The 57,671-nt window shown below is 59.0% G+C and carries 55 protein-coding genes and 4 tRNA genes (1 of these 59 running past the window's edge); 11 read left to right on the forward strand and 48 right to left on the reverse strand.

The window, feature by feature from the left end:
- Positions 1-2: 2 nt before the first annotated feature.
- The 32 genes from RYB09_RS19575 to RYB09_RS19730 form a co-directional block, all read right to left on the reverse strand.
- Positions 3-76: transfer RNA gene (locus RYB09_RS19575), tRNA-Asp, on the reverse strand.
- Between the two features lie 115 nt (positions 77-191).
- Positions 192-268: transfer RNA gene (locus RYB09_RS19580), tRNA-Asp, on the reverse strand.
- Between the two features lie 115 nt (positions 269-383).
- A tRNA-Asp gene (locus RYB09_RS19585) sits at positions 384-460 on the reverse strand.
- Positions 461-526: 66 nt separating this feature from the next.
- Positions 527-602 (reverse strand) — tRNA-Val (locus RYB09_RS19590).
- Positions 603-751: 149 nt separating this feature from the next.
- A complete protein-coding gene (locus RYB09_RS19595; RefSeq protein WP_161796185.1) occupies positions 752-1,516 on the reverse strand; it encodes an SDR family oxidoreductase in 765 nt (254 codons plus the stop codon).
- 50 nt (positions 1,517-1,566) lie between these two features.
- Entirely contained in the window at positions 1,567-2,778 is a 1,212-nt protein-coding gene (locus tag RYB09_RS19600; protein ID WP_058401688.1) for an O-succinylhomoserine sulfhydrylase, read from the reverse strand.
- Positions 2,779-2,799: 21 nt separating this feature from the next.
- Positions 2,800-4,308 carry an amidophosphoribosyltransferase gene (gene purF / locus RYB09_RS19605; RefSeq protein WP_004657889.1) on the reverse strand — a complete coding sequence of 503 codons (1,509 nt, stop codon included), beginning with the start codon at positions 4,306-4,308 and terminating at the stop codon, positions 2,800-2,802.
- Between the two features lie 12 nt (positions 4,309-4,320).
- Positions 4,321-4,908 (reverse strand): CvpA family protein, encoded by a 588-nt coding sequence (locus RYB09_RS19610; RefSeq protein ID WP_002552712.1) that lies wholly within the window; start codon positions 4,906-4,908, stop codon positions 4,321-4,323.
- A gap of 118 nt (positions 4,909-5,026) precedes the next feature.
- The gene (locus RYB09_RS19615) at positions 5,027-5,695 is read right to left on the reverse strand and encodes an SPOR domain-containing protein (RefSeq protein WP_219171142.1); all 669 of its coding nucleotides are present in this window, start codon (positions 5,693-5,695) and stop codon (positions 5,027-5,029) included.
- Entirely contained in the window at positions 5,679-6,983 is a 1,305-nt protein-coding gene (gene folC / locus RYB09_RS19620) for a bifunctional tetrahydrofolate synthase/dihydrofolate synthase (RefSeq protein ID WP_316889857.1), read from the reverse strand. Before folC ends, RYB09_RS19615 begins: the two co-directional genes overlap by 17 nt.
- Positions 6,980-7,900: an acetyl-CoA carboxylase, carboxyltransferase subunit beta gene (gene accD / locus RYB09_RS19625; protein ID WP_122258272.1), complete on the reverse strand. Its 921-nt coding sequence runs from the start codon at positions 7,898-7,900 to the stop codon at positions 6,980-6,982. Before accD ends, folC begins: the two co-directional genes overlap by 4 nt.
- 252 nt (positions 7,901-8,152) lie before the next feature.
- Positions 8,153-8,773, reverse strand: coding sequence for a phosphoribosylanthranilate isomerase (locus RYB09_RS19630; RefSeq protein WP_058401685.1), 621 nt, complete (start codon positions 8,771-8,773; stop codon positions 8,153-8,155).
- Positions 8,774-8,834: 61 nt separating this feature from the next.
- Positions 8,835-9,659 (reverse strand): tRNA pseudouridine(38-40) synthase TruA, encoded by an 825-nt coding sequence (gene truA, locus RYB09_RS19635; protein ID WP_011168144.1) that lies wholly within the window; start codon positions 9,657-9,659, stop codon positions 8,835-8,837.
- Positions 9,660-9,817: 158 nt separating this feature from the next.
- Positions 9,818-12,652, reverse strand: a complete 2,835-nt coding sequence (locus RYB09_RS19640) for a FimV/HubP family polar landmark protein (protein ID WP_316889860.1) — start codon at positions 12,650-12,652, stop codon at positions 9,818-9,820.
- Between the two features lie 109 nt (positions 12,653-12,761).
- Complete coding sequence (locus RYB09_RS19645) at positions 12,762-13,772, reverse strand: aspartate-semialdehyde dehydrogenase (RefSeq protein WP_316889862.1); 1,011 nt, start codon at positions 13,770-13,772, stop codon at positions 12,762-12,764.
- Between the two features lie 85 nt (positions 13,773-13,857).
- A complete protein-coding gene (locus RYB09_RS19650; protein WP_316889864.1) occupies positions 13,858-14,418 on the reverse strand; it encodes a DUF1285 domain-containing protein in 561 nt (186 codons plus the stop codon).
- Positions 14,419-14,438: 20 nt separating this feature from the next.
- Entirely contained in the window at positions 14,439-15,041 is a 603-nt protein-coding gene (locus RYB09_RS19655; RefSeq protein WP_002552702.1) for a DUF4823 domain-containing protein, read from the reverse strand.
- Between the two features lie 123 nt (positions 15,042-15,164).
- Positions 15,165-15,827 carry a TetR/AcrR family transcriptional regulator gene (locus RYB09_RS19660; protein ID WP_004657874.1) on the reverse strand — a complete coding sequence of 221 codons (663 nt, stop codon included), beginning with the start codon at positions 15,825-15,827 and terminating at the stop codon, positions 15,165-15,167.
- A gap of 155 nt (positions 15,828-15,982) precedes the next feature.
- A complete protein-coding gene (locus RYB09_RS19665) occupies positions 15,983-16,636 on the reverse strand; it encodes a LysE family translocator (RefSeq protein ID WP_316889865.1) in 654 nt (217 codons plus the stop codon).
- Positions 16,637-16,994: 358 nt separating this feature from the next.
- Positions 16,995-17,780: a TatD family hydrolase gene (locus RYB09_RS19670; protein WP_316889867.1), complete on the reverse strand. Its 786-nt coding sequence runs from the start codon at positions 17,778-17,780 to the stop codon at positions 16,995-16,997.
- Between the two features lie 14 nt (positions 17,781-17,794).
- On the reverse strand, positions 17,795-18,151 hold the full coding sequence (locus tag RYB09_RS19675; protein WP_002552698.1) for a PilZ domain-containing protein: 357 nt from the start codon (positions 18,149-18,151) through the stop codon (positions 17,795-17,797).
- 34 nt (positions 18,152-18,185) lie between these two features.
- Positions 18,186-19,172, reverse strand: a complete 987-nt coding sequence (locus RYB09_RS19680) for a DNA polymerase III subunit delta' (protein WP_117140493.1) — start codon at positions 19,170-19,172, stop codon at positions 18,186-18,188.
- Entirely contained in the window at positions 19,165-19,797 is a 633-nt protein-coding gene (gene tmk, locus RYB09_RS19685) for a dTMP kinase (RefSeq protein WP_058408935.1), read from the reverse strand. The genes RYB09_RS19680 and tmk overlap by 8 nt, the downstream gene beginning before the upstream one ends.
- Positions 19,798-19,819: 22 nt before the next feature.
- On the reverse strand, positions 19,820-20,944 hold the full coding sequence (gene mltG, locus RYB09_RS19690; RefSeq protein WP_058401680.1) for an endolytic transglycosylase MltG: 1,125 nt from the start codon (positions 20,942-20,944) through the stop codon (positions 19,820-19,822).
- 3 nt (positions 20,945-20,947) lie between these two features.
- A complete protein-coding gene (pabC, locus tag RYB09_RS19695) occupies positions 20,948-21,763 on the reverse strand; it encodes an aminodeoxychorismate lyase (protein ID WP_058401679.1) in 816 nt (271 codons plus the stop codon).
- Positions 21,763-23,007 carry a beta-ketoacyl-ACP synthase II gene (gene fabF / locus RYB09_RS19700; RefSeq protein WP_002552693.1) on the reverse strand — a complete coding sequence of 415 codons (1,245 nt, stop codon included), beginning with the start codon at positions 23,005-23,007 and terminating at the stop codon, positions 21,763-21,765. Before fabF ends, pabC begins: the two co-directional genes overlap by 1 nt.
- A 128-nt stretch (positions 23,008-23,135) precedes the next feature.
- Complete coding sequence (gene acpP, locus RYB09_RS19705) at positions 23,136-23,372, reverse strand: acyl carrier protein (RefSeq protein ID WP_002552692.1); 237 nt, start codon at positions 23,370-23,372, stop codon at positions 23,136-23,138.
- A gap of 191 nt (positions 23,373-23,563) precedes the next feature.
- Positions 23,564-24,307 carry a 3-oxoacyl-ACP reductase FabG gene (gene fabG, locus RYB09_RS19710; RefSeq protein WP_003318510.1) on the reverse strand — a complete coding sequence of 248 codons (744 nt, stop codon included), beginning with the start codon at positions 24,305-24,307 and terminating at the stop codon, positions 23,564-23,566.
- Positions 24,308-24,322: 15 nt separating this feature from the next.
- Positions 24,323-25,261, reverse strand: coding sequence for an ACP S-malonyltransferase (fabD, locus tag RYB09_RS19715; RefSeq protein WP_058401678.1), 939 nt, complete (start codon positions 25,259-25,261; stop codon positions 24,323-24,325).
- Positions 25,262-25,377: 116 nt separating this feature from the next.
- The gene (gene plsX, locus RYB09_RS19720) at positions 25,378-26,400 is read right to left on the reverse strand and encodes a phosphate acyltransferase PlsX (RefSeq protein WP_058408936.1); all 1,023 of its coding nucleotides are present in this window, start codon (positions 26,398-26,400) and stop codon (positions 25,378-25,380) included.
- A 4-nt stretch (positions 26,401-26,404) separates the two neighbouring features.
- On the reverse strand, positions 26,405-26,587 hold the full coding sequence (gene rpmF / locus RYB09_RS19725) for a 50S ribosomal protein L32 (protein ID WP_002552688.1): 183 nt from the start codon (positions 26,585-26,587) through the stop codon (positions 26,405-26,407).
- Positions 26,588-26,600: 13 nt separating this feature from the next.
- Positions 26,601-27,128, reverse strand: coding sequence for a YceD family protein (locus tag RYB09_RS19730; RefSeq protein WP_002552687.1), 528 nt, complete (start codon positions 27,126-27,128; stop codon positions 26,601-26,603).
- Positions 27,129-27,234: 106 nt separating this feature from the next.
- Here RYB09_RS19730 and RYB09_RS19735 point away from each other — a divergent pair, with 106 nt between their 5' ends.
- Positions 27,235-27,813 carry a Maf family protein gene (locus RYB09_RS19735; RefSeq protein WP_058401676.1) on the forward strand — a complete coding sequence of 193 codons (579 nt, stop codon included), beginning with the start codon at positions 27,235-27,237 and terminating at the stop codon, positions 27,811-27,813.
- 55 nt (positions 27,814-27,868) lie between these two features.
- Here RYB09_RS19735 and sppA read toward each other — a convergent pair whose 3' ends face one another.
- The 3 genes from sppA to rluC are packed head-to-tail and all read right to left on the reverse strand — an operon-like array spanning position 27,869 to position 30,500.
- On the reverse strand, positions 27,869-28,867 hold the full coding sequence (sppA, locus tag RYB09_RS19740) for a signal peptide peptidase SppA (protein WP_002552685.1): 999 nt from the start codon (positions 28,865-28,867) through the stop codon (positions 27,869-27,871).
- A gap of 24 nt (positions 28,868-28,891) precedes the next feature.
- Positions 28,892-29,554, reverse strand: a complete 663-nt coding sequence (locus RYB09_RS19745; RefSeq protein ID WP_057405089.1) for an HAD-IA family hydrolase — start codon at positions 29,552-29,554, stop codon at positions 28,892-28,894.
- Positions 29,544-30,500, reverse strand: a complete 957-nt coding sequence (gene rluC / locus RYB09_RS19750) for a 23S rRNA pseudouridine(955/2504/2580) synthase RluC (protein ID WP_002552683.1) — start codon at positions 30,498-30,500, stop codon at positions 29,544-29,546. The genes RYB09_RS19745 and rluC overlap by 11 nt, the downstream gene beginning before the upstream one ends.
- 717 nt (positions 30,501-31,217) lie before the next feature.
- Between rluC and rne the strand changes: the two genes are divergently transcribed.
- Positions 31,218-34,556, forward strand: a complete 3,339-nt coding sequence (gene rne, locus RYB09_RS19755; protein WP_404944501.1) for a ribonuclease E — start codon at positions 31,218-31,220, stop codon at positions 34,554-34,556.
- 169 nt (positions 34,557-34,725) lie between these two features.
- Here rne and murB read toward each other — a convergent pair whose 3' ends face one another.
- The 10 genes from murB to RYB09_RS19805 form a co-directional block, all read right to left on the reverse strand.
- Positions 34,726-35,745 (reverse strand): UDP-N-acetylmuramate dehydrogenase, encoded by a 1,020-nt coding sequence (murB, locus tag RYB09_RS19760; RefSeq protein WP_058401673.1) that lies wholly within the window; start codon positions 35,743-35,745, stop codon positions 34,726-34,728.
- 34 nt (positions 35,746-35,779) lie between these two features.
- Complete coding sequence (kdsB, locus tag RYB09_RS19765) at positions 35,780-36,544, reverse strand: 3-deoxy-manno-octulosonate cytidylyltransferase (protein WP_004657844.1); 765 nt, start codon at positions 36,542-36,544, stop codon at positions 35,780-35,782.
- Positions 36,541-36,726 carry a Trm112 family protein gene (locus RYB09_RS19770; RefSeq protein WP_002552679.1) on the reverse strand — a complete coding sequence of 62 codons (186 nt, stop codon included), beginning with the start codon at positions 36,724-36,726 and terminating at the stop codon, positions 36,541-36,543. The genes kdsB and RYB09_RS19770 overlap by 4 nt, the downstream gene beginning before the upstream one ends.
- A gap of 17 nt (positions 36,727-36,743) precedes the next feature.
- Complete coding sequence (gene lpxK / locus RYB09_RS19775) at positions 36,744-37,739, reverse strand: tetraacyldisaccharide 4'-kinase (protein WP_058408937.1); 996 nt, start codon at positions 37,737-37,739, stop codon at positions 36,744-36,746.
- Positions 37,739-38,170 (reverse strand): ExbD/TolR family protein, encoded by a 432-nt coding sequence (locus RYB09_RS19780; RefSeq protein ID WP_002552677.1) that lies wholly within the window; start codon positions 38,168-38,170, stop codon positions 37,739-37,741. The genes lpxK and RYB09_RS19780 overlap by 1 nt, the downstream gene beginning before the upstream one ends.
- Positions 38,167-38,844 (reverse strand): MotA/TolQ/ExbB proton channel family protein, encoded by a 678-nt coding sequence (locus RYB09_RS19785; RefSeq protein ID WP_002552676.1) that lies wholly within the window; start codon positions 38,842-38,844, stop codon positions 38,167-38,169. The genes RYB09_RS19780 and RYB09_RS19785 overlap by 4 nt, the downstream gene beginning before the upstream one ends.
- Before the next feature lie 81 nt (positions 38,845-38,925).
- The gene (locus tag RYB09_RS19790; protein WP_058408938.1) at positions 38,926-41,142 is read right to left on the reverse strand and encodes a DNA internalization-related competence protein ComEC/Rec2; all 2,217 of its coding nucleotides are present in this window, start codon (positions 41,140-41,142) and stop codon (positions 38,926-38,928) included.
- Positions 41,143-41,278: 136 nt separating this feature from the next.
- Positions 41,279-42,067: an ABC transporter permease gene (locus RYB09_RS19795; RefSeq protein ID WP_058401669.1), complete on the reverse strand. Its 789-nt coding sequence runs from the start codon at positions 42,065-42,067 to the stop codon at positions 41,279-41,281.
- Positions 42,064-42,996 carry an ABC transporter ATP-binding protein gene (locus RYB09_RS19800; RefSeq protein WP_058408939.1) on the reverse strand — a complete coding sequence of 311 codons (933 nt, stop codon included), beginning with the start codon at positions 42,994-42,996 and terminating at the stop codon, positions 42,064-42,066. The genes RYB09_RS19795 and RYB09_RS19800 overlap by 4 nt, the downstream gene beginning before the upstream one ends.
- A 183-nt stretch (positions 42,997-43,179) precedes the next feature.
- The gene (locus RYB09_RS19805; protein ID WP_004657835.1) at positions 43,180-43,803 is read right to left on the reverse strand and encodes a glutathione S-transferase; all 624 of its coding nucleotides are present in this window, start codon (positions 43,801-43,803) and stop codon (positions 43,180-43,182) included.
- A 162-nt stretch (positions 43,804-43,965) separates the two neighbouring features.
- On the opposite strand from RYB09_RS19805, the gene RYB09_RS19810 reads away from it, so the two are divergent.
- The 3 genes from RYB09_RS19810 to RYB09_RS19820 all read left to right on the forward strand — a co-directional run bounded on the left by RYB09_RS19810 (position 43,966) and on the right by RYB09_RS19820 (position 47,956).
- On the forward strand, positions 43,966-46,413 hold the full coding sequence (locus tag RYB09_RS19810; protein ID WP_058408940.1) for an acyl-CoA dehydrogenase: 2,448 nt from the start codon (positions 43,966-43,968) through the stop codon (positions 46,411-46,413).
- Between the two features lie 76 nt (positions 46,414-46,489).
- Positions 46,490-46,900, forward strand: a complete 411-nt coding sequence (locus RYB09_RS19815; RefSeq protein WP_004657828.1) for a PA2817 family protein — start codon at positions 46,490-46,492, stop codon at positions 46,898-46,900.
- A gap of 201 nt (positions 46,901-47,101) precedes the next feature.
- A complete protein-coding gene (locus RYB09_RS19820) occupies positions 47,102-47,956 on the forward strand; it encodes a pirin family protein (RefSeq protein WP_058408941.1) in 855 nt (284 codons plus the stop codon).
- 107 nt (positions 47,957-48,063) lie between these two features.
- Here RYB09_RS19820 and aceE read toward each other — a convergent pair whose 3' ends face one another.
- On the reverse strand, positions 48,064-50,733 hold the full coding sequence (gene aceE / locus RYB09_RS19825; protein ID WP_058408942.1) for a pyruvate dehydrogenase (acetyl-transferring), homodimeric type: 2,670 nt from the start codon (positions 50,731-50,733) through the stop codon (positions 48,064-48,066).
- A gap of 144 nt (positions 50,734-50,877) precedes the next feature.
- On the opposite strand from aceE, the gene RYB09_RS19830 reads away from it, so the two are divergent.
- Entirely contained in the window at positions 50,878-51,330 is a 453-nt protein-coding gene (locus RYB09_RS19830) for a MarR family winged helix-turn-helix transcriptional regulator (RefSeq protein ID WP_058401664.1), read from the forward strand.
- Between the two features lie 2 nt (positions 51,331-51,332).
- On the opposite strand, the gene RYB09_RS19835 is transcribed toward RYB09_RS19830, so the two are convergent.
- On the reverse strand, positions 51,333-52,436 hold the full coding sequence (locus RYB09_RS19835; protein WP_122258283.1) for a transketolase-like TK C-terminal-containing protein: 1,104 nt from the start codon (positions 52,434-52,436) through the stop codon (positions 51,333-51,335).
- Between the two features lie 289 nt (positions 52,437-52,725).
- Here RYB09_RS19835 and RYB09_RS19840 point away from each other — a divergent pair, with 289 nt between their 5' ends.
- Positions 52,726-53,469 carry a helix-turn-helix transcriptional regulator gene (locus tag RYB09_RS19840; RefSeq protein ID WP_057422269.1) on the forward strand — a complete coding sequence of 248 codons (744 nt, stop codon included), beginning with the start codon at positions 52,726-52,728 and terminating at the stop codon, positions 53,467-53,469.
- A 1-nt stretch (position 53,470) separates the two neighbouring features.
- On the opposite strand, the gene RYB09_RS19845 is transcribed toward RYB09_RS19840, so the two are convergent.
- On the reverse strand, positions 53,471-54,151 hold the full coding sequence (locus RYB09_RS19845) for an acyl-homoserine-lactone synthase (protein ID WP_316889881.1): 681 nt from the start codon (positions 54,149-54,151) through the stop codon (positions 53,471-53,473).
- Between the two features lie 217 nt (positions 54,152-54,368).
- On the opposite strand from RYB09_RS19845, the gene RYB09_RS19850 reads away from it, so the two are divergent.
- The 4 genes in view from RYB09_RS19850 to RYB09_RS19865 are tightly spaced (each overlapping or abutting the next) and all read left to right on the forward strand, a layout consistent with a single transcriptional unit that may run on beyond the window.
- Positions 54,369-55,565 carry an aminotransferase class I/II-fold pyridoxal phosphate-dependent enzyme gene (locus RYB09_RS19850; RefSeq protein WP_122258284.1) on the forward strand — a complete coding sequence of 399 codons (1,197 nt, stop codon included), beginning with the start codon at positions 54,369-54,371 and terminating at the stop codon, positions 55,563-55,565.
- The gene (locus tag RYB09_RS19855; protein ID WP_058401660.1) at positions 55,558-56,076 is read left to right on the forward strand and encodes a DUF6190 family protein; all 519 of its coding nucleotides are present in this window, start codon (positions 55,558-55,560) and stop codon (positions 56,074-56,076) included. Before RYB09_RS19850 ends, RYB09_RS19855 begins: the two co-directional genes overlap by 8 nt.
- Positions 56,066-56,863, forward strand: a complete 798-nt coding sequence (locus RYB09_RS19860; protein ID WP_122281461.1) for a dihydrodipicolinate synthase family protein — start codon at positions 56,066-56,068, stop codon at positions 56,861-56,863. Before RYB09_RS19855 ends, RYB09_RS19860 begins: the two co-directional genes overlap by 11 nt.
- On the forward strand, positions 56,863-57,671 hold the 5' portion of the coding sequence (locus RYB09_RS19865) for an iron-containing redox enzyme family protein (protein ID WP_316889885.1). Its footprint extends 49 nt past the window's final position; 809 of the gene's 858 nt are visible here — the first part of the coding sequence; the start codon lies at positions 56,863-56,865; its stop codon lies off the right edge, out of view. Before RYB09_RS19860 ends, RYB09_RS19865 begins: the two co-directional genes overlap by 1 nt.

Raw genomic sequence — 57,671 nt, forward strand, 5'->3', positions numbered from 1 at the left:
GGCGCAGCGGACGGGACTCGAACCCGCGACCCCCGGCGTGACAGGCCGGTATTCTAACCGACTGAACTACCGCTGCGTATCGCTGTAAACCTGTTTGAAACAAACCTTCGGTAGTTTGCTTCCTGTACTTCTGATTAAAAGACCCTTGGGCTTTTCAATCGCAGACCCGGCGAACCCGATCTGTACAAATATGGCGCAGCGGACGGGACTCGAACCCGCGACCCCCGGCGTGACAGGCCGGTATTCTAACCGACTGAACTACCGCTGCGTATCGCTGTAAACCTGTTTGAAACAAACCTTCGGTAGTTTGCTTCCTGTACTTCTGATTAAAAGACCCTTGGGCTTTTCAATCGCAGACCCGGCGAACCCGATCTGTACAAATATGGCGCAGCGGACGGGACTCGAACCCGCGACCCCCGGCGTGACAGGCCGGTATTCTAACCGACTGAACTACCGCTGCGCATTGTGGACTTGCGTCCTTTTGATACTTTGAAAGCCCTCGTACTTCAGCTTTCAAACTCAACGATGGTGGGTGATGACGGGATCGAACCGCCGACCCGCTGCTTGTAAGGCAGCTGCTCTCCCAGCTGAGCTAATCACCCTTTGCTTCGTTGAGGCCGCGAAATTTACGCACCTAACGAACCTAAGTCAATAGCCTGATTGAAGTTTTTTAAAAAACAGGCTCAATCGCAAAACCGCTACCACACATCAAAAGCACAACAAAGAGTCAATGTCGGCAGACTGCACAAAACTATTCGGCGTAGACCATCTTGCGCGTCATGCCACCGTCGACCACAAATTCCTGCCCGGTCACGAAACCGGCGTTTCTGGACAACAACCACGCAACCATCGCGGCAACATCTTCCACCGTCCCTACCCTGCCGGCAGGATGCTGGGCGTGATCGGTCTCGGACAACGGCTCGGCCTTGCGCAACGATGGGTCGCGCGCATCAATCCAGCCGGGACTGACGGCGTTGACACGTATCTCCGGCCCCAGACTGATTGCCAGTGCGTGCGTCAGCGCCATCAGGCCGCCCTTGCTGGCCGCGTAAGCTTCGGTATCGGCCTCGGACTGGCGAGAGCGAGTCGATGTGAGGTTGACGATGCTGCCACAGTGCGCGCGCAAGTAAGGCGCGCAATGCTTGGCGAGCAGCATCGGGCCACCAAGATTGACAGCCAGCACCCGATTCCAGTGCGACAGCTCAAGGCTTTCCAGCGTAGTGTTATGCGGGTCGGCGATCGCTGCGTTGCACACCAGCGCATCGAGACGGCCAAACTGCCTGAGCACCTCGGCCACACCTGCGGCAACCTGCTCTTCACTGGCAACGTCCATGGCAATGAACAGGGCGTTTTCACCCAGCGCACCCGCCACCTTGAAGCCCCTTGCACGATCCAGATCGGTCAGCACGACTTGCCAGCCCTCGGCAATCAGCCAAGCCGCGATGCCAAGCCCGATGCCGCGCGCGGCACCCGTCACCAGTGCGACACGGCCGTTGTGGGTGCTGGCAAATTTCAACGCCCACTCTTCGCCCGTCTCGCCACTGTTTTTGTTACCGGCCTTGTCACTCACAACGCCGCCAGACCACGAGCCAGGTCGGCTTGCAGGTCAGCCACATCTTCCAGGCCCACAGCAACCCGTATCAGACTGTCGCGAATACCCGCTGCCTCACGCTCTTGAGGCGCCAAACGACCATGAGACGTGGTGCTCGGGTGGGTAATCGTGGTTTTGCTGTCGCCCAGGTTGGCTGTAATGGAGATCAGCCGCGTGGCATCGATGAAGCGCCATGCGCCATCCTTGCCACCCTTGACTTCGAAACTTACCACCGCGCCAAAACCCTTTTGCTGACGCTGCGCCAGTTCATGCTGCGGATGGCTCTTGAGCCCTGCGTAATGGACCTTTTCAATACCGTCCTGCTGCTCGAGCCACTCGGCCAGCGCCTGGGCATTGGCACAATGGGCTCGCATCCGCAGGTTCAGGGTTTCGAGACCCTTGAGGAAGATCCACGCATTAAACGGGCTGAGCGTAGGCCCGGCAGTACGCAGGAAACCGACCACTTCCTTCATCTGCTCGCTGCGGCCGGCAACCACGCCGCCCATGCAGCGACCCTGGCCGTCGATGAACTTGGTAGCCGAATGCACGACGATATCAGCACCCAGCAACAGCGGCTGCTGCAAGGCCGGCGTGCAGAAACAGTTGTCGACGATCAGCATCGTACCTTTGGCGTGAGCGATTTCAGCCAGTGCAGCGATGTCCACCAACTCGGCCAATGGGTTGGACGGCGACTCGACAAACAACATTTTGGTGTTGGGCTTGATCGCCGCGTCCCAGCCGCTCAGCTCTGCGAGCGGAACGTAATCCACTTCGATGCCAAAGCGTTTGAAGTACTTGTCGAACAGGCTGATGGTCGAGCCAAAGACGCTGCGCGACACCAGCACATGATCCCCGGCACTGCACAGGCTCATCACGACCGCCAGGGTCGCCGCCATGCCGGTGGCCGTAGCAACGGCCTGTTCGGCGCCTTCCAGCGCGGCGATGCGCTCTTCAAAAGAGCGCACGGTCGGGTTGGTATAACGCGAGTAGACGTTGCCGGGCACCTCGCCAGCAAAACGCGCGGCCGCATCGGCAGCCGTGCGAAAGACGTAGCTGGAGGTGAAGAACATGGGATCGCCATGCTCACCTTCCGGGGTGCGGTGTTGCCCGGCACGTACGGCAAGGGTATCGAAACCCACACCTTCAAGGTCGCTATCCAGCCGACCTGCATCCCATTCCTGAGTCATGCCGCCCACTCCTTGTCCAATTTAGTTGTTGTACAGATCGATGATCGCGCTCACGGCCTGAGTCTTGATCTTGGAGGCGTCGTTACGCGCGCTCTCGATCCTGTTCAGATAATGCTCGTCGATGTCACCGGTCACGTACTTGCCATCGAAAACCGAGCAGTCGAAGTTGTCGATCTTGATCTTCTTGCTGCCACTGACCGCTTCGATCAGGTCATTCAGATCCTGATAAACCAGCCAGTCGGCACCGATAAGGTCGGCAACGTCCTGAGTGGAACGGTTGTGGGCGATCAGCTCGTGAGCACTCGGCATGTCGATGCCGTAGACGTTGGGGTAGCGCACGGCCGGGGCCGCCGAACAGAAGTAGACATTCTTGGCACCGGCTTCACGGGCCATCTGGATGATCTGTTTGCAGGTCGTGCCACGCACGATGGAGTCATCCACCAGCATCACGTTCTTGCCGCGGAACTCCAGCTCGATTGCGTTGAGCTTCTGACGCACGGATTTCTTGCGTGCTGCCTGGCCCGGCATGATGAAGGTCCGGCCGATGTAGCGGTTCTTGACGAAACCTTCGCGGAACTTGACGCCCAGATGGTTGGCCAGCTCCAGCGCAGCGGTACGGCTGGTGTCCGGAATCGGGATGACCACATCGATATCGTGATCCGGACGCTCGCGCAGGATCTTGTCGGCCAGCTTCTCGCCCATGCGCAAACGCGCCTTGTAGACCGAAATGCCGTCGATGATCGAGTCAGGACGTGCCAGATAAACGTGTTCGAAGATGCACGGTGCATATTTGGGGTTGGCCGCACACTGACGGGTATGCAGCTTGCCGTCTTCAGTGATGTAGACCGCTTCGCCCGGAGCCAGGTCGCGAATCAGGGTAAAGCCGAGCACGTCCAGCGACACGCTTTCCGACGCGATCATGTATTCGACGCCTTCGTCGGTATGACGCTGGCCAAACACGATAGGACGAATGGCGTCCGGGTCACGGAAGCCGACAATGCCGTAGCCGGTGATCATTGCCACGACCGCATAGCCGCCACGGCAGCGATTGTGCACGTCGGTCACTGCGGCGAAGATATCCTCTTCGGTCGGCTGCAACTTGCCACGCACGGCCAGCTCATGGGCGAAAACGTTGAGCAGCACTTCCGAATCGGAATTGGTGTTCACATGGCGCAGGTCGGATTCGTAAATCTCCTTGGCCAGTTGTTCGACGTTGGTGAGGTTGCCGTTGTGCGCCAACGTGATGCCATAAGGCGAGTTGACGTAGAACGGCTGGGCCTCTGCAGACGTCGAGCTGCCCGCCGTTGGATAGCGCACATGACCAATGCCCATATGCCCGACCAGGCGCTGCATATGACGTTGATGAAACACATCACGCACCAATCCGTTGTCCTTGCGCAGGAATAACCGGCCATCGTGGCTGGTTACGATACCGGCAGCGTCCTGGCCGCGGTGCTGGAGGACGGTAAGCGCGTCATACAGCGCCTGATTGACGTTCGACTTGCCGACGATACCGACGATGCCACACATGCGACACAACCCCTACTTAGTGGAACTGGATTTACCGAGCACATCCTGCGGCATTGTAGACGGCAGGATCTGTTCCTTGAACGGCAGATCAGCGGGTACGCTGATGCCGCTGGCGAGCCACTTGCTGGACATCCCGAGAATCAGGTTTTTCGACCAGTCAGCGACCATGAGAAATTGCGGCACCAGCCTGGACTGCTGCCACCATTGATCCTGTTGCACCGGCCCCAGGCTCAACAGCCCTACCGCCACAACGACAAGCAGGCCTCCGCGCGCTGCGCCGAAGACCATGCCGAGAAAACGATCGGTCCCGGAAAGCCCGGTGACGCGAATCAGCTCGCCTATCAGAAAGTTGACCATGGCGCCTACCAGCAAGGTGGCGACAAAAAGAATGGTGCAGCTCGCAATCACGCGGGCCGAGGGTGTTTCTATGTAATTGACCAGATACTGCGACAGCCCTGCGCCGAACATCCAGGCAACAACGCCTGCAATGATCCACGTCGTCAACGACAGTGCTTCTTTTACGAAGCCGCGCTTCAGACTGATCAGGGCGGAGATGGCGACAATTCCCAGAATTGCCCAGTCAACCGGAGTAAATGGCACGTTGCAGCCTGCAGACGGATAAGGCGGCGCATTTTAGCAGAGCGCCCGCCTGCCGGTAAGCAGCGATTACCGGCGCGAGGCATTTTCCTTTGATGCAAGGGCACAAGGTGCCGAACGGTCAGCCCCGCTCAGGCTGAAAGCGCACCACAATGCCTTTGAGCTTTTGCTGTTTGTCGAGCTGATCACGCAGACGATCAGCTTCGGCACGCTCGATAAGCGGGCCGACAAATACCCGATTAACGCCATCGGCAGTGCGAATGTAGGCATTGTAACCCTGAGTTCGCAGGGTCTTTTGCAGGTTGTCGGCGTTGGCACGGTTGGACATGCTTGCCAGTTGAACCGACCAGCTGATCGACAGCCCGTTGGCATCGACGCCAGCAGGTGCTGCTGGCTTGGCGGGTGCCGCCGGGGCTGCGGGCGCTGCGGGGGCTGCCGCAGGCGCAGGTGCCGGCTTGGCAGCAGGCTTCGGCGCCGGGGCGCTGGCAACCGGGGGTGCAGCCGGAGTGCTTGGGGCAGGCGCGATCGGCATAGACGGCGGCTGGCTGCTGCTCATGTCATCGTCGTTGGGCACAGGCTCCTGAGGCAGGGCCTGAGGCTCCGGAACAGGCACCGGGTCGACACGGATCTGCGAAGCAGCAGGTGCCTGGGGTGCGGACGGTGCATCGACCCGCACCTGACGCGTTTCATCTTCACGTGTGAAGAGCATGGGCAAGAAGATGACCGCCACAGCAATCAGTACCAGTGCGCCAACCATTCGCTGCTTGAATACGTTATCCAGCAAAGCCATTTGCAGCGTCCTCATCGGTGTACCGGGCCAACCATTCCAGGGCCTCGGCAACACAGTAAAATGATCCGAACAGCAGAATCTCGTCATCGGGCGTGGCGTGCGCGCACTGAGCTTCCAGCGCCAACGCAACACTCTGATAGGACGTCACGCAGGCGCCAAGGTTCTGCAGGGCCGAATGCAACTCTTCTGCGGGTCGGCTGCGCGAGGTAGGAAGCGGCGCAACCGCCCACTCATCGATGACCGGGACCAGATGCGCGACTACACCTTCAAGGTCCTTGTCACTCAACAGGCCGAACACGGCGCGACGCTTGCCGGCAACCGGTTGGCGCGCGAGGCATTGCTCCAGAAATTGCGCCGCATGGGGGTTGTGGCCCACATCCAGAAGCAGATTGAGCCGCTTGCCTTGCCAACAGAAGGTTCTGCGATCAAGACGACCGGCGAGCCGGGTCTGCGCCAGAACCTGCCCTGCTGCATCCGCTTGCAACGGATACCCCAGCAAGGCAAACGCCTGAAGTGCCAACGCTGCGTTCTGCATAGGCAGGTCCAGCAGTGGCAGACCGCGCAGTTCAACCTGTTCGCCGTGAGCAACACCACGCCAGTCCCAACTGTCCTTGCCTATCGTAAGGTCGAAATCCCGACCACGCATCAGCAGCGGGCAACCCAGCTCGCGAGCCTTGGCCAGCAGCGGCTCGGGGGGTTCAGGATCGCCGCACAACGCCGGGCAACCGGCACGAAAGATTCCGGCCTTTTCGAAGGCGACCGACTCACGGGTGTTACCCAGGTACTCGGCGTGATCAACACCGATACTGGTGACCAGCGCGAAATCCGCATCAACAAGATTTACCGCATCCAGGCGACCACCCAGACCGACCTCCAGAACGACCGCATCCAGCCGGGCCTGTTCGAACAGCCAGAATGCCGCCAGCGTGCCCATTTCGAAATAAGTCAGGGTTACATCACCACGCGCCGCTTCAACCGCCGCGAACGCATCGCATAACTCCAGGTCGGTTGCCTCGACACCCTGCACTTTCACCCGCTCGTTATAGCGAATCAAATGTGGGGAGCTGTAGACACCGACTTTCAAGCCCTGAGCCTGCAACAAGGCAGCGACAAAGGCACAGGTTGACCCCTTGCCGTTGGTGCCCGTCACCGTGATCACCCTGGGGGCCGGACGCGTCAGCCCCAACTGCAGCGCTACCTGCCGGGAACGATCCAGCCCCATGTCGATGGCAGATGGATGCAGTTGTTCCAGGTAAGCGAGCCAGTCGCTCAGGGATGTAGAGGTCATATCGTGGTCGGTGCCGGTGGAACGACGATAGGCTCGATGACCGGCGCTACAAAACGAGGCGTCGGCAGGTTCATCATCTGCGCCAGCAGGTTACCCAGACGCGGACGAAGCTCGCTACGCGAGATGATCATGTCGATAGCACCGTGATCCAGCAGGAACTCGCTACGCTGGAAGCCCTCTGGCAGCTTCTCGCGAACGGTTTGCTCGATCACGCGAGGACCGGCGAAACCGATCAGCGCCTTGGGCTCGGCAACGATGACATCGCCCAGCATGGCCAGACTGGCGGAAACGCCGCCGTAGACCGGGTCGGTCAACACCGAGATAAAGGGCAGGCCTTCTTCACGAAGACGTGCCAGAACGGCCGAGGTCTTGGCCATCTGCATCAGCGAGATCAGTGCTTCCTGCATGCGTGCACCGCCGGAAGCGGCGAAGCAGATCATCGGGCAACGATTTTCCAGGGCGTAGTTGGCGGCGCGCACGAAACGCTCGCCGACAATGGCACCCATGGAACCGCCCATGAACGAGAACTCGAACGCTGAAGCCACCACCGGCATGCCCAGCAACGTGCCGCTCATGGAAATCAGCGCATCCATTTCACCGGTCTGTTTCTGCGCAGCGGTCAGGCGGTCCTTGTATTTCTTGCCGTCACGGAATTTCAGACGGTCGACCGGCTCAAGATCGGCACCCAGCTCTTCGCGGCCTTCGACATCCAGAAAAATGTTCAGGCGGGCACGCGCGCCGATACGCATGTGGTGGTTGCACTTGGGGCAGACGTCCAGGGTCTTTTCCAGCTCAGGGCGATACAGCACCGCCTCACAGGACGGGCATTTGTGCCAGAGGCCTTCGGGAACCGAGCTCTTCTTGACCTCGGAACGCATGATCGATGGGATCAGTTTGTCTACCAACCAGTTGCTCATGCTTTATATCTCCAGTACCGGTGTGGCTCGAACGACTGACAAATCAAACGCCAGTCGCATGCCCTCAGATAAATTCGTATATGGACGACGATGAAAGGATAGCGATCGACCCAAGGCCGGACCTGCACACCCCTCACCCCGATTTTTCACAACGACGGCGTTGCACCCTGGCACCACCGCTTACTTGATTCGACCCGCATGCCTTGTGGCAGGGACAGGCTTATGGACGGCGGCCGACCGGCAACCGTCACATCAGGTGCCATGCACTGCACTCATGAACGCAAGGATCTTTTCCCGATCCTTGATGCCCTTGCTCTTTTCGACACCGCCGCTGACATCCACGGCGTAGGGCCGGACCTGGGCAATGGCCTGTGCCACATTCGCCGACGTCAGCCCGCCCGCCAGAATGACCGGTTTATCCAGATCGTCCGGAATCAGCGCCCAATCAAAGGTTTCCCCGGTACCGCCAGGAACACCCTCTACATAGGTATCGAGCAGCACGCCTCGCGCATTGCGATAGGTACGGCAAACCTGAGCGATGTCATCCCCCGCCTTGACCCGCAAAGCCTTGATGTAGGGACGATGATAACCGTCGCACTCCTCCGGCGTTTCATCGCCATGAAACTGCAGCATGTCCAGCGCAACCGCATCCAGCGTCTCGTTGAGTTCGCAGCGGCTGGCGTTGACGAACAGGCCGACAGTGGTGATGAACGGCGGCAACGCGGCGATGATGGCGCGAGCCTGCAACACCGTTACCGCACGCGGGCTTTTCGGGTAGAACACCAGGCCAATTGCATCGGCTCCTGCCTCGGCTGCAGCCAGAGCATCCTCTATGCGGGTAATCCCGCAGATCTTGCTGCGAACGGCTGACATGTAGTGAGTAACCTCAGACCTTTCGGAAAGTCCCGGATGTTAGCAAATGCTGCTCGGGTCGTCAGCCGTCCAGTTCTGCAAAGCCCGTAAGAAAATGCGGACCTACAAAACGCTCGGGCAGCGGAAATTCATCACGGTACTCGACCTGCACGAGGTACAGACCATAAGGATGGGCCGTCACACCACCGGTACGCCGAACCCGGCTTTCCAGCACATCCCGCGCCCACTCGACCGGACGTTCGCCAGTGCCGATGGTCATCAGAACACCGGCGATGTTGCGCACCATATGATGCAGGAAGGCATTGGCGCGCACGTCGATCACGATCATCTTGCCGTGACGCGTCACGCGCAGGTGGTGCAACTGTTTGACTGGCGACTTGGCCTGACACTGGCCGGCGCGAAAAGCGCTGAAGTCATGAGTACCGACCAGATACTCGGCTGCCAGTGCCATGCGCTCCACATCCAGCGGGCGGTGATTCCACGTGATTTCCTGATTCAGGTGCGCCGGGCGAATCTGATCGTTGTAGATCACGTAGCGATAACGACGGGCAATGGCCTTGAAGCGGGCATGAAACGTCGCGGGCATGACCCTGGCCCAGGTTACGCTAACGTCATGGGGCAGATTGATATTTGCGCCCATGACCCAGGCCTTCATGGTGCGCTCGGCCTGCGTATCGAAATGCACCACCTGCCCGCAGGCATGCACGCCAGCATCTGTGCGGCCGGCACACATCAGTGATACCGGTGACGCAGCCACTTTTGACAAAGCGTCTTCAAGAGTTTCCTGCACGGTCAGCACACCGGATGCCTGACGTTGCCAGCCGCAATAGCGCGAGCCCTTGTATTCAACGCCCAGCGCGATTCGGGAAAAGCCCTCGGCAGCCATTTCAGCTGCCGGGTTGTCTATGTTCGCCAAAGTGGTACAGCCTGTCGGTTCGCGAAAAGTCGGTCATTATACGGTCGCAAGAAAAACACGCTACCAAGCCGGACAATTGAAATGCAAACGGCCGCATAAGCGGCCGTTTGCAGGTTGCCTTAGTGGGATCAGGCCAGCCGCGAAAGCATCTCCCGCGCTTCGCTTTTCTGTTCGTCATCGCCCTCGGTGACCACTTCGTCAAGAATATCCCGGGCACCGTCTGCATCGCCCATGTCGATATAGGCCCGCGCCAGATCAAGCTTGGTTGCGGCTTCGTCAGTGCCGGCCATGAAGTCGAAGTCCGGTTCGTCATCCAGTGTCGCGGCATCTTCGGCCGTGAACCTTGGTTCATCGAGCGGCGGATGCTCGAGATTCTGCGAAAGCCGGTCCAGCTCGGCATTGACGTCGTCGATTTCGGTCGCGAATGCCTGACTGGCCTGATCGGTTTCAATCTCGTCCGCCAGCGACAGATCAAAGTCTTCCGGAAGCTCGAGATCATCACTGACAGGCGGCACAGAGGGCGTTTCACCCAGATCAAGCGGGTCACTGCCAAGGCCGAGCAGGAAGTCATCTTCGTTCTTGAGCGCCGGATCTTCTTCGGACAGGTCCAGATCGAAGTCGGCAAGGTCTTCCGGCGTAGTCGCCGCACGGGCCTCTTCCTGTTGCTGCATGATCGACTCGAAGCTCAGCTCCTCGTCATCCGCTGCTGCCGACACCTTCGGCTCATCCAGCATCAGGTCGTCAAGCTCGTTCACAGTGGTGACTTCAGGCGTGGGCGCTTCTTCGAACTCGTCCAGGCTCAAGTCAAAATCGTGATCGAACGGGTCCGCCTCTTCGGCAGGTTCAGCGGCCAGCGGCGTAACCACTTCAGGTTCGGGCTCGGGATCTGCTGTTACAGCGATTTCAGGCTCAGGCTCAACCTCTTGCTCTGCCGAATCATCGGCCAACAGCTCTTCAACATACTTGGCGTCAAGCTCTGCAACCAGCGCAGCAGCACTGGCAGCTGCTGCCGCCGCGGCCACTGCCGGAGCAGCCGACGCAGTGGCAGATTCAGAAACCGCTGGCGCAGCAACAGGCGCTACCGGTTTCAGGGTCGAGTTAAGTTCTTCCTGCTGCTCGACCTCAGCTTCACGCTTTCCCGCTGCCACCAGTTTGCGTTCGTGGGCTGCGTAGGCTTTGTTATTACCCTGCTCGGCGTAGATTTCCATCAGCTTGAGGCGAATATCATCGCGCTTCGGATCTTCCTTCACCGCTTCCTCAAGCAATTCGACAGCCTGATTCATGCGCCCGTAAGCAATATGAATCTCGGCCTGAAGCAACGGATCGGCAGGACGCTCGCGAGCCGCGGTGGCAGCGGCGGCGGCACCAGCGGCCCCCATGCGAACATTCGGTGGTGGCACGTCCAGGCCGTCGAAGCTGGCTGGCGGTGCATTCATGTCCATGTCTGAAACAAAATCCGACTCCTCAGCCAGAGCACGCGCCATGCGCTTGTGCTTCTCGGCTTCGGCCTTCGCAGCGCGACGACGCGCCAGGAACAACAGCAACAAGGCCAGAATCAACAATACGGCACCGCCGATCAGGCCAAGCAGTACTGGGTTGTTGAGGATCTTCTGCAGCGCGTCTTCATCTTCGGCTGCAGCCACCGGCTCCACAGCCAACGGCTGATCGGCTGCCGGAGTCGCAACCTCGGCGGCACCTGCCGGCAATGCATCTTCAGGAGCAATCTCGCCAGCCGGTTTGACCGGAGCACCATTGGCATCGACCAGCGAAGCAGGCACTGCCGCATTGGCAGGTGTGGTTGCTTGCGGGGTGGCAGCAGCCGGAGGCACAGTTGCACCGGCGGCCTGCATTTTGGCCAACTGACCGTTTTTCAGCTCAATCAGGCGCTGTAGTTTGTCGAGCTGGCTTTGCAGGTCGTTCATGCGGCTTTTCAGCTCGGCATTATCACGACGCGTGGTGTCCAGCGCTTCCTGAGCCACCGCCAGCTTGTTGCCAAGATCACTGTCGCCCGCTGCACCTTTTGCCGCAGGCTTGCCGCTTGCCGAAACCAGGCTCAGGTTGTCGGAGGTATCGACCTTTGAAGGAGCAGCGCCAGCGCGATCACGGCGGGTGGCATCGACCTGGCGCGTGCCGGCAGGCAGGCGACGGCCTTCACGCCAGGCGCTGTACTGCCGGGAAACTTCTGCAACTGCCTGCGGTTGTGGCAACGCGGTGGTTTGCTGCGGAGTCGGAAGGCGCAGCACCTGCCCTTTCTTCAAGCGGTTGATGTTGCCACCGATGAACGCTTCCGGATTCAACGCCTGAATGGCCAGCATGGTTTGCTGGACAGTGCCGCCAGTACGTACCTTCGCGGCAATTTCCCACAAGGTATCGTTATTGGCGGTGACATATTGTGCCTGTTTGTCCGCGGCGGGCGGCGGCAATGCTGGCGCACTGGCGGCAGGTGCTGGAGCCTCGGGTGCCGCAGACTCTGCCGACGGCGCTACCGTCGCCAGTTGCGCGGGTGCGGCAGGAGCAGCAGCTGGTGCCGGGGCGGCGGCCGCAGCGGCGGCCTCTGGAGAAAACTTCGGAGGATCGAGCAGAAGGCTGTATTCACGCAGCAACCGGCCATTTGGCCAGAGCACCTGAACCAGGAACTTCACATAAGGCTCGCGCACCGGCTTGCTGGAAGTAATGCGCAGGACACTTTTACCGCTGGCGTTGATAACCGGGGTAAAAGTGAGATCGTTGAGAAATGCCTGACGGGTAACACCCGCCTGAGCGAAGTCGGCAGTGGTCGCCAGGCTCGGCACAACTTGCGTTGCGTTAAGCCCCTGCGCCTCGGTCAACTCGATTTCCGCTACCAAGGGCTGATTCAGGGTCGACTTGACCGACAATTCCCCGAGCCCCAGCGCCTGCGCCATACCCGATGACAGCGCTGAAGCCGCAGCGATTGCTAATACCAGTTTACGAACCTGAACCATAGCCCATCCCTTGTTTAAAGATTCCCCGAGATCCGGGGAGGTAGTCCTGCATTTGGGTGTAAGGCGTATCGCCGCTAAAACAATTATTCAAATTGTTGCCAAGTATCTTTTACACATAGTCTTTTATCAACAATTCGCCAACCTGCACAGCATTCAGCGCAGCACCTTTTCGCACATTATCTGATGTCAGCCACAGATTGAGCTGCTCGGGATCGTCGGTTCCCGCCCGAACGCGTCCCACATAAACCACGTCCTGCCCCACAGCATCACCCACCGGCGTAGGGTAATCACCCGCATCGACCAGTTCGATTCCGACGGCAGACTCGAGTGCTGCATTGATCGCCGCAACATCGACCGAACCTGCAGTGCGCAGCGTTACGGTAAAGCTGTCGCCAAAGAACACCGGCACTTGAATGCAGGTGGCAGAGACTTTGAGCGATGGCAGCGTCAGCAGTTCGCGTAATTCATCAACCAGACGCCGTTCCAGCGGCAAATGCCCCGACTCGTCAGGCGTACCCACCTGGGCCAGTACGTTGAACGCCATCTGACGATCAAAAAAGCGGGTTTCCAGCGGACGGACATTCAACAGCTCGGTAGTCTGACGCGCCAGCTCGCTGACACCTTCGCGCCCGAGTGCTGAGACCGCGAGACAGGCCGTGACTGTCACGGACTGGATATCGATCAACCCGCGCAACGGCGCCAGAGCCAGTGCGACTGCAGTGGCAGAGGCGCTCGGGCTGGCCACCAGCGAGGCGACCGCGCCGCTGTGCAAAAGCGTAGCATTTATTTCCGGCACGATATTAGGTGCCTGCGAGGAAGGAAATGCACCGGACAAGTCAACGACCGAGCACCCCGCCGCCACGGCCTTTTCGGCGTAACTGCGGCTTACCGCCGGGCCGGCGGCGAAGAACGCCAGGCGCACCTTGCTGAAGTCGAACTCATCGACTTCCCGTACGCGCACATTCTTGCCCCGAAACGGCACCGAGTGACCAGCAGACTCGATACTTGCCAGCAGGTGCAGATTGCCGACCGGGAAGTTGCGCTCCTCCAGCACCTGGACAACGGTTTCGCCGACAGTACCGGTTGCGCCGACTACGGCGATATCAAAGGACTGGCTCATGCAAAAACCTCAGGGAAATCAGGGAGCGGCACTTTAACTGTCGCACTGGCGGCAGGCAATTCAAGCCGGCAAATAGCCGTGTTTTTCAAGGTTCGAGACCCACCTGAAAAAACACGCCGTGACTCCAGACACCCAGCCAGCGCTGTCCGTCGATCTCGCGGGAAACCGCCAGCTCGACCAGTTGATAGAAAACATTGCGGTGAATCAGCGCCTCAAGATTGCTCCGCACATGGATATACGGCGCTGGCTCCTGAGTATCAGGGTGTGTCACAACCCGCAAAGGGTGCTCCGGCCCCGCCTCAGTCTGATCCTCGACATTGGTCAGGAAGCGCAGCACCTGAGCCTCGCCCTCTCCCAGCACCTCAAGGGTGACGGCGACAAAAGGCGCGTCATCGACCTTGATGCCGACTTTCTCGACAGGGGTGATCAGAAAATAGTCATCGCCGTCGCGACGCATGATGGTCGAGAACAACCTGACCATCGGTTTGCGGCCGATCGGCGTGCCCAGGTAATACCATGTCCCGTCTCGGGCGATACGCATGTCGATATCGCCACAGAAATCCGGATTCCACAAATGAACAGGCGGCAACCCCTTGGTTTTGGGGATCTGCGCAAACAGATCACCCGCCTTGTTTGAATCGGTCACTCCACTCTCCTGACGCTGGCCTAACGTTCGACGCCCAATAAGGTACGAGCGTAGTCCTCAAGAGGCGGACCCAGCAAATCTTCGGGGCTTTTGTCGTAAAGCGTCAGCAATCCGCCACGGCTGCGAATGCGCGCGCTGTCGATAAGATAACGGGTGCTGGTTTCGATCAGCATCAGTTGAATGACACCGCTGTCGACCCCCAGACGGTCCACAGCTTCCTGATCGGCCCACTGATCGCCGGTTCCGATGCGATCATCGGCCTTGGCGAAACGGGTGTAGAGCAAATAGTGTGCACCTGCACTGCGCGCCTCGATCATGGCCTCATCCAGGCCCATTGGCCCACGGGCACGGCGGACCATCGGGAAGTACTCGATGAACCCCTTGAAGGCCTCTTCAGCCACCACATTGGGCCGTGGGTAGGCATTGCCTGGCGGCACGAAGGCACCTTGCGCGATGTAAATGAACGAGTCGGGCTGCACACGCCAGTTGGCAGTACGGCGAGTGTCACTGTGATCGAGCAGACCCGCGTCGCTGAATTGCTCGCGAACACCCTCGCCCATGTCACTGACTTTCATGCAGCCACTCAACGCCAGAAGCGCGAGCAGCATAACCAGGCTACGCATTATCCCCTCCCAAATGCCGGTGACGGAAAACCGGCGAATGGTCGTCGGATGCAGCTTCCGCGCCATCTCTGGCACAGCAGGCACCAAAGCCTTGAAGCAGATGTTCAAGACCTGGCCGGGGCGTTATTCCGTAGCAGGGTCAGGCTTGGGCTCAGCGATGACGTCGGCATCGCGCTTGCGCTTGTTGCCCATACGCACGCCGATGTCCATGAGGAAGTGAAAGAAGCCTTCCTGATCTTCCAGCACATTGCTCCAGAACGGCGAGTGGTACAGCGCAACGGCGCCATGCACCAGCGCCCAGGCGGCACAGTAGTGGTAGTAAGGCGGGACATCTTCAAGCTTGCCTTCGGTGATGCGGCCTTTGATCAGCAGCGTCAGGTGTTCGAAGTTGGAGGCGCGGATCTTGTGCAGCTCTTCGACCAGCTCGGGCACCTGATTGCCCTTGACCACTTTTTCCTCCAGGCGGTCGAACAGACGATAGCGCTGAGGATCACGCATACGGAATTCGAAGTAGGCACGTGAGAGCGCCTCCTTGTCCTTGTCGACATCAGCGGAGTGCAGCAGCTCGTTCAGGTCCCGCTCATAGTCGAGCATCAAGCGCAGGTAGATTTCTGCCTTGGACTTGAAGTGCTTGTAGATGGTGCCTTTGCCAATGCCGACGGCGTCCGCGATCATCTCGACGGTGACGCTGTCTTCGCCCTGCTCCAGGAACAGCTTTAGCGCGGTGTCGAGAATTTCCTGCTCACGGCGGCGAAATTCACGGACCTTACGAGGTTCTTTCTGCATAGAGAGGTCTGTCAGGATCGAAATCGAAGCCGGGTATTATGCCCAATCGGCGCTAAATTGCACGGATCATACTTACTTGTCGACCTTTATGAACGAAACCGGCGAAAAATTCGAAGTCTGGCGTCCGCTTCGCAAACCGGATACACGACGGCATGCTACGACGCAGGCAGTACCGGAGATGCAGCGACAAACTCAAGGTAACCCGTGATCACTACATACAACGTGAAATAGGCAAAAATCAGCGCCGAGGCAATGTAGGACCAGCGCAACATCCGCTCCCCCATGAAGCGCCCTCCCTGATGTGCCAGCGCGCACAGCGAGATAGACCAGACCACGCCCGCCGCGACGAACCCGACAAGAAAGGTCGAGGCACTGGCAAGATCAGAGCCCTGTCGAGCAATCAGCGCACCGCCGACTGCCGCAAACCAGAGAATGGCGCTGGGTGATGACATCGCCAGAAAAATTCCGTGCAGGAACAACGCCACGCTGGATTTTTCCGATTGAACATCCTGATTATCGAGACCGGTGCTGACCGCGGTGGCGCTCATGACCATCCTGAAGCAGAACCAGGCTAACACCGCCGTACCGCCGAGCCAGAGCACGTAGCGTACGGCTTCATATTGCAGCAACACCGCCATGCCGAGCATGGCCAGCACCGCATAGACCAGATCGCCGACACAGGTTCCCAACCCAAGCCATAGGCCCTTGAAAAACCCGCGCTGCATGGACAGCGTGATCATGGCTATGTTTGCCAGGCCAATATCCAGGCATAGCGACAGACTCAGTAGAAAACCGTTGGAAAACTCCACTCGAACACTCCGACCAGGCACTGAAAAACCTCGGCATGCCTGATCTGCTGGCGTACACGGGCTAATTTGATGCGATGGCCTTGTATCCCGTCCGGCAAAAAGTGCTCATCAAGGACTCAAGAATCGCTTTAGTATTCCAAAACTGTTTAAAAAACGATCAAAAGGCACTGGACGGTACGCCATGCTGGGCAATACTTAAGCCGCTGACGGGTCATCATTCCCCAAATGACTCGCCAGTAAAGGTGCCTAAGGACTAGCGTGCCTTTGTTTTACTCCTAATGGTCTTAACCCGGCTTCACCCCCCCAGAATCCGGGTTTTTTTTGCCCGCGATTTGCCGCCGGTCGACGTGCACGCCACTCAGCGTTGAACATGCGCCAGCGGGAACAGGCGAGCGAAGTTAGCGGTGGTCTGCTCGGCGAAATGCTCGTAGGACTCGCCCCGCAGCATTGCCAGAAACTCGGCAACTTCACGTACGTACTGCGGCAGATTCGGTTTGCCCCGATAAGGGATAGGCGCAAGGTACGGGGAATCGGTCTCGACCAGCAGCCGGTCAGCGGGGACTTGCCTTGCGACATCCCGCAGGGCGTCGGCGTTGCGAAAGGTCACGATGCCGGACAGCGAGATGTAGTAACCCATATCCAGCGCCGCCCTGGCCATCTCCCAGTCTTCGGTGAAGCAATGCAGAACGCCCGCCTGAGGCAGTGCCGCATCACGCAGAAGGCTCAATGTATCGGCGCGCGCGCCACGGGTATGGATGACCACCGGCTTGCCAGTGACACTGGCTGCCTCCAGGTGCAACCGAAAAGAAGCCTGCTGCAGCTCGGCAGCTTCGGGTTCGTAGTGATAGTCCAGACCGGTTTCACCTATCGCCACCACTCGCGGGTGATCCAGCTCCTTGAGCAACCAGTCCAGAGGCGGCATCTCACCGGGCTTCACGTCCAGCGGATGAATGCCTACCGAGCAGTCGACATCGGCGTAGCGCTCGGCGAGCGCCTTGACCGCGCCCGCGTTGTCGGCGCTGACACCGATGCAGAGAAAATGCCCGACTCCCCTGCCCCGGGCGGCTTCAAGGGCTACATCCAGCGAGCCGTCGTGCTGGGCAAGGTCAAGGCGATCGAGGTGACAATGGGAATCTACAAGCATGGGTTAAAACACAACTACATCGTATGGGTTGGACGATCGGATTTCAGAGCACCGACCAGATGAGTTTCGATCAGATTGCGCGCAGTATTGTCGCCATCATTGAATTGCACGCCGACACCGGCAGTCCGGTTGCCCTGCGCACCTTTTGGCGTGATCCAGGCGACGCGGCCAGCCACCGGAACCTTCTCCGGTTCGTCCATCAGATTGAGCAGCATGAACACTTCATCACCCAGCTTGTAGCTTTTGCTGGTGGGGATGAACAGCCCGCCGTTTCTGATGAATGGCATGTAGGCAGCGTAAAGCACGGATTTGTCCTTGATGGTCAAGGACAGAATGCCATTACGTGGACCTGTGTTCAGCGGCAGACTCATGACAATACCTCAACGGTTCCGGATAACGCAGAGTCTACGCCTGTCCTGGCAGGCCTGCCCACTGCACCAGTAATGCTTCAAGCAGCAAGACCCGGTTTAGATTGGCCTTGGACATGACTTTTTGCCTCTGTGCCAGAATCCAGTCCTGAATCTCCAGCACTTTTGCGCGAGAAGACTTCTGCGCCAGGTATTGAACGACCTTGCGCATGTCGCTCAGACCAAGGCCTTCCTCGTCCTGCGTCATCTGATAGCGCAGGATCAGGTGCGACCAGTCACAGAACCAGTCGAACAACAATAACAACGGGATGTCCTTCCAGCCTTCGGCCAGTTGGGTAGCCGATTGCTGTTGCTTGAGCAGCTTCTTGACGCCATCCACCACCAGCGCGCGTTGTTCGCGAACGCCTTGCGTGTAAAGTGCCACGGCAGCCAGCGGCGAACCCGCTGCCAGCGTCAGTAATTCGAACCGTTCTTCCTGCGTGCAATCAGGCAGGGCATTGCCCAGCCAATCCAGACTCATCTGTTCACTGGGCAATGGGCAGGCCTGCTGCACACAGCGACTTTTGACCGTTGGCAGCAAGCGGCTCGGCTGATGGCTGACCAGCAATAGAACGGTATTGCCCGACGGCTCCTCAAGACTCTTCAACAAGGCATTGGCAGCGTTGATGTTCATCGCTTCCACCGGCTCGACGAGCACCACCTTGCGACCGCCCATCTGGGCGGTCTGCACCACAAAGCTCACCAGGTCACGGACCTGATCAACCTTGATCGGCTTATCTGCTTCTTCCGGCTCCAGCACATAGTTGTCCGGATGACTGCCTGCCGCCAGCAGCAGGCAGGATTTGCAATGCCCGCAGGCCTCAAGCGCTTCGGGAGCCTTGCACAGCAGGCTGGCCATCAGGCGCTCGGCCAGTGCCCGCTTGCCGATACCGGCCGGACCGTGCAGCAGATAGGCATGAGCGTGCTGAGCACGACCGGCCATCTGCTGCCAGAGTGATGCCTGCCAGGGGTAGGCTTCAGCCACGTCGCAGCTCCAGCAACTGGGGCAGCAATGCATCAAGGGAAGCCTGAACGTCAGCCAGCGGCTGGGCCGCGTCCACCAGAAGATACCGAGCAGGATCAGCCTTCGCCCGCTGCAGATAAGTCGAGCGCACCGCGTCGAAGAAAGCCCGACCTTCCTGCTCGAAGCGATCCAGTCGGCCACGTGCTGCGGCGCGTGACAGACCGATTTCCACCGGCAGGTCAAACACCAGCGTCAGATCAGGCCGCAGATCGCCTTGAACAAATTCTTCCAGCACGGCAATACGCTGCTGAGACAGGCCGCGGCCCCCACCTTGATACGCGTAGGTTGCGTCGGTAAAGCGATCACAGAGCACCACCTCGCCACGCGCCAGAGCCGGGCGAATGACCTCGGCCAAATGCTGTGCACGCGCAGCAAACACCAGCAGCAGTTCGGTGTCGGCGCTCATGGCCTCGTCGCTGGGCGCCAGCAGCAGCTCGCGAATGCGCTCGGCCAGCGGAGTGCCGCCCGGCTCGCGGGTCAGCAATACCTGAACGCCCTGCGCGCGAAGCTGCGCCGCCAGGTATTCGCGATTGGTACTTTTGCCAGCACCTTCCGGGCCTTCAAGGGTGATAAACAAGCCAGTCACAGGTAATCCTTAATTGTTTCCATCATTGCGCATTCAGCTCGGGCTGCGGGGCATCCGGTGCAGTCGCGGGCTCGGGCTCTGAAGAGGGAGAATCAGTTGATGGTGCCGGTGCAGCAGGTGCCGGGCTAGAGCGATAATCTGCGCGGCGCTTGAGCTGATAGTCACGCACCGCTGCGTTATGGGCATCCAGATCGTCCGAGAACACATGGCTGCCGTCCCCCTTGGCTACGAAATACAGGCTGCTGCCCGCTACCGGATTGAGCGCGGCATGAATCGCCTCGCGCCCCACCAGCGAAATCGGTGTCGGCGGCATACCGGCTATCACGTAGGTATTGTAAGGCGTGGGCTCCTTGAGATTGGCCCGGGTCAACTTGCCGTTGTAGCGCTCGCCCATGCCATAGATCACGGTCGGATCAGTCTGCAACTGCATGCCCAGCTTCAAGCGACGCACGAACACACCCGCAATCTGGCCGCGCTCCTGAGGTACGCCGGTTTCCTTCTCGACCAGCGACGCCATGATCAGGGCCTGATAAGGATTGGAATACGGAGCCTCAGACGACCTGGCGTTCCATTCTTCATCCAGCACTTCTTCCAGACGACTGTAAGCCTGCCTGAGCAATTCAGCATCGGTCATGCCGCGCACATAGCGATAGGTGTCAGGAAAGAAACGCCCTTCAGGGAATACATCGGGATGGCCGATTTTTGCCATCAGCTCGCCGTCGGACAAGCCAGCCAGCGTCTGATCGAGCTTGGCCTGTTTGGCCAGCGCAGCCCGCACCTGACGGAAATTCCAGCCCTCGACCAGGGTCAGGCTGTATTGCACGACCTCCTTGCGCTTCCAGACGTCGAACAGCCCCTTGACGTTCATGCCCGGCACCATGCGGTATTCGCCGCTGTGCAGAGCCTGTCCGGAGAGATTGAAACGCCAGTAAAGGCGCAACCAGAAAGCGTCCTTGATCACGCCATCGGCCTGCAGTCGATTAAGTACGCCAGTCGGCGTTGAACCGGCCGGAACATCCAGCAGTTGCTCCTGAGCCACTTCGAGCGGCTGGTTCAGCGCCTGATATTGCTGCCAGAACGCAAAGCCGAGCAGAAGGCCTGCCAGAACGACAGCTGTTTCCAGCAACACCAATATTTTTCGGATCACAAATCAGATATCCAGAAGGGTGCGAGCAATACCTTGCAGTTTACGGGTGAGCGGCCCGACCGGCCAGCTCAAGACAGTAAAGCCGCGAACCGGCCAGACGCCGTAGACGCTATTGCATAGAAACACTTCGTCCGCCGATTCAAGGTCGGACAGGTGCAAATCACGGATATCGACAACCAGACCCAGGTTTCGTGCCTGATCCAGCAACTCGGCACGCATCACTCCAGCAACCCCGCAGCGGCTCAGATCGGCAGTCAGCAGGCGTCCCTGACTGACCAGAAACAGATTGCTGTAAACACCCTCGATCAATCGCCCAGAGGTATCGCGCATCAAGCCTTCGGCATGCTCGCTATCGCTCCATTCCGAGCGAGCCAGTACCTGCTCCAGACGATTGAGGTGCTTGAGTCCAGCCAGAAGCGGCTGTTCCGCCAGACGCGTCTGGCAGGCAAACAGGCGCACGCCCTGCTCGGCATGTGCACCGGGGTAGGCCGGTGCAGGACTGCCTTGCAGGATTCGGCGAGGTTGGGTATCGGGGGCCGGCGCATAGCCGCGCTGGCTATCGCCACGGGTGAGTATCAGCTTCATGACCCCGTCGCCGAGCTCAGCGGCGAAGCGGGTCATTTCTGCGCGAACCAGTGCATGATCGACTGCAATCGACAGGCGCTGACACCCGCTTTCAACACGCTGCAGGTGGCGCTCCAGTAGCAATGGCTGCCCGGCCCTCACCGCGATGGTTTCAAACAACCCATCGCCGTAGGCCAGCCCGCGATCCTTGAGGGGCAAGGCGTCTGCGGGGCAGCCATCGACCCAGCTTGGCATTACTCGGCGAACCGACGGAATACCAGCGAGCCATTGGTGCCACCGAAACCGAAGGAGTTCGACAGAACAACATCGATCGGCATGCGGCGCGCTTCGTGAGGCACGAAGTCCAGATCGCAGCCTTCGCTTGGCTCATCCAGGTTGATGGTCGGCGGAGCCACCTGATCAACCATTGCCAGCACGCTGAAGATCGCCTCGACAGCACCGGCGGCGCCCAGCAGGTGGCCGGTCATCGACTTGGTCGAACTGACAGCCAGCTTGTAGGCGTGATCACCAAACACCGACTTGATCGCAGAGGCCTCGGCCAGATCGCCCGCAGGCGTCGACGTACCGTGTGCGTTGATGTACTGCACCTGATCGGCATTGACCTTCGCATCACGCAACGCATTGACGATGCAGCGTGCAGCACCGGCACCGTCATCAGGTGGCGAGGTCATGTGATAAGCATCGCCGCTCATGCCAAACCCGACCAGTTCAGCGTAGATGGTCGCGCCGCGTGCTTTGGCGTGTTCAAGCTCTTCAAGCACCATCGCACCGGCACCGTCAGACAGGACGAAACCATCACGGCCTTTGTCCCAGGGACGGCTGGCACGCGTCGGGTCGTCGTTGCGAGTCGACAGCGCACGTGCGGCACCGAAACCACCCAGCCCCAGGCCACAGGCAGCCATTTCAGCACCACCGGCAATCATCACGTCCGCTTCGTCATAGGCGATGTTACGCGCCGCCATGCCGATGCAGTGGGTTGCCGTGGTGCAAGCCGTCGCAATGGAATAGTTAGGCCCCTGTGCACCCAGATGGATAGACAGGAAACCGGAAATCATGTTGATGATCGAGCCCGGCACGAAAAACGGTGAAATCCGTCCTGGGCCTTGCTCGTGCAGCAGACGACTGCTGTTTTCGATGTTGGTCAGACCACCGATACCCGAACCCATAGCGACGCCGATGCGCTCACGGTTTGCATCAGTGACTTCGAGGCCTGCATTACGCACCGCCTGAAAGCTGGCCGCGAGGCCATACTGAATGAAGAGATCGAGCCGGCGCGCTTCTTTGGGCGCGAGGTATTCTTCGACGTTGAAACCCTTGACCGAACCGCCGAAACGGGTGGTGAAGGCTGACAAGTCCGTGTGCTCGATAAGGCCAATGCCACTGCGGCCCGCCAGAATGCCCTGCCAACTGCTGGGCACGTCATTGCCCAGTGGCGAAAGCATGCCCATCCCGGTGACCACGACGCGTCTACGCGACACAGGACTCTCCTTCTCTCTTGTTTACGGAACAATCATTTACGAACAATCACAGCGTTTTCTAAAGAAAAAACCGCACGCCGGTTAAAGCAGTGCGGTTTTCCCGTGACAGCAGTCAGCGATTACAAATCTTAAGCCTGGTGGCTAGTGACGTAGTCGATTGCTGCTTGAACGGTAGTGATCTTTTCCGCTTCTTCGTCAGGGATTTCGGTCTCGAATTCCTCTTCCAGAGCCATTACCAGCTCGACAGTGTCCAGGGAGTCAGCGCCCAGGTCTTCAACGAAAGAAGCAGTGTTGACAACCTCTTCTGATTTGACGCCAAGTTGCTCTGCAACGATTTTCTTGACGCGCTCTTCGATGGTGCTCATACCTAGTTTTAACTCCTAGTGGAAATGTTCAGGCATCTGGCCAGTGGGTAAGTGTATAGAAGAGGTTTTGCGAATTTCAAGCTTAACGCTCTCCCCTTATGCCCAACCGTACCTTTGCCCACGCATAGATTGCAGCTTTATAACGGATTTTAGACAGCTCGTATGACATTTTTTTGAAACAGGTGGTCACATTAGCTCATGTACATGCCGCCGTTAACAGGGATTGTGGCCCCGGTAACGTACCCTGCGCCTTCGGAGGCAAGAAAAGCGACTACATGCGCAATCTCTTCGGCCTGCCCCAGGCGGCCCAGGGGTATCTGGGTAATCAGTGACTCACGCTGAGCCTCAGGCAGCTCACGCGTCATATCGGTGTCGATGAAACCAGGCGCAACCGAGTTCACGGTTACTGCCCGCGAGCCCACTTCACGGGCCAGAGCCCTGCTGAAACCTTCCAGCCCGGCCTTCGCGGAAGCATAGTTTACTTGACCGGCGTTGCCCATGGCACCCACAACCGAACCAATGCTGATAATACGGCCCCAACGCGCTTTGGTCATGCCGCGCAAAACACCCTTGGAAAGGCGGAAAAGGCTATTCAGATTGGTGTTGACGACGTCATACCATTCGTCATCTTTCATGCGCATCATCAGATTATCACGGGTGATGCCGGCATTATTGACCAGAATCAACGGTGCACCGACGCGCTCCTGAATGGTCGACAGGACCGAATTCACAGACTCGGCATCGCAGACATCGAGCATCAGGCCAAAGCCTTCGATGCCGTTTTCCTTGAACGTCGCACTGATGCGCTCGGCGCCGGACTCAGAGGTCGCGGTGCCCACAACGACAGCACCATTGCGACCCAATTCCAGGGCGATGGCTTGACCAATACCGCGACTCGCACCGGTTACCAGTGCAACTTTACCTTGAAGGCTCATACAGGCTTCTCCTAATCAGGCCAGTGCCGCGCGCGCGGCGGCAAAGGCGTCCGGGGTATCAAGGTTGTAAGTAATCACGCCTTCGGCGCAACGCTTGTTCAGACCGGCCAGGACTTTACCCGGCCCACACTCCACAAGCTGGGTCGCACCACGGCTCGCCAGGCATTGAATGGATTCAACCCAGCGAACCGGCTTGTACAGCTGTTCCAGCAAGTCACGCTTGAGCGTCACCAGGTCACTGACTGCGCTGGCACTGACGTTCTGTACCAATGCGATTTCAGGCGCCTGCCATTCAATGGCTTCAACAGCCTCGGCGAAACGCTCGGCGGCCGGACGCATCAGTTCGCAGTGCGACGGCACGCTGACCGGCAACGGCAATGCGCGCTTGGCACCCCGCGCCTTGCACAGCTCCATGGCGCGCTTGACGGCCTCGGCGGAACCGGCGATCACCACCTGGCCCGGCGAGTTGAAATTAACCGCACTGACAACTTCGCCCTGTGCTGCTTCGGCACAGGCAGCGATAACGTCGGCATCATCAAGACCCAGAATGGCGGCCATGCCGCCTTGACCGGCCGGCACCGCTTCCTGCATCAACTGACCGCGACGCTCAACGAGCTTCACCGCATCAGCCAGACTCAGGCTTTGCGCAGCTACCAGCGCACTGTATTCACCCAGACTGTGACCTGCGACGAACGCGGGAACGGCGCCGCCCTCGGCCAGCCACACATGCCACAAGGCTACGGAAGCGGTCAGAATGGCAGGCTGGGTCTTGTCGGTCTGATTGAGCAGCTCGGCAGGACCGTTCTGGGTCAACGCCCACAGGTCATAGCCAAGGGCTTCGGAAGCCTGCTCGAAAGTGTCGAGAATCAACGGATGTTGCGCGCCTTGCTCGGCGAGCATGCCGAGAGATTGCGATCCTTGACCCGGAAAGACGAATGCGAGGGATGCAGACATTTGACAAGCCTCTGAATTGTTGTCGCCAAAATGGGCGTCCGGACAGGCCGAACGCGGGTATTCAAATTTACATGACTGATCGGTTGGATGACTGACCAGTCTGATGCGTCACATTTTCAGGCTCGGCCGTTCTCAAGCAGCAATTCAAGCCGCCCCTTCAGGCGCTGCGGCAGGTTTTCACGGGATTCAACGATCGCTCGCTGAATCGCACTCTGGAACCCTGAAACACTGGCCGAACCGTGGCTTTTAACCACAACCCCCTGCAACCCGAGCAGGCTCGCGCCATTATGACGGGCAGGTGCCAGATCAGTCTGCAGTCGCCTGAGCAACGGCAACGCCAGCGCTCCGACCGCCCTGCTCAGCAGGTTGCGGTTGAACAGCGTATCGATTCTGGCGGCAATCATGGTCGCCAGCCCCTCGCTCGACTTGAGCAATACATTGCCGACAAAGCCATCACACACCACGACGTCAGCCTCACCCCGGTACAAGCCATCGCCTTCGATGTAGCCAATGTAGTTGAGCCCCTGAGCTGCCTGCAAAAGACCGGCGGCAAGCTTGACCTGCTGATTGCCCTTGATGTCTTCCGTGCCCACGTTAAGCAAGGCAACCCTGGGTTTTGTGACGCCCAGGGTCTCGGCAAGAACAGAGCCCATTACCGCAAACTGATAAAGCGCCTCGGCGCTGCAATCGACGTTCGCACCCAGGTCGAGCAACTGGCAATGGCCAGACCGGGTGGGAATGGCTGCGATCATCGCGGGACGGTCGATACCGGGCAAGGTCTTGAGCACAAACCGCGAAAGCGCCATCAACGCACCGGTATTACCAGCGCTGACACATGCCTGGGCCTGCCCGCTCGCAACAAGCTCAAGCGCAACGCGCATGGACGAGTCAGGCTTGCCACGCAGGGCCTGGGACGGGCGCTCGTCCATTGCAATGGCTTCATTGGCGTTTACGACACGCAGGCGCGAGCGATCCACAGCACCATGACGGGCAATGAGTTCTTCAATCAGGGAGGCTTGGCCGACGAGGACCAGATGAAGCGAGGGCGTAGCTGTCAGGCACGCGAGGCTTGCCTGAACAATGTTGCGGGGACCGAAGTCCCCGCCCATTGCGTCGATCGCGATGATCGGAGCGGACAAGAAATTACTCGTCAGCGCCCTTGTCGATCACTTTACGACCACGGTATACGCCTTCTGGCGATACGTGGTGACGCAGGTGAATTTCACCAGTGGTCTTTTCTACCGACAGAGTGCTTGCCTCAAGAGCGTCGTGCGAACGACGCATGTCACGGGCAGAGCGGGATTTTTTGTTCTGCTGAACAGCCATAATTGATTAACTCCTAAACGTTTGGGTCACGCTTTAACTGCGCCAATACACTGAACGGGTTGGACCGCGTTACCTCGTCCACGCTCGGTTCGGGCTCATCGAGACCCGCCGGTTGCTGGCATTCTTCAGGATGATGAGCAGGCACAATGGGCAAGGCGAGCAATAGCTCCTCCTCGATCAATGCCAGCAGATCCAAAGGATCTTCGCCCAGTTCCAGCACGTCATAACCTTTCGGTAACGACTGGGTATTCGCACCCTCCTTCACCACGGCGTAACTGCATTCGCTGTGGATCGGCAGGGTCACCAGCTCAAGACAACGCTGGCAAACCATCTTGACCGGGACGTCTATCGAACTGTGTATAACCACAGAACGGCGTTCGTCACGCTCAAAAACGAATTTCGCCTGCACCGTACCGACAGTATCGGCAAGCGGGTCGCAGAGTCTCTTCAAATCGCCCAGCAGCACTTCACCCTGAAGGGTAGTGCCGCGATCAGACAATTTGCGCGGGTCAACGTGAGATGGAATCGGGTCATTCAACATAGGCGCAGCATTCTAGGGATGCCCCCTTGGCATGTCAAAGGAAATTCAGGCCTGTTCGTCACTCCGGCCACTCTTTAGAATCGACGCTCAGCCTACGGAGATCCGCATGCCATCCCTGCTCCTTGCCTCCAGCTCTTCATACCGGCGCGAACTGCTCACTCGTCTGCGCCTGCCATTCACCTGCAAGTCCCCGGACATTGATGAAAGTCACCGACCGGACGAGACCGCACACGACCTCGTTCGGCGCCTTGCCTTAGAGAAAGCCGAGGCGCTGGCGGGCGAATATCCGGCCCACCTGATCATTGGCTCCGACCAGGTCGCCGTCCTGAACGGACAGATACTCGGCAAGCCCCACACCTTCGAGCGTGCACTTGAGCAACTGACGGCTGCCAGTGGCACCAGCGTGACCTTTCTGACCGGACTGGCCCTGCTTAATAGCTCGACAGGCAAGTACCAGGTCGATTGCGTACCCTTTACCGTGCACATGCGCGAACTCGATCAAGCCAGCATCGAACGCTATCTGCATGCAGAGCAACCTTATGACTGCGCCGGCAGCTTCAAGGCTGAAGGGTTGGGGGTCAGCCTGTTTCGCAGCACCGAAGGCAGCGACGCGACCAGCCTGATCGGCCTGCCACTGATACGCCTTGTGGACATGCTAATAAAGGAAGGGATCAGCGTACCCTGACGCTCAGACAAAGAACCCGGCCATTGGCCGGGTTCTTTGTTTCTACATCAAGCCGTCAGCGCAGGCTTGGACCGTTGAAGCCGACCAGCATGGCAATGCGCTCAGCGATACTGGTGCCCAGCTTTTTCGAAAAGCGATCAAAAGGCGACTCTTCGACGGTGTATTCAACGATATCCTTTTCCTTGATCACATCCCGCGCGACATAACTAGCGCTGCCCAGACCGTCCACCAGACCGAGCGCAACGGCCTGCTCACCGGTCCAGATCAGCCCCGAAAACAGCTCGGGATGATCCTTGTCCTTCAGACGATCGCCACGACCCTGCTTGACGCTGGCAATGAACTGACGATGCGTTGTGTCCAGCACACCTTGCCAGAACTGCGTCTCATCGGCCTTCTGCGGCTGGAACGGGTCAAGAAATGCCTTGTGCTCGCCCGACGTGTAGGTACGACGATCAACGCCGAGCTTGTCCATGGCACCGACAAACCCGAACCCGGCCGCCGTCACACCGATCGAACCCACCAGACTGGCCTTGTCGGCGTAGATCTGGTCGGCAGCGCTGGCGATGTAATAAGCACCCGAAGCACCCAGGTCGGTAATGACCGCATAAACCTTGATGTCCGGCTTTGCAGCACGCAGACGACGGATTTCGTCATAGACATAGCCCGACTGCACAGGACTGCCGCCCGGGCTGTTGATACGCAGAATCACGCCCTTGGTTTTCTCATCCTCGAACGCCTTCTGCAGCGCCGTGACGATATTCTCGGCACTGGCCGACTCCTTGTCGGCAATCACCCCCTGCACATCAATCAGCGCAGTGTGGCTGGAGCGGCGCGATGTACCACCTTCGAAATCCAGCATCGGAACAACCACTGCAACGAACAGAAACGCGAACGTCAGCAGCTTGAAGAAGATCCCCCAGCGACGCGCACGACGCTGCTCCTGAACGCTGGCCAGCAGCGTCTTTTCAAGAAGTTTCCAGCTTTTTGCTTCTTCCTTGCCATTGACGCCCTCGTCCGCACTTTGCGAGACGGGTGCCTTCCATTCGTCAGACATGTTCCAATCACTCCAACCCTAAAACTAGACGCCGCGCCCATTCAACCAGGTGCGCAGCTCGGAAAAATGCTCAATAGCCAATCGTGGCTGAAACTGGCGCAACGACTCCAGCGACTGAGCGCCATAACCCACCGCAACCGAATCCATACCTGCGTTGCGGGCCATCAGCAGATCGAATGACGCATCGCCAATCATCAACGAACGCTGCGGCGCAACATCACAATGCGCCATGATCTCGTTCAACATCAGCGGGTCCGGCTTGCTGGCGGTTTCGTCGGCAGCCCGGGTGGCATCGAAGTAATCGCCCCAGCCATTGGCTTGTAGCACCCGATCCAGCCCACGGCGCGCCTTGCCGGTAGCGACCGCCAGACGATAGCCGTCCTCGCGAAACGCCTGCATCGACTCCAAAACGCCCTCGAACAGCGGCGAAGGCACGTTATCCATTGCCATATAGCTGTCAGCATAGCGCTGCCGAAAGTCGATCACCTGATTGTCACTGATCTGCGGATAAAGGGTTCGAATCGCCTCGGGCAGACCCAGACCGATAATGCCCTTGATCGCCGGATCGTCACGAACCTCAAGATCAGTCTCGATAGCCGCGGTACGCATGGCCAGAACAATTCGCCCCACAGAGTCGGCCAGCGTGCCGTCCCAGTCAAAAATCAACAGATCGTAATCACGGCGCACTCAAACGCTCCACTGTCTTGGCCCACATTTCATCCACAGGCGCCTGCACATTCAGTTTGCTGCCATCGGGCATCGGCACCGTCAGCATGTAGGCGTGCAGAAACAGACGCTTGCCGCCCAGATCGCGAATTTCGCGACTGAAATTCTCGTCACCGTATTTGGTATCACCTGCAATGGCGTGCCCCGCATGCAGCGTGTGCACGCGGATCTGGTGCGTGCGCCCGGTCACCGGCTTGGCTTCGACCATGGTGGCAAAGTCACCGAAACGACGCAGCACCTTGAAAATCGTCAGGGCCTCCTTACCCTCTTCATTGACCTCGACCATGCGCTCGCCGGAACGCAGATTGCTTTTCATCAGTGGCGCACGCACCTGCTTTTGAGCCGTTGCCCAGTTACCGCGGACCAGCGCCATGTAGCGCTTGTCGACACCGTCACCGCGCAAGGCTTCGTGCAGGTGGCGCAGCATGCTGCGTTTCTTGGCAATCATCAGCAGGCCCGATGTATCGCGGTCCAGGCGGTGCACAAGTTCAAGCTCCTTGGCATCCGGACGCAACTGACGGAATGCTTCGATTACCCCGAAGCTCAGGCCGCTGCCGCCATGCACAGCGATACCCGCAGGCTTGTTGAGCACGATCAGCGCCTTGTCTTCGTAGACAATCGCAGCCTCGAGGCGCTGCAGCAGAGCCTGCGCAACCGGCACCGGCTCGTCGCGCTCAGGCACGCGTACAGGAGGAATGCGCACGATATCGCCTGCCTGCAACTTATACTCCGGCTTGATCCGCCCCTTGTTCACACGCACTTCGCCTTTGCGCAAAATGCGGTAAATCAAGGTTTTGGGCACACCCTTGAGATAAGTGATCAGAAAATTATCGATGCGTTGACCGGCAAGTTCCGGGGCAACCTCAACCAGCTGGACGCCGGGGGTTGGAGGGGCAATATTCGTCATGTCGCAAATGATAACAATTTTTTATGGATTTGAAGCACTTAATGATTGCTGCTATAGTCGCGAACGCCGCCAAAAGCGGCCGGACAGCGGACCAACGGTTGACAACCGGCCCTGACCAACGCAATTCACAAGGACGGGAGGCCGTCCTACGCAGTGTTCGGTGACAACGGAGCACGCTGAAAACGTAACGAGCGCAGGTGACATGAGGCCGGAAACACGCCTGACAGCAGAGCAGACAGCTCGCGGCCAGTGCGGACAGTTCATGGCCAGTTCACAAAGTGCAGTCGCTTTCAGACGCTACGAGCGAATGCTTCGGGAACAACGCCTCAAGCCATGATGCGCGACCTTCCCTATCGAAGATCGCGGTAAATGCCAACCCGCTGCGGATTCTGCGCGCGGCAGCACCCGAATTATCAGGGATACGTGTAGGGTGGAGACGCACAACCATCGGACTGTGTAGCACAAGGCTTGTTCTAGACGCTTCATCTCGTCCGCTACCGATGGTCGATTCCTCCTCCTGACAAAGCTTTTGCTGAAAAGGGTGTCTTATGCCACCACAGCAAGCAGGAAACGTCGTCGCGACCCTCCGCCCCCTCTGGGCGAGGACCTCGCTAGACACTGGAGTGTCCAACCACTCCTGACGTGCCCTGACACCGACCGTGAGAAGTCGTGTGTGCCGAACGCCGTTTCCGGCAGCCCGGAAACCGACGGTACTACATGAAAAGAATGCTGATTAACGCAACTCAACCCGAAGAGTTGCGTGTTGCACTGGTAGACGGCCAGCGCCTCTACGACCTGGACATCGAGTCAGGTGCACGCGAGCAGAAGAAGGCCAACATCTATAAAGGCCGAATCACTCGCATCGAACCCAGCCTTGAGGCTGCCTTTGTCGATTTCGGCTCTGAGCGCCACGGCTTTCTGCCCCTCAAGGAAATCTCCCGCGAGTACTTCAAGAAAGCCCCTGAAGGCCGCGTCAACATCAAGGACGTCCTGAGCGAAGGCCAGGAAGTCATCGTTCAGGTCGAGAAAGAAGAGCGTGGCAACAAGGGCGCAGCCCTGACCACCTTCATCAGCCTTGCAGGCCGTTATCTGGTCCTGATGCCGAACAACCCTCGCGCCGGTGGCATCTCGCGCCGTATCGAAGGCGAAGAGCGCAACGAACTGCGTGAAGCCCTCAACGGCCTGATCGCTCCAGCCGACATGGGTCTGATCGTTCGTACTGCCGGCCTGGGCCGCAGCAGCGAAGAAATGCAGTGGGACCTCGATTACCTGCTGCAACTGTGGACCGCCATCAAGGAAGCGTCCCTGGACCGTTCGGCCCCTTTCCTGATCTATCAGGAAAGCAACGTCATCATCCGCGCCATCCGTGACTACCTGCGTCAGGACATCGGTGAAGTCCTGATTGACAGCGTCGAAGCCCAGGAAGAAGCCCTGACGTTCATCCGTCAGGTGATGCCGCAGTACGCCAGCAAGATCAAACTGTACGAAGACAGCGTTCCACTGTTCAACCGCTTCCAGATCGAAAGCCAGATCGAAACCGCGTTCCAGCGCGTGGTCGAACTGCCTTCCGGTGGCTCCATCGTCATCGATCCGACCGAAGCCCTGGTGTCCATCGACATCAACTCGGCACGTGCTACCAAAGGCAGCGACATCGAAGAAACCGCCCTGCAGACCAACCTTGAAGCGGCTGAGGAAATCGCCCGTCAATTGCGTCTGCGTGACATCGGCGGCCTGATCGTCATCGACTTCATCGACATGACACCGGCCAAGAACCAGCGCGCCGTGGAAGAAAAAGTCCGCGAAAGCCTGGAAGCCGACCGCGCCCGCGTGCAGATCGGTCGCATTTCGCGCTTCGGTCTGCTGGAAATGTCCCGTCAGCGCCTGCGTCCATCGCTGGGCGAAAGCAGCGGCATTGTCTGCCCTCGCTGCAACGGCACCGGCATCATCCGTGATGTTGAATCGCTTTCGCTGGCCATCCTGCGCCTGATCGAAGAAGAAGCCCTGAAAGACCGCACTGCCGAAGTGCGCGCTCAGGTGCCGATTCCGGTCGCGGCTTTCCTGCTCAACGAAAAACGCAATTCGATCACCAAGATCGAGCTGCGCACCCGTGCGCGCATCATCATCCTGCCGAACGACCAGCTGGAAACCCCGCACTTCGAAGTTCAGCGTCTGCGTGATGACAGCCCGGAAGCACACAACAGCCAGACCAGCTACGAAATCGCCGCGGCTGCAGCCGAAGTGGAAGAAATCGCCCCGCTGGCTGCCGCAACCCGCACTCTTGTTCGCCAGGAAGCAGCCGTCAAGACTGCACCTGCTCGTGCCAATGCGCCGGTTCCGGTAGAAGCCGTTACGCCTGCTCCGACGCCTGCACCGGTCGCTCATGAGCCAAGCCTGTTCAAGGGCCTGGTGAAATCCCTGGTCAGCCTGTTTGCGACCAAGGAAGAGCCTGCCGCTCCGGTAGTGGTTGAAAAACCTGCTGCCGAACAGCGTCCGGCCCGTAACGAGGAGCGCCGCAACGGTCGCCAACAGAGCCGTGGCCGCAACAACCGTCGTGACGAAGAGCGCAAGCCTCGTGAAGAACGCGCACCCCGCGAAGAACGTGCCGAACGCGCGCCGCGCGAAGAGCGCGCCCCACGTGAGGAACGTGCGCCTCGTGAAGAACGCGCACCTCGTGAAGAGCGTACGGTTCGCGAACCGCGTGAAGCCCGCGAGGATTCAACACCACGTGAAGAGCGTCCAGCCCGTACTTCCCGCGAGCGCAAGCCACGTGAAGCACGCGAAGATCGTCCGGTCCGCGAACTGCGCGAGCCTCTGGATGCAGCCCCTGCCGTAAACCTTGCTCGTGAAGAGCGTCCTGAACGCGCACCACGCGAAGAACGCCAGCCGCGCGCACCTCGCGAAGAACGTCAACCACGCGCCGAACAGGCCGCGGCTGCCGTGAGCGAAGAGGAAGTGCTGCTCAACGAAGAGCAGATCAATGACGAGAACCAGGAAGGCAACGACGGTAGCGAAGGCGACCGCCCTCGCCGCCGCTCCCGCGGTCAGCGTCGTCGCAGCAACCGTCGTGAGCGTCAACGTGATGCCAATGGCAACGTGATCGAAGGCTCTGAAGAAAACGGTTCCGAAGAAAACGGCTCGGCAGAAAATGCTGAACAAGGCAGCAGCGCCACCGACCTGTCGGCTGGTCTGGGATTCACCGCAGCAGCTGCGACTGGCGGCGTGATCAGCGCCACAGCAGAAGCCGATGCACACCAGCAGGCCGAGCGAGCCAACAGCACTGTAGACGCTCCAGCCGTAGAGCCTGCACAGCAAGCGCCTGTTGCCGAAGCCAATACTGCCAAGGCACCGGAAGCTGACGCACCGGCAATTGAAGCATCCACTCCAGAAACTCCGGCAGCAGCAGAACCGGTCGTTGAAGCGCCTGCCGTTGAAGCGCCGGTTGCGGATAATGCGCCAGTCGCCAAACCGGCTCCGGAAGTAGAGGTTCAACCTGCTGCGGTCGAAGCACCTGCCATTGCCGCGCAGACCGAACTGTTCGAAGCGCCGCATGCCGAGCGCGTCGTACCGTTCACACCAACGCCAGAGCCAGCGCCACAAGCGCCGGTCGAAGCAGCGGCTCATGAAGAAGTGCCAGCCACTGAATCGTCCGAACTGCCAACGCCTGCTACTCCTGCGGCCGAGCCTGTCGTCGTGAAGGAGGAGCCTGCTCCTTACGTCGCGCCCAAGGCCGTCGAAGAAGCAGCGCCTGCACCTGCAGAGCAACAACCTGTGATCGTGGAAACACCGGCAGCACCGGTCAGCAGCACCGGCCGTGCACCGAACGATCCTCGTGAAGTTCGTCGTCGCAAGCGTGAAGAAGAAGCACGCCGTCAGCAGGAAGCCGCTGCTGCCAGCACTCCAGTCATCGCCGAAGCAGCACCTGTTGCCGCTGAAGCAGAATCGGTCCAGCCTTCTCAGGCTATCGAGGAAAAGACTGAAGAAGCGGCGACTGAGCAACCAGCAGTCAAACCGCAACATGAAGCCGAGAAAGAAAACGAGCCTAAACCACTTGTTTAACTCCGGCTCATGAAAAAGCCCCGCCTGTGCAGACAGGCGGGGCTTTTTCATGTCCGCTGATTGAGGACTGCACTGCGTTCATCTTCAATACACAGCGCTTGATCTAATCCCTTCGCGAGCAAGCGAAGCGTCGCCCGGCTCGCTCCCACAAGAGACCATCCCCAGGCTGTCAGTAGAGGTTCGGCTCCATCTCCAGCTCAACGCCAAAACGCTCGACGATGTCACTCTGGATGCGGCGCGCCAGGCTCAATAGCTGCAAGCCACTGGCCTGCCCGTAATTGACCAGTACCAGTGACTGGAGCTTATGCACGCCAGCGTCGCCGTCACGATAGCCCTTCCAGCCAGCCTGTTCGATCAACCACCCCGCTGCCAGCTTCACCCGGCCATCGACCTGCGGATAGCCGACGACACCTGGGTGCTGCTGTTTGATCGTTGTGTACAGTTCGGCAGGGATAATCGGGTTTTTGAAGAAACTGCCGGCATTGCCCAGCACCGCGGGGTCAGGCAGCTTTTCACTGCGAATGGCGCAGATCGCACGGCTGACATCGAACGGCGTCGGCCGATCAATACCCAGCTCGTCGAGACGCTGACGAACCGGGCCATATTCGAGGTGCAGGCGAGCTACGCGGCTGAGCTTGAAACGCACACGCAGGATCAACCAGCGCGCGACCTGATGCTTGAACACGCTGTCGCGGTAGCCGAACGCACAGTCCTCCAGAGAAAACTCGCGCAATTCGCCCGTTTCACGATCCAGCGCAGTCAGGCTATGGAAGACATCCTTGATCTCGACGCCATAGGCACCGATGTTCTGCATGGGTGCCGCACCAACGGTGCCTGGAATCAGACTGAGGTTTTCCAGCCCCGCCAGCCCCAGCTCCAGACAGGACTGCACGAACGGATGCCAAGGCTCGCCAGCCTCTGCCTCGACAATCGACTCGAGACAGTCCTCATGTACGATGCGAATGCCGCGGCTGGCCATGCGCAGCACCAATGACTGCACATCACCGCTAAGCAGCAGGTTACTGCCACCACCGATGACCAGCAGCGGTACATCGTGCTCGGCCGAATACGCCAGGGCTTCGCGAACATCGTCATCGCTGTGCGCTTCGGCAAACAACCGGGCCTGAACATCCACGCCAAAGGTGTTGAAAGGTTTGAGGGAAATCGCGGATTGCACCTGAAAGGTCATGCCCCTGCCTTCCCGAGCCACTGGATAAACCGCATCAACCCTCCAGCAAGCGCCTTACGCGCTCAAGGTCTTCAGGTGTATCGACACCACCGGGTGGTGCTTCAAGCGCGTCGGCAACGTGAATTCGCACGCCATTCCACAACGCACGCAGCTGCTCCAGGCTTTCGGTGTTTTCCAGCCAGCACGGCCCCCAACTGACGAAGTCATGAAGAAAGCCCGCACGATAGGCGTAGATACCGATATGACGACGATAAGGCACGCCAGCAGGCAACTCGTCCCTGTTTGCGGCCAATGCATCGCGCGCCCACGGCAAGGGCGCCCGGCTGAACGTCAGCGCCAGGCCGTTGATGTCTGTTGCGACCTTGACGATGTTGGGGTTGAACAACGCCGCTACGTCGTCGATAGGCTCGGCCAGCGTAGACATGCCGGCTTCGGGGTGAGCCGCCAGATTGGACGCCACCTGATCGATCACCGCAGGCGGGATCATCGGCTCGTCGCCTTGCACATTGACCACAATCGCATCAGCAGCCAGCCCCAATTGCGCCGCCACCTCGGCCAGACGATCGGTGCCGGAATTGTGATCCTCGCGGGTCAGCAGCACTTCGGCACCAAAAGCCTGACAGGCCTCAACAATGCGCGCATCGTCGGTAGCAATTACCACACGCTCGGCGCTGCTTTTGCACGCCTGCTCCCAGACAAGCTGGACCATGGGCTTGCCGGCAATGGTTTTCAGTGGCTTGCCGGGAAAGCGGCTGGAGCCATAACGCGCAGGAATGACCACGGTGAACGCTGCTGTCATTTTTCCAGCCGCTCATCGGTGCTCAAGGTGCGCGCTTCGCTTTCGAGCATCACCGGGATGCCGTCGCGAACCGGGTAGGCAAGGCCTGCCCCTTTGCTGATCAGCTCGGTCTTGTCGGCGCTGAGCTTCAATGGTCCCTTGCAGACAGGGCAAGCGAGGATATCGAGTAGTTTGGTGTCCATAGGAGATCCTGAAGCAATCATGGAGAGAGACGTAGCAGTTGCTCATCGAACCAGTCGACAAAAGCATTGGACGGTACTGCATCCACTGCCAGATACCACCAGTCATCGGCTGCAAAGGCACGACATTTCACCGCATCCTTCTCGGTCATGACCAAGGGTAATGAAGGCGTGAATGTCAGCGCCTGGGCACTGTAGACCGCATGGTCGGCGAACGCGTGAGCCACCGGCCGCCAGTGTAATCCTTCGAGGGTATTGAAGAAACGTTGAGGATTGCCGATTCCGGCGACCGCATGCAGCGCCTGCCCGGCCGGGAAATAATCCACCGGCTGGCGTTCGCCACTGCGAAGATTGATAAGGGCTGACGGTTTGAGCATAAATGCGTAGCCATCATCACGATCAGCCATCGCGCCGTTGTAAAGCAAAGCGTCGACACTGCCTAGGCGCTCAACCGGCTCGCGCAATGGCCCGGCAGGCAGACAACGAAGGTTGCCCAGCCCGCGGGCGGCATCGATCAGCACCAGCTCCAGATCGCGGGCCAGACGATAATGTTGCAGGCCATCGTCGGAAAGAATCAGATCCAGAGGCTCGGCAGCGAGCAGGGCCTGCACGGCGCGACTGCGATCCGGATCGATCATCAGCGGCACGCCACTGCGTTTGACGATGAGCAAAGGCTCATCGCCCGCCTCGCTGGCACTTTGGTCGGCCTTGACGCGCCACGGCAGGCTGGGAGGCTTGGCACCATAACCGCGACTGACCACACCGACACGCAGGCCACGACGACGGCAGTGCTCGATCATCCATAGAATCAGTGGCGTCTTGCCAGTGCCGCCGATGGTAATATTACCCACCACAATAACCGGCACCGGAGCGCGGTAGATGCTGCCCTCACCCGCCAGAAAGCGCGCGCGTTTGCCATCGACGACACGCCGATAAAGGCATTCGAGCGGACGCAAAAGCGCCAGCGCAGGGTGGCCCTTGTACCAGGCATCAAGCAAACGGTCGGTAAATGCCATCAGTTAGCCGGCGTGGCCTCGACAGTGGTCATGCGCAAATGGCTGAAACCCAGTTTACCCGCCGCATCCATGGCCGTAATCACCGATTGGTGCGGGGTCTTGCCGTCGGCACTGATCGACAACGGCAGGCTGGTATCGCCCGCCGACTCGCGTTGCAGCGCTTCGATCAGGGTTGCCAGATCGTTCTTGGGCAACAGTTGGTTGTTCAGCGAGAAGATCCCGTCGGCGTTGATGGCGATGTCCAGATGCTTAGCGCTGGCGTCCACCTCCGGCGTACCGGTGACCGCCTGTGGCAGATCCACCCGCAGCTGGGTTTCACGGGTGAACGTGGTCGTCACGATGAAAAACAGCAGCAGGATGAACACCACATCAATCAGAGAGACCAGATTGATGTCGATGTTTTCCCGGGGTCTGCGACGGCGAAATTTCACTTCTTCTTGCCCCCGCCCGCTCTGGCCAGCGACTTGAGATCGATTTTGGCGTCGATCAGATCGACATCGCGGTCGCCCTGCACCACTTCAACCAGACGAATGGCCTGCTGCTCCATGCCGACCACCAGCTCATCGACGCGACTTTGCAGAAAGCGATGAAAGAAGATTGCCGGAATAGCCACGATAAGGCCCGACGCGGTACAGATCAGCGCCTTGGAGATACCACCGGCGAGCACACCGGCATTGGCCGTGGCCCCCGAACTGTTGAACGAGCCGAAAATATCGATCATGCCCAGCACCGTACCCAGCAAGCCAAGCAGCGGTGCCATGGCCGCAATCGAACCCAGCGCGCTCAGGTAGCGCTCCAGTTCATGGATAACCCGGGCGGCGGCTTCTTCGATGCATTCCTTCATGATCTCGCGACCGTGCCTGGAATTGGCCAGACCTGCGGCGAGAATTTCACCCAGAGGCGAGTCGGCGCGCAGTTGCTTGAGCTTTTCGCCGTCGAGCTTCTTTTCCTGAATCCACTGCCAGACCTGTCCGAGCAGATGCGGCGGCGTGATACGGCTGGCACGCAGCGTCCACAGACGCTCGATGATAATGCCGGCAGCGGCGATGGAGCTCAAAATAATCGGCAGCATCATCCAGCCGCCAGATTTGACCAGTTCCCACACAGTGATCACTCCCTCGAAAAATTGGCGCCACTCTATCATAGGGTCGCCAAGTGCCGAACGCCGAGATCGATATCCCTTCACTCAGTCACGCCAGAAACGCCGTTGCGCGCGCTCTGCCTGCGGCGTGCCGAACGTACCCAGACGCAGACTGACAGCGCCCAGCTCAGCGCTGTCATAACTGGCCATACCCAGCCATCGATAACGCGCCATGACCAACGGATGCGGGTGGCCGAAGGCGTTGTTACGGCCACGGGAGATCAGCACGCCAACCGCTCCGACGGCCTGAAGAAATACTTTGGATGACGAGGTCCGGCTGCCGTGATGCGGGGACTGCAACCAATGGGCACGAAGGTCGAAACCGCTGGCGATTGCCGCACGTTCCGCGTCGACGTCGATATCACCCGTCAGCAGCAGACGCTCGCCCCCGGCGTCGACACTCAACATGCAGGATGCGGGATTGCCATCAGGCCCCTGCTCCCAGCGCCAGGTGGAGAACACCACCCCATCCCACTCCCAGCGCGCATCGCTCTCACACAAGCGCGCGTCGAGTTGCGGCGCGAGCCTGGCCAGCTCACCGCCCAGTACACGGTCAACCGGAAATGCCTGATGAACCGCCGCTGCGCCCCCGGCATGATCGGAGTCGGCGTGACTGATCAACATCAGGTCCAGATGACGCACACCGGCCTTGCGCATGGCGGGCACGACCACGCGCTGACCGATATCGAACTCGCCGAAACGTGGACCTGCGTCGTACAAGAGCGTGTGATTTCGAGTGCGCAGGAGAATGGCCAGGCCCTGCCCCACGTCCAACTGCAATACTTCTACCTGGCCTGCAGGCACTGAGTCGAGCGGCGGAAAAACGCACAACAACAGCAATGGCCAACCCAGCGGACGCATCGGCACGCCTTTGGGCAGTAATAAAATGAAGGCCCCGAGCAGACTAAGCAGCCACGCCCAGCCCGGCATTGCACTGGGCAACCAGGCGGGCAAGACCGCGGCAACCCAGCCGAGAAACATAAACAGCCACTCCAGCGCTCCTCCGGCCAGCCAGAGCAAGCCTTCGCCCACAACAGGGACCGGCAGCAGCAGTGTTCCAAGCAACGCAGGCGGCAGGACGATCAAGCTGACCCAAGGCACAGCCAGCAAATTGGCAAACGGCCCGCTGAGGCTGATCGGCAGGTTCAGCGCCAGCAGAACAGGCAGCAAGCCAATTGCGATCAGCCACTGCGCACGCGTCCAGCTTTGCCACCAATTCCAGGCACCGAGACGTCCACTGAAAATCAGCACCAGAATGCCAACCGCCGCGAAAGACAGCCAGAACCCCGGCTGCAGTGTCACCAGCGGCTCGAAAATCAGCACCGCGTTGAATGACAGTAACAACGGCCAGACAACGCCCAGGTGCCGAAAGCGCAAACGCCACAGCAGCACCATCGCGACCATCACACAGGCACGCCGTACCGGCACCTCGAAACCGGCCAGCAGCCCGTAACCCAGCGCAGCGATGAACGCCAGCGCACAGGCACAAGGCAGCCAGGGTAAAGCCCGTGGCCACAGCCCCCAGCGTGCAAGGCCTGCGACCAGCGCGTAAATCACCCCGGCCAGCAAACCGATATGCTGGCCGGAAATCACCAGCAGATGCACCGTGCCGGTGTCCTGCAGCACCTGCCAATCGGTGCTCGACAACCCGGAGCCATCGCCCAGCACCAGCGCCGCCAAGCCGCCCTCTCTGCCCTGCGCATCGACCGCCAGCAAGCGCTGACGAATAAGGTCGCGCCACGCCCCGTGCGCAGGTGTCAGCAGTTGACCATCCACCACCGTACCGGTGGCACCGATGCGCTGCGCCAACAGCCAGGCTTCGTAATCAAAAGCATCAGGATTGACCAGCCCGGCCGGCCGCTTGAGTTTGACCGCCATGCGCCAGCGCTCACCGCTGTTGACCTGCGGACCGCCGTACCACGCCACCCGGATGCGTGCAGGCAATATGGCCCTGCGCGACCTTGCCCCTTCCAGTTCGAAACGCACCACGCCCTCGGCGACACTGGGCAAACCGACTACCTTGCCTTGCAGCCAAAGCGTCTGACCGTCCAGACGATGAACCAGACGGTCATTCAACGCCCACTGCGCAGAAACACACGCCCAAGTAAAACCGAGCAGGAACAGCGCCAGTGGATAGGTACGAAGCGGTAGCAGCATCAACGCCAGTATCGGCATCAGCAGCAACAGCCAGGTCGGCGGCAAAGCAGGCAGAAAGCGTAAGGCCACAAGCCCCGACGCGAGCGCGATCATCCCTGTGCGCATGGTGATTCCTTGAAGCGGAAAGCTTCAAGGATCAGCGCAATATCGAAATGTCGGAAGTGATGGTGTGTTGCAAAACCTGAACAGCCGTTCTCGGCAGACAGGCGACCCGCCAGGCTGGCGGGTCGCAAAGCATGTGTTACTGACGCATACCGCGCCCGCTCACCAGCAACCGTGCGCAGCCGAAGTACAGCACAAACGTTGCCACGATCATGAACGCCAGGGCGATGCTGATCTTGATGTCGGAGACGCCCAGAATGCCGTAGCGGAAGGCGTTGACCATGTGCAGGACCGGGTTGGCCAGCGACACGGTCTGCCAGAACGGCGGCAACAGGTTGATCGAATAGAACACGCCGCCCAGGTAAGTCAGCGGGGTCAGGACGAAGGTCGGGATGATCGAGATATCGTCGAAGTTGCGCGCGAACACTGCGTTGATGAAGCCCAGCAGCGAGAAGATGGTGGCGGTCAACACCACCACCAGAATGGTCACGCCCAAGTGGTGCACTTGCAGGTCGGTGAAAAACATCGACAGCATGGTGACGATGAAACCGACCATCAGACCACGCAACACACCGCCCAGGGTGTAACCGACCAGAATGGTGTGCGGGGAAACCGGCGAGACCATCAGTTCTTCGATGGAGTGCTGAAACTTGGCACCAAAGAAGCTGGATACCACGTTGCCGTAGGAGTTGGTGATCACCGACATCATGATCAGCCCCGGCACGATGTACTGCATGTAGGTAAAGCCGCCCATGTCGCCAATCTGGCGGCCGATCAGGTTACCGAAGATCACGAAGTACAGAACCATGGTGATCGCAGGCGGCAGCAGGGTCTGCGGCCAGATCCGCATGAAGCGATGGACCTCGCGGTAAACGATGGTCTTCAGGGCAATCAGGTTGGGGCGCAACTCGCCGCTCTGCACAGTCATAGCGCCACCTTCGCAAGGTTTTTTTCCACCAGGGACACAAACAACTCCTCAAGGCGATTGGATTTATTGCGCAGGCTCAAGACTTCGATGTTCTGGAAAGCGAGCTGGCTAAACAGCGCGGTGATGCCGACATTCTTGTCGACCTGAACTTCCAGGGTGTGGCTGTCGAGCAAACGGCAAGGGAAACCGGGCAGCTGCGGCGCGGTCTGCCAGGACGCCTTCAGATCCAGCACGAAGGTTTCGACAGTCAGGGTGCTGAGCAATTGCTTCATGCCGGTGTTCTGCACGATCACCCCGTGGTCGATAATGCCGATGTTGCGGCACAGCTGCTCGGCCTCTTCCAGGTAGTGCGTGGTGAGGATGATGGTGATGCCTTTTTGATTCAGTTCGGTCAGGAACGTCCACATCGAACGGCGCAACTCGATGTCCACACCAGCAGTGGGCTCATCGAGGATCAACAGGCGCGGCTCGTGAATCAGCGCACGGGCGATCATCAGACGCCGCTTCATGCCGCCGGACAGCGAACGAGAAGGCACATCGCGCTTTTCCCAAAGCCCCAGCTGCGTCAGGTACTGCTCGGCGCGCTCCTTGGCGATTTTCGCCGGGATGCCGTAGTAGCCCGCCTGAGTGACGACGATGTCCAGGGTCTTCTCGAACTGGTTGAAGTTGAACTCCTGCGGCACGACACCGATGCAACGCTTGAGCGCGGCGGGCTCGCGATCCAGGTCGTGGCCAAAGATGTTCACCGTACCGCTGGTCTTGTTAACCAGCGTCGAAATGATACCGATGGTGGTGGATTTGCCAGCGCCGTTGGGGCCCAGCAAGGCGAAGAAATCACCCTCGGCGACGTCCAGATCAATGCCACTCAAGGCCTGGAAACCGTTGCCGTAGGTTTTGGTTAGCTGCCGAATGGACAGAGCGGAAGACATATCGGAAAGAGTACTCATCAGGAAAAAGGAATGAAGCAGACCGGGAACACACGCCTGTCATGACGACCCAGGCATGCAATGGTGCTTGGCTGGGTCATTCAAGTACAGACACATCTGTTAATAGTAAATATCAAGAGCCGGACATGAGCCCGGTCAACTATTTTAAAGGCTCAGACTGCATGCTCAGGTCAGCGGACTCATGACGGCCTTGCGATACGCCGGACGCGTCTTGAGGCGTTCATACCAGGCTTGGAGGTGGGGCAGCGGCGGACGTTCAATCGGCATTTCGAACCAGCCGTAGGCGAAGCACCCCAGGGGAATGTCGCCCATGCCGAAAGCCTCGCCGGACAGGTAAGGCTGGCGAGACAGTGCCTCATCGGCGACCAGCAGCAGGCTGTGCAGGGTCTTGATGCCTTGCTCGATGGCCGGCCAGTCCTGTTTCTCGGGCGGCGTGCGTACCACGCCCCAGAACACCGGGCTGAACGGGGCCGCGATGGTCGAGGAGGTCCAGTCCATCCACTTGTCGGCGTTGGCGCGGGCCTGAAGGTCAGCGGGGTACAGGTCCGAGTCCGGGGCATGGCGGGCGGCCAGGTAGCGTACGATCGCGTTCGACTCCCAAAGCACGAAGTCGCCGTCTTCAATCATGGGAATCCGGCCATTGGGGTTTTTCGCGCGGTAAGCCGCTTCATTGACCAGCCCGAATGCCCCACCGGCGTCCTGCGTCTCATAGGGCACGCCCACTTCTTCGGCAATCCAGAGTGCCTTGCGCACATTGCTGGAATTCTTCCGTCCCCAGATCTTGAGCATTGCGTTCCCCTCGCAGTCGCTGATAAATAAAGGCTCACAGTCTACCCCGAAGCGGCGGCAACTTCCTCGTCAACCAGGGGTCACTATCGATGTCGCCTCACCACTGCCCGGCGACCAGTTCTTGATCGCTGCCACGGCGGCGGTCATCACGGAGGAATACCTATGCTGTTGTTGTGGATTGTAGTGCTGGTCGTCGGCATTGCCTGGCTGGCCCATCGGCGTACCGCCCCGCTCCCGGCGCTTGGCGTGGTAGCCGTCTACCTGCTGGCCATGGGCATTTTCAGCCACGCGCCAGGATGGCTGCTGACTGTTTTCTGGGTGCTTTGGCTGGCAGTGTTCGTACCTGTTGTGCTGCCCGACCTGCGCCGTAAGCACTTCACTGCGCCCATGTTCAGCTGGTTTCAGAAAGTCCTGCCGCCCATGTCGGAAACCGAGCGCGATGCGATTGACGCCGGTACCGTCTGGTGGGATGGCGAGCTGTTCAGCGGTCGCCCGGACTGGGACAAGCTGCTGGCCTACCCAAAAGTCCAGCTCACCGAAGAAGAACAGGCCTTTATCGACGGCCCGACCGAAGAACTCTGCGCGATGGTCAGCGACTGGGAAATCGGCCAGGCAATGGACCTGCCGCCCGAAGCCTGGGCGCACATGAAAGAACACGGTTTCTTTGCCCTGATCATTCCGAAAGAATTCGGTGGCAAGGGCTTCTCGGCCTACGCCCACTCTCAGGTGGCCATGAAGCTGGCCACCCGCAGCGGCGACCTGGCCTCCACCGTGATGGTGCCTAACTCCCTCGGCCCTGCTGAATTGCTGCTGCATTACGGCACCGACGAACAGCGCAACCATTACCTGCCACGTCTGGCACGTGGCGAAGATATCCCCTGCTTCGCGCTGACGGGTCCATTGGCAGGTTCCGATGCGGGCGCGATGCCCGACACCGGAATCATCTGCAAAGGCCAGTGGCAAGGCGAAGAAGTCATCGGCCTGCGCCTGACCTGGGAAAAGCGCTACATCACCCTTGGCCCGGTCGCCACCCTGCTTGGCCTGGCCTTCAAGGCTTACGACCCTGAGCATCTGCTAGGCGAAGAAGAAGATCTGGGCATAAGCCTGGCATTGATTCCAACCGACACGCCAGGCGTTGAAATCGGCCGTCGCCACTTGCCGCTGGGCGCGGCGTTCATGAACGGCCCGAATTCGGGCAAGGACGTCTTTGTCCCACTGAGCTACCTGATCGGTGGCCAGCCAATGCTTGGCAAAGGCTGGATGATGCTGATGAACTGCCTGTCGGTAGGCCGTTCGATTTCGCTGCCCGCGGTCGGCACCGGCGCTGCCAAGTACACCAGCCTGGTCACAGGCCAGTACGCCAAGGTGCGCGAGCAATTCAATGTACCGCTGTCGGCGTTCGAAGGTATTCAGGAAGCACTGGCGCGTATCGGCGGCAACGCCTGGCTGATGGACAGCGCGCGCATGCTGACCGCCAATGCGGTCGATCTGGGCGAAAAGCCCTCGGTGCTCTCCGCGATCCTCAAATACCACCTGACCGAGCGTGGCCGCGAATGTATCGGTCACGCCATGGATGTGCATGGTGGCAAGGGCATCATCATGGGCCCGAACAACTACCTGGGCCGCAACTGGCAAGGCGCGCCGATCTTCATCACCGTCGAAGGGGCGAATATCCTTTCACGTAACCTGATGATCTTTGGCCAGGGTGCCATTCGCTGCCATCCATTCGTACTCAAGGAAATGGCCTTGGCCGGGCGCGAAGACAAGCAGCAGGCGCTGCTCGAGTTTGACGCGCTTCTGCTCAAGCATATCGGCTTTGCGGTGAGCAACGCTGCCAGCACACTGATTCTTAATCTGGGCTTTGGCCATTTCGAAAGAGCACCGGGCAACAGCCTGAGCCAAGGCTACTTCCGCGCGTTGAACCGTCAGGCAGCAGCGTTCGCGATGTTGGCGGACTTGAGCATGATGCTGCTGGGCGGCGAGTTGAAACGCCGTGAGCGCCTGTCGGCGCGTCTCGGTGATGTGCTCAGTCATATGTATCTGGCTTCGGCGGCACTCAAGCGCTACCACGATCTTGGCTCGCCGGATCACATGAGCCCGCTGTTTCGCTGGGCCATGGAAGAAAGTCTGGGCCATTCAGAACGTGCCATGGACGAAATTCTCGGCAACTTCCCTAACCGTGTGCTGGGTGGGCTGTTGCGTGCAGTGGTGTTCCCGTTCGGTCGTCGTCACAAGGGCCCTTCGGACAAGCTGGACGCCGAAGTTGCACAGGTACTGGGCCGCGCCAAGGGCGATCCGACACTGGAGGAGTTGCTGGCAGGCTGCTATCGCCCGCAATCGGCAGAAGATCCGGTCGGCGCGCTGCAACACGCCATCGACTTGCTGAGCGCCGCCTATCCGCTGCACAAGAAGCTGCAAGTGGCGCTCAAGAGTGGTCAGATCAAACCGGCCGCAGGCGAGCACGCCATCGACGCTGCGTTGCGCATCGGTGCCTTGCAGGCAGAAGAGGCACAGACACTGCGTACAGCCGAAGCCGCCCGTCGCAAGGTGATCGACGTGGATGATTTCGACAAGGAAGAACTGACCCAGGCAGCGGGCAAGATTCGCTGATAGTCAGGTCACACCACACAGCAGGCGCGTAGAGCTTTATACTCTCGCGCCTGTTTTTGCATTTGAGGATTACCCGATGGCCGACGCCACTCTCGATCACCAACTTGGCCTGCTGGCACACCTGCGCAGCATTCTGGTCGCGCTGGGCGAGGCCGAGCAGGTTCCGGAAGAAAGCCACGCGCTGTTCATGGAGCGCTTCGACGAACTGGTCGAGCAACTGCCGCAGGACCCGATAGAAAGCCAGTACCTGGGCCAGGACATCCTGTGTCAGGTCATCCAGCGCTACCCGCAAATCGCCCACCTGGTGCCTCGCGACCTGCTGTGGTTTTTTGCCGGTGACTGCCTGCATTTCATGCCGGATGATGAAATCGAGCTGTATCAGGCGCTGGAAGAGCGCCGTTACGAAGCCGAGCAGAACGATGAACCATTTGACTGGAACCAGGAAAAGCAACTGCTGGCCATGTCGACACAGGGCAGCAAACACTGATCACCCAGTGCTCTCAAGCCTGGCCCGGAGGCTATTCCGGGCAGGTTGCCTGTTACTCACGCCAATACGTATCAGCAGGCAACACATCGACAAATACGATCATTCCGTTCCGGGATTCGAATCAGTTTATCGAATAGACAGGCATACCATGACACTCCCTGGCGCCTGAAAAGGCCACCTGATAAGGAGTGCTCTCTTTCCATGACTCAATTTCGTAAAGTCCTGTCGATTCAGGCAGGCCAACCTGCCTCTGACGGCGCGGGAGTCAAACTGACACGCGTTTTCGGCGGACGGGGCGTGGAACAATTCGATCCATTCCTGATGCTGGACGAGTTCGGGTCGGACGTGCCTGATGACTATATCGCGGGCTTTCCACCTCATCCGCACCGTGGCTTCGAAACCGTGACCTACATGCTTGAAGGCCGCATGCGTCACGAAGACCATATGGGCAATGTGGGCCTGCTGCAGGGCGGCGGCGTACAGTGGATGACCGCCGCACGCGGGATCATTCACAGCGAAATGCCTGAACAGGAAGAAGGCACCATGCGAGGTTTTCAGCTATGGCTGAACCTGCCGGGCAAGAACAAGCTGAACGACGCCAGTTATAAGGACATCCAGCCGGAAAACGTTCCTCGCCTGACCACTGCAGCCGGTGTGCAGGTGGTGGTATTGGCCGGGCATTTCGACGATGGCCAGGTTCAACAGGCCGGTGCGGTACAGCGCCCGGATACCGAGCCCCTGTACTTTGACTTCGACATGCCTGCCGGCAGTCGTATCAGCCCGCGCATGCCCGAAGGGCATCTTGCATTGCTGTACGTTTACGAAGGCAGTATCGAAATAGAAGGCAGCGCACAGTCAGTGAGCAAGCGCCATCTTGCGCGCCTGTCTGACACCGGTGATTTGCAGATCAGCAGCACCAAGGGTGCACGCGTCTTGTTGATTGCCGGCAAGCCCTTGCGCGAGCCGATCGTGCAGTACGGGCCGTTCGTGATGAACACCCGCGAAGAGATTGACCAGGCGTTGCGTGATTTCCGGGAAGATCGTCTGACGGCGTGACAGGCTAAAGTGAGCAGATACTCTCACGCAGGTAATCAGGAAACCGTGCACCTCGCTTGAAGTGCACGGTTTCGCAACTACTGTCTCGTGACAGAGACGAGCGCGACTCAGACCAGCACAGGGTTCTGCTTGCCTGGGTCGATCTTGTAGCGTTCGATGGCCTGGGCCACGACCTTACGCTCGACCTTGCCGTCATCGGCCAGCGCCTTGAGCGCAGCCACAGCCACGAAGTAACGGTCCACCTCGAAGAAATGACGCAGCGATTCACGGGTATCGGACTGACCAAAACCATCCGTACCCAGCGCCACGAAACGACGCAGGGGTACGAATGGACGGATTTGGTCAGCGAAAATCTTCATGTAATCCGTTGCTACTACGACCGGCCCTTCCCTGTCGGCGAGACAGCTTTCAACGTAGCTCAGGCGCGGCTCCTGCTCAGGGTGCAGCAGGTTCCAGCGCTCGACGTCCTGGCCTTCACGGCGCAGCTCGGTGAGGCTGGTAACACTCCAGACTTCACTGCTCACACCAAAGTCGTCCTCCAGCAATCTGGCGGCTGCAATGACTTCGAGAAGGATCGACCCGCAGCCCATCAATTGCACGTGTTTGCCGGAGTTGACCGACGCACTGGCCTGCAATGGGTACATCCCTTTGATAATGCCGGCTTCGGCGCCCTCGGGCAGATCAGGGTGCGGGTAGTTCTCGTTGAGCAAGGTGATGTAGTAATAGATGTCCTCATTTTCGGCAAACATGCGGCGCATGCCGTCCTGAATGATCACCGCCAGTTCGAAGGCAAACGTCGGGTCGTAAGACACACAGCACGGTATCGTCGACGACATCACGTGGCTGTGCCCGTCATCATGCTGCAGGCCTTCGCCCATCAGCGTGGTCCGGCCTGAGGTGGCCCCCAGCAGAAAGCCCCTGGCCCTGGCATCACCCGCCGCCCAGGCCAGATCGCCCACACGCTGGAAACCGAACATCGAATAGAAGATATAGAACGGCACGGTCATCACGCCATGGTTGGCGTAGGACGTACTGGCTGCAATCCATGAGGAAATGGCGCCGGACTCGTTCAGCCCTTCCTGCATGATCTGCCCGTCGGTGCTTTCCTTGTAGTAGCTCAGTTGCCCTGCATCCTGTGGCGTGTACAACTGACCGACATGGGAATGGATGCCGATCTGGCGGAACAGGTTCTCCATACCAAAGGTTCGCGACTCGTCCGGCACAATCGGCACAATCAACTTGCCGATGTTCGGGTCCTTGAGCAGCGTCGAAAGGATGCGCACAAAGGCCATGGTCGTCGATATACCGCGATCACCGGTGCTTTTCAGCTGGGTATCCAGCACCGAAAGCGGCGGAACCTGCAAGGTGGCCGCGTCACTGAAACGCGCCGGAATGTAACCGCCCAACTGAGCCCGGCGGGCCTTGAGGTACAGCGCTTCGGTACTGCCCTCGGCGGGTTTCAGATAAGGCATGTCGCCCAGTTGATCATCGGTGATGTCCAGAGAGAAACGGTCGCGGAAGGCCCTGATTGCCTCTGCCCCGAGTTTCTTCAACTGGTGATTGATGTTCTGCCCCTCGCCCGCCTCGCCCATGCCGAAACCTTTGACCGTCTTGGCCAGAATCACGGTCGGCCCGCCCTTGTGACGCATTGCGGCAGCGTAGGCGTTGTAGACTTTTTCCGGATCGTGCCCGCCCCGCGAGAGCTTCCAGATATCGTCGTCGCTCATGTCGCTGACCAGCTCCAGCAACTCCGGGTACTTGCCGAAGAAATGCTCACGCACGTAGGCGCCGTTCTGGGATTTGTAGTTCTGGTACTCGCCGTCCACGCATTCCATCATGCGCTGACGCAGCAGCCCGCTCTTGTCCTTCTCCAGCAGCGCATCCCAGCCACTGCCCCAGATGACCTTGATTACGTTCCAGCCAGCGGCGCGATACAGGCTTTCGAATTCCTGAATGACCTTGCTGTTGCCACGCACCGGGCCGTCGAGACGCTGCAGGTTGCAGTTGACCACGAAGATGATGTTGTCGAGCTTTTCGCGCCCGGCCAGCGCAATGGCCGCCTGAGACTCGGGCTGGTCCATTTCGCCATCGCCGAGAAATGCCCAGACCTTGCGGCCCTGATGCTCCTTGAGCCCGCGATTTTCCAGGTAACGCATGAAGCGCGCCTGATACGCCGCCGTAATTGGCCCAAGCCCCATGGAGACCGTAGGGAACTGCCAGAAGTCCGGCATCAGACGCGGATGTGGATAGGACGAAATGCCATCGCGATCCGTTTCGCGACGGAAGTTGTCCAGTTGCTCTTCGCTCAGGCGACCTTCCAGGTACGCCCTGCCGTAAATGCCCGGCGAAGAATGGCCCTGAATGTAAACCAGATCGCCAGCGAACTGCTCGGTACGGCCACGGAAGAAGTGATCAAACCCCACGTCATAGAGCACGGCGGCAGACGCGTAGGAGGCGATATGGCCGCCCACACCGGAATGCTTGCCGGCACGCAGTACCATCGCCAGGGCGTTCCAGCGGATGAACGCGTTGATACGCTTTTCAACCTGAAGGTCACCCGGATAAGGCTGCTGACGGTCGCTGGGAATAGTGTTGACGTAGGGCGTCGTGACCCGACCATAGAAATCGCCGTGTTGAGCGACATCGAAGTCCAGCAACTGATCGATCAGGTAGTGCGCGCGCGGGCGCCCTTCACTGTTGAGTACCGACTCAATCGATTCGAGCCATTCGCGGGTTTCTTGCGGATCCTCGTCAAGAAACCGGGGTTGCTGTGCCATCGTCGTCTCCTACTGTGATGCGGCAGTGGACGCCGGACAGGCGTCTGCCTTGAAAAATCTGATTGCAATTGCAATCACATGCCGGAATTTATCCCGTGCTCGGTTACTATTGCAACCCTCAAGAATTTCAGACAAAGGTGATTCATGTCGTCAGCCGAACCGGATACGTGGTTCAGATTCGTCAGGGCGCACCGCTGTCTTATTCGCGAAATCGAACGACGTCTGGCGGCGGCCGAGCTGCCCCCATACGCTTGGTATGACGCGCTCTGGGGTGTGGAAAGCGGGCCTCAGGGCATGCGCCGCATGCATGAACTGGCCGATGTCATGGCCATCGAACGCTACAACCTGACCCGCCTCATCGACCGCCTTGAAAGCGAAGGGCTGGTGGAGCGCCACAGGTCCGACAGCGACGGCCGGGGCGCTGTGGCAGCGATCACCGACAAGGGCCGGGCACTGCGCAAACAGATGTGGCAGATCTACGAAACGGCGGTTGACGAGCTGTTTCTGGCGCAATTCGACGCCCCGCAGCGCCGCGTGTTTGCTGATGCGCTGGAGCGTGCCGCACTGGCAGCCCGACAAAGTGGCAGTACAAGCTGACATCAGACCAGCCGATAGCGTTGCAGGGCGAGTTTCAGCGGCTCGTAACTCAGTTGCCCGCCCTCCGCAAGCGCGGTCAGGGCCTGAACGACAATCCACTCGGGGCTGATTGCAGGCTTACCTTGCGGCGCAGCGGAATCGGCTCCCAAGGCAACAAACCGTCCGGGGACATGTTCACGCAGTTGCTCGGCCACGGCCTGCGGATAACCGGTGACCGCCACCACGGCGTCGTGCCCTTCGCCGAGGCAATCACGCAGGTGCCAGGACCGAGGGGTCTTCAAGGGATGGAAACGATTCCAGCGTCGGCCAGAGCCGGCATCGCGCGCCAGTCGGGTATAGCTGGGGCAGCTCCAGATTTCGCAATCGACATTCCAGTGCTCCTTGAGCAGGCTTGCCGCCTGATGCACCGAACGCAGGGCCAGGCCCGCGCCCAGCAGGCGTACGCGACGGCCGTCATTGCCGGAAACGGCATCGCCAACCCGATACATACCTTGCACAGCCGCCGCAGCCTGCGTCTCGCTCAACGCACTGACCTGATCATTGGATTCGTCATGCAACGCCATGTAATAGAAACCGGCCCGGCCCTCAACATACAGGCTGTGCAAGGCGTGCAGCGTGATAGCCCGAGCCTCCGCGGCATCCGCAGGGTCATAAGGCTGACACTTGCGGTTTGAAAGGAGCCACAACGGCAGCCACGGATGAGCGCCCTTGGGCCAGCGAGATGGCAGCGTCTCGATGTCGTTGCAGAAAATTCCACGTTGGGATGACTCCGATGCCAGCGCGCTCAGTTCGGCCGAGGTTTCGCTGCTGATCATGTAGATCAGAGGCAATTCGACCTTGCCGGCCTGAGCAGCAAATCGCAAAGGCCAGGCGCTGGCGAGCACGCCCTCCTGCTCGCAGACCATGTGCTTGCTGGCTCGCACTACCGATATGCGCCGCGAGGTAGACGGGTCTCGCGTCAGGCGCTCAACGATGTCGGCCATTGCAAACAGGGGTGAACAGCACCCGCGCAGTGCAAGCCCCGCAGCCGCTTGAATCTTTTCCATGCAAGCCAGCGCTGCGACCCGGGTTTGCGGCGCCAACTGGTGGCCATTTGCGCTGTTCATCTCTACTCCTTGCTGTCGGACAAGCGTCCTTGCACCATAATGGAACGAAGAATATGATTGCAATCGCAACAAAATCATAATTGGTGTGCGTGATCACAGTGCAGGGCCCAACGCCCGAACACGCGTGCACTCGCATGCGAATGCTTCGACGAGCGCACTTTTTTACAGCCTAAACCTGTGTTCAAAATCAAAAGACACAGGTAGTCCATGTTTTCATGTACTACTTAAATTACAAATGAGGATAATGAGTACAGCCAGGCCGAGAACAAAACAATAAACAAGGTATTACATGGAGGTTCGTACCGTGAAAGCCCAACTTGACTGCCCACCGTTGAAGATAAACGGGGCCCCCGCCCCGCTCCGTCAACTGATCGAAGACTTTGAAAACGATCTGCACCACATTGGCGATTTCACTTATGCCTACTTTTCCACGCCCAAGACGCGTAATGTCAAACCCGTCATTTTGTCCAATTACCCCGACTCCTGGCTGAAATCTTATGTAGCCTCAAACTATCACCTCATTGACCCCATCATCAAACATGCCTGGCATAGCATTACGCCATTCTTCTGGAGAGAGGCCCGCAATGCCGCTCAAGGCGTCGAGACCGACGATTTCCTGAAACGATCGGCCAAATATCAACTGTCCTCGGGGGCCACTTTCACCCTGCACGATGCCAGCGGGCTTTTTGCCGCACTGAGTCTTTGCAATGCCCGGCAGCAGAATGATTTCGATCAGCGAATCCGCGAAAAGGCCGCCGATATCCAGATGAGTCTCATCCGCTTCCATGACCGTTTGATCAAGACCCGAGCGCCCCATGAACTCTTTCCGCAGCCCACCCAGTGCAAGTTGTCCACCCGCGAAACAGGTGTGTTGAAATGGGTGGCCATGGGCAAGTCGTACAGCGAAATCGCTGAAATATTTTCCATCTCGGAACGCACCGTGAAGTTTCACATGTCCAACGTCTCCAGCAAGCTCGAAGTGCGCACTGCCAAGCAGGCAGTCTACAAAGCAATCAACATGGGCATGGTCTGACTCAGGCAGCGCTGTGCATGCAGGCTGGCGGTGCGGGGTCTGACACGCCAAGCGCTATCGGCCAACGCAGCAGGTCATCCGTAACAGGCTGTCTGAGGGCAATATTCCCGAGCAGCCGCTGATGGTTGTCGGCCGTCACCGGCATCTCCAGCAGCAGCACTGTCTCGCCTGGCGATGCTTCACCGGTCGACAGCACATGGTGCTCCCATCCGGACTTGCGCACGATCCGCGCCATTGCCTTGCTGACCACCGTGATGATCGATTGCAAACCGGACAACGCAGCATGGTTGTGCATGGAGAACAGCAGCATTTCGGTCAGTGGTGCGTGCAGAATACCCAACGAGCGTGCCCGAGCCGTGTCGACAAAGAACCGACTCGACTCCGCCATGGCAGCATTTTTGGGCGCAGGGCAGTCAAAAAAACTGCGGAATGGGCCTTCCAGCATGTAGGGATCACAGGTGTTGATCAGCCTTAGTCCGGCCAGCGGAACCCCGTTCCAGCTTCCGACAAGGTAAGTGGTATTGGCATTGTCGTATTCATCAAATTCAAATGCATGACTCACACAAACTTTCCACTCAAGCCGATCTGAAAAAATCTTCTTGCGCATGGAATATAGCGTTTCCAGCAACGTAACGGGCATCGTCGTGTAACTGGCTAACTGAAACTCAAACCCGCTCGACATATAAACTCCACCTTGCACAACCAGTGTGAAGCATCGCGTATTTCAAACGGTAAATCTACTGTACCTAAGAACAGGTCCATACCTTGAAATATAACATTCTGTTATTTGCACTTAGGTACAGTGTTATTTCAGCCAAAAATAAGGAAATCTGCTTGGGCGTTCTGGATATCCAGGACGGCTGCGCCCCAAACAATAATGACTCCATAGGGATAATGGTATGAACAGTCTATATGCCGGTATCGACACCTTGAACGCGGTTCCTGTTCTGGACGATATTACCCAACACGAAATCTCTGCCCTCAAAACCCGTTTCAACCTGGCCGATGCGCACACTCATCAGGATCAGAGCGACACTCAGCGCATGATCGTCGCCAGCCTGCCCGAGCTGTGGTATCAGGCGCAGAACCAGACCCAATACCAGAGTGAGCAGGCCTTCATTCATGCCTTTTTCACCTTCCATGGCCAGCACCATGCGCTGAAACGCCACGACGAAATCTATCTCGTCTACGCAGCGTCCATCGCCATGCACATTACCGCGACCTACCTGCGCAAACAGAACATGAGTGTCGGGCTGATCGAGCCTTGCTTCGACAACCTGCACGATCTCTTGAAACACATGGAAGTGCCCATGTCGGCACTCGATGAAAGCCTGTTCACCTCATCGACCGAGGTGTACGCAAACTTGCAGAAAGCGGCCATCGGGCTGGATGCGATCTTTCTGGTCGATCCCAATAACCCGACCGGTTCCAGCCTGTTTGCCGGCGGACCGGATACGTTCGTCGAAGTGGCCAGATACTGCCGCGATTACAACAAACTGCTGATACTCGATTTCTGTTTCGCCTCGTTCTTCAAGGCGGCCGGTCGGGAACGCGTGGACGCCTACGCGATTCTCGACGATATCGGCACGCAATACCTGGTCATGGAAGACACTGGCAAGACCTGGCCGCTACAAGACACCAAATGCGCCACCCTCATGGCCAGCCAGGACATCAACGCCGATATCTACAGCATCGTCACCAGCGTCCTTTTGAACGTCTCGCCATTCATCCTCAATGTGGTTACCCGCTACATCGAGGACAGCAACGACGATGACTTCAACTCCGTGCGTTCGGTGCTGGACGTCAACCGCCGCATGGCCCGGGCGGGTCTTGAGGGCAGGGTTTTGCAGTATGTGGAACCGATGATCGACACCAGCGTGGCGTGGTTCGAGATTCTGCCCACTGGCATTAACGCCGATGAGTTGCAGGCTTATCTGCTGCAATGGGACGTGTACGTGCTGCCGGGCAAATATTTCTACTGGAGCCAGCCCGAAAAAGGCCAGCGTTACATACGTCTGGCACTGGCACGCAAACCGGACGAATTCGCGGCTGCGGTTCAGGTCATCGCCAAGGCACTGGAGAACTTCCATGTCTGACTTCGACCTGCCAATGATCGACGCAACAGTGTTCATGGGCATGCACCACGCCGATCCCGGTGTGCGTGACAAATCCCTGGGCTTCTTTTCCCGGTTCTACGAAAGCAGCGTGCAGATGAATTTCGCCCAGATAGGCATTTGCGACGCCATTATCTGGAAGAAAAGCCGTGCCTTGCAGGACGTGTACTACCCGTTCATGGATGTACTGCACACTGACATGGCCATCCAGCGCCAGGGCTGCAGCGAATACATACTCCAGCGCGCCGCGACGGACACACTGCTCAAAGGCCTGCCCGTCGAAAAGAAACTGCTGGCGGCGCAGGTACTGGAGCAGGAAATCCCGTTTTATACCCACGATCCGGAGCTGCTGCGCCTGCACGTCCTGCAGCCTTTCCTGCAGCCGTTCGAAAGCCCCGTCAGACAGCCTGCGTTCCCGGAGATGTTGCAACGTCTCTATGACCAGTCGAGTGCCATGGTGATCCGCAACGAGGACTTTGAACATGTCTGGTAAAACCATTCTGGTGCCGCTGGTAACGCCTCTGAACGAACAGGCGCAGGTCTGCGAAACCAGTCTTGAACGTCTTTTGAGCAGCCTCGCAGCCCACGTCGACGGCTACATTCCATGCCTGACCTCCGGAGAAGGCTGGCGGCTGTCGCGCCAGCAGTGGCTACAGATGCTGGAGCTGACCCTACGCCACGCAGGCGACAAGCTGGTCATCGCCGGGATTGAGCGCAGTTCGACGCAGGAGGTACTGGACTTTGCCCTGATGGCTCAGGATGCCGGCGCGCAAGCGGTGATGTTCACCTCGCCGTTTACACCCGGTATCAGTCAGCAGGTGATCATCGACCATTACCAGACCATTCATGACGCGACCCGTCTGGATATCTTCATGTACAACGAGGCCGCCCTGTCAGGCAACGAGAAGACCTTCGCCACCCTCGAAGCCATCGCGCAGTTACCCAGGGTGATTGGCCTCAAGGACTCGCCATCCATGCCTCGCTCGCAGGATCAGGTGGATGCCATTCGGCAACAAGGCGTCGACTACTTTATCGGCTGGGAAATGCAGCTGGCTGGCGAACTGGAGTCCGACGGCAACGTGGTGTCCCTCGCCAACCTGGAACCGCTGCTCTGTCGGCAGGCGGCTGCCCGCCAACAGCCAGCGCTCAGTCAGGAAATCGCGACGCTCAATGAACGGTATCTGCTGAGTGCGTCCGACTGGTACGCCCAGGTCAAGCGCGAGCTTAAAGCCCGTGGCGTGATCGACAGCGACCGGGTTATGACCGAGGAGGCTGCTTAATGGAAAACATGCAAAAGCAACTGTTTCTGGCCAATCGTGCACTTATCGAAAAACTCGTGCCTATCCCACAGGAGCTCCTGGCATTCGAGCAGCGCTGGATCGACGACGCCATCGAACGCAGCATGACTGCGGATGTTCCAGGTGATCTCGCCGGTCTGCGCAGGATGCTGGCCGAACTGGTCGAACTGGAGAGCAGCGAAGTACCGCCCAGCGCGCACTATGTCGGCAGCGACATGACGCTCGACGAGTTCCGGATTCTGGTTCAGGAGTTTGCGCTGGATGGTCTGACCGAAGCGCAGGTTTTCTATCATCTGATGCCCAGGCTCAGCCTGCCCGCGCAAATGCCCATGCTGCGCATGATGATCGACGAGTTCGGCTCGGGAAACCTCAAGCGCTCGCATACCACGCTGTATCAGGACCTGCTGCGCGAACTGAACATGCCGCTGGACCTGCAATTCTACGTGGAGGCCAACTCCAGTGCCGGTTTCACCTTTCCCAACATGTTCTGCTGGCTGGCCATGCGCGCGGATGACCCATCATGGTTTGCCGGGGTCATTACCTACTTCGAGACCGTGGTACCGTTCTTTTTCGAGTGTTACACCCAACTCTGCGAGCGCTTGCAGATCCAGGCTCATACCTACTACTCAGAACACGTTCATATCGACGTTTTCCATGCCATCGAGGGGCAGCGCCTGCTCAAGGCCATGGACGTCAGCGGTGATCTGGACCCGGTAAAAGCGTGGCGCGGCATATGCATGGGGCGCGAGATCACCAACCTGGCATTCGACCTGGCCGTAGAGAAAGCTCG

It is taken from the genome of Pseudomonas syringae group sp. J254-4, assembly GCF_032586855.1.
Classification (GTDB): Bacteria; Pseudomonadota; Gammaproteobacteria; order Pseudomonadales; family Pseudomonadaceae; genus Aquipseudomonas; species Aquipseudomonas amygdali.

Bases quoted from the DNA above. Each gene is read 5' to 3' on its own strand.
- rpmF (WP_002552688.1), bottom strand. From the start codon at position 26,587: ATGGCTGTTCAGCAGAACAAAAAATCCCGCTCTGCCCGTGACATGCGT.
- RYB09_RS19770 (WP_002552679.1), bottom strand. From the start codon at position 36,726: ATGGACACCAAACTACTCGATATCCTCGCTTGCCCTGTCTGCAAGGGA.
- RYB09_RS19805 (WP_004657835.1), bottom strand. From the start codon at position 43,803: ATGCTCAAGATCTGGGGACGGAAGAATTCCAGCAATGTGCGCAAGGCA.
- rne (WP_404944501.1), top strand. From the start codon at position 31,218: ATGAAAAGAATGCTGATTAACGCAACTCAACCCGAAGAGTTGCGTGTT.
- kdsB (WP_004657844.1), bottom strand. From the start codon at position 36,544: ATGACAGCAGCGTTCACCGTGGTCATTCCTGCGCGTTATGGCTCCAGC.
- RYB09_RS19645 (WP_316889862.1), bottom strand. From the start codon at position 13,772: ATGAGCCAGTCCTTTGATATCGCCGTAGTCGGCGCAACCGGTACTGTC.
- purF (WP_004657889.1), bottom strand. From the start codon at position 4,308: ATGTGTGGCATCGTCGGTATCGTCGGCAAGTCGAACGTCAATCAGGCG.
- murB (WP_058401673.1), bottom strand. From the start codon at position 35,745: ATGACCTTTCAGGTGCAATCCGCGATTTCCCTCAAACCTTTCAACACC.
- fabD (WP_058401678.1), bottom strand. From the start codon at position 25,261: ATGTCTGCATCCCTCGCATTCGTCTTTCCGGGTCAAGGATCGCAATCT.
- RYB09_RS19855 (WP_058401660.1), top strand. From the start codon at position 55,558: ATGTCTGACTTCGACCTGCCAATGATCGACGCAACAGTGTTCATGGGC.
- fabG (WP_003318510.1), bottom strand. From the start codon at position 24,307: ATGAGCCTTCAAGGTAAAGTTGCACTGGTAACCGGTGCGAGTCGCGGT.
- RYB09_RS19655 (WP_002552702.1), bottom strand. From the start codon at position 15,041: ATGCGTAGCCTGGTTATGCTGCTCGCGCTTCTGGCGTTGAGTGGCTGC.
- RYB09_RS19820 (WP_058408941.1), top strand. From the start codon at position 47,102: ATGACTCAATTTCGTAAAGTCCTGTCGATTCAGGCAGGCCAACCTGCC.
- RYB09_RS19795 (WP_058401669.1), bottom strand. From the start codon at position 42,067: ATGACTGTGCAGAGCGGCGAGTTGCGCCCCAACCTGATTGCCCTGAAG.
- RYB09_RS19640 (WP_316889860.1), bottom strand. From the start codon at position 12,652: ATGGTTCAGGTTCGTAAACTGGTATTAGCAATCGCTGCGGCTTCAGCG.
- lpxK (WP_058408937.1), bottom strand. From the start codon at position 37,739: ATGGCATTTACCGACCGTTTGCTTGATGCCTGGTACAAGGGCCACCCT.
- RYB09_RS19600 (WP_058401688.1), bottom strand. From the start codon at position 2,778: ATGACTCAGGAATGGGATGCAGGTCGGCTGGATAGCGACCTTGAAGGT.
- RYB09_RS19830 (WP_058401664.1), top strand. From the start codon at position 50,878: ATGTCGTCAGCCGAACCGGATACGTGGTTCAGATTCGTCAGGGCGCAC.
- RYB09_RS19810 (WP_058408940.1), top strand. From the start codon at position 43,966: ATGCTGTTGTTGTGGATTGTAGTGCTGGTCGTCGGCATTGCCTGGCTG.
- sppA (WP_002552685.1), bottom strand. From the start codon at position 28,867: ATGTCTGACGAATGGAAGGCACCCGTCTCGCAAAGTGCGGACGAGGGC.
- RYB09_RS19790 (WP_058408938.1), bottom strand. From the start codon at position 41,142: ATGCGCACAGGGATGATCGCGCTCGCGTCGGGGCTTGTGGCCTTACGC.
- RYB09_RS19735 (WP_058401676.1), top strand. From the start codon at position 27,235: ATGCCATCCCTGCTCCTTGCCTCCAGCTCTTCATACCGGCGCGAACTG.
- RYB09_RS19670 (WP_316889867.1), bottom strand. From the start codon at position 17,780: ATGCTTGTAGATTCCCATTGTCACCTCGATCGCCTTGACCTTGCCCAG.
- RYB09_RS19860 (WP_122281461.1), top strand. From the start codon at position 56,066: ATGTCTGGTAAAACCATTCTGGTGCCGCTGGTAACGCCTCTGAACGAA.
- RYB09_RS19675 (WP_002552698.1), bottom strand. From the start codon at position 18,151: ATGAGTCTGCCGCTGAACACAGGTCCACGTAATGGCATTCTGTCCTTG.
- RYB09_RS19730 (WP_002552687.1), bottom strand. From the start codon at position 27,128: ATGTTGAATGACCCGATTCCATCTCACGTTGACCCGCGCAAATTGTCT.
- rluC (WP_002552683.1), bottom strand. From the start codon at position 30,500: ATGACGAATATTGCCCCTCCAACCCCCGGCGTCCAGCTGGTTGAGGTT.
- folC (WP_316889857.1), bottom strand. From the start codon at position 6,983: ATGACCTCTACATCCCTGAGCGACTGGCTCGCTTACCTGGAACAACTG.
- RYB09_RS19800 (WP_058408939.1), bottom strand. From the start codon at position 42,996: ATGTCTTCCGCTCTGTCCATTCGGCAGCTAACCAAAACCTACGGCAAC.
- RYB09_RS19615 (WP_219171142.1), bottom strand. From the start codon at position 5,695: ATGGCTTTGCTGGATAACGTATTCAAGCAGCGAATGGTTGGCGCACTG.
- RYB09_RS19835 (WP_122258283.1), bottom strand. From the start codon at position 52,436: ATGAACAGCGCAAATGGCCACCAGTTGGCGCCGCAAACCCGGGTCGCA.
- RYB09_RS19845 (WP_316889881.1), bottom strand. From the start codon at position 54,151: ATGTCGAGCGGGTTTGAGTTTCAGTTAGCCAGTTACACGACGATGCCC.
- pabC (WP_058401679.1), bottom strand. From the start codon at position 21,763: ATGCCAAGCTGGGTCGATGGCTGCCCCGCAGACGCCTTGCCCCTCAAG.
- RYB09_RS19660 (WP_004657874.1), bottom strand. From the start codon at position 15,827: ATGCAGAAAGAACCTCGTAAGGTCCGTGAATTTCGCCGCCGTGAGCAG.
- RYB09_RS19840 (WP_057422269.1), top strand. From the start codon at position 52,726: ATGGAGGTTCGTACCGTGAAAGCCCAACTTGACTGCCCACCGTTGAAG.
- RYB09_RS19850 (WP_122258284.1), top strand. From the start codon at position 54,369: ATGAACAGTCTATATGCCGGTATCGACACCTTGAACGCGGTTCCTGTT.
- RYB09_RS19630 (WP_058401685.1), bottom strand. From the start codon at position 8,773: ATGTCAGCCGTTCGCAGCAAGATCTGCGGGATTACCCGCATAGAGGAT.
- aceE (WP_058408942.1), bottom strand. From the start codon at position 50,733: ATGGCACAGCAACCCCGGTTTCTTGACGAGGATCCGCAAGAAACCCGC.
- acpP (WP_002552692.1), bottom strand. From the start codon at position 23,372: ATGAGCACCATCGAAGAGCGCGTCAAGAAAATCGTTGCAGAGCAACTT.
- RYB09_RS19815 (WP_004657828.1), top strand. From the start codon at position 46,490: ATGGCCGACGCCACTCTCGATCACCAACTTGGCCTGCTGGCACACCTG.
- truA (WP_011168144.1), bottom strand. From the start codon at position 9,659: ATGGCTGCCGAGGGCTTTTCCCGAATCGCGCTGGGCGTTGAATACAAG.
- accD (WP_122258272.1), bottom strand. From the start codon at position 7,900: ATGAGCAACTGGTTGGTAGACAAACTGATCCCATCGATCATGCGTTCC.